53 protein-coding genes, 2 tRNA genes, 1 rRNA gene and 1 other RNA gene (1 of these 57 running past the window's edge) are annotated in these 56,009 nt (G+C 71.2%); 35 read left to right on the plus strand and 22 right to left on the minus strand.

Features of this window, described 5'->3' with window-relative positions; genetic code table 11:
- Positions 1–74: ribosomal RNA gene (rrf, locus tag IE317_RS45610) — 5S ribosomal RNA — on the plus strand; the annotation flags it as partial.
- A 232-nt stretch (positions 75–306) separates the two neighbouring features.
- On the opposite strand, the gene IE317_RS33610 is transcribed toward rrf, so the two are convergent.
- On the minus strand, positions 307–759 hold the full coding sequence (locus tag IE317_RS33610) for an Lrp/AsnC family transcriptional regulator (RefSeq protein WP_191315403.1): 453 nt from the start codon (positions 757–759) through the stop codon (positions 307–309).
- A 111-nt stretch (positions 760–870) separates the two neighbouring features.
- Between IE317_RS33610 and IE317_RS33615 the strand changes: the two genes are divergently transcribed.
- The 5 genes from IE317_RS33615 (at position 871) to IE317_RS33635 (ending at position 6,731) form a co-directional block, all read left to right on the plus strand.
- Positions 871–1,293 carry a rhodanese-like domain-containing protein gene (locus IE317_RS33615; RefSeq protein WP_191315404.1) on the plus strand — a complete coding sequence of 141 codons (423 nt, stop codon included), beginning with the start codon at positions 871–873 and terminating at the stop codon, positions 1,291–1,293.
- 15 nt (positions 1,294–1,308) lie between these two features.
- Positions 1,309–2,055 carry a type 1 glutamine amidotransferase gene (locus tag IE317_RS33620; protein WP_191315405.1) on the plus strand — a complete coding sequence of 249 codons (747 nt, stop codon included), beginning with the start codon at positions 1,309–1,311 and terminating at the stop codon, positions 2,053–2,055.
- Positions 2,056–2,149: 94 nt separating this feature from the next.
- On the plus strand, positions 2,150–3,283 hold the full coding sequence (locus tag IE317_RS33625) for an inorganic phosphate transporter (protein WP_191315406.1): 1,134 nt from the start codon (positions 2,150–2,152) through the stop codon (positions 3,281–3,283).
- Positions 3,284–3,312: 29 nt separating this feature from the next.
- Positions 3,313–6,288 carry a bifunctional [glutamine synthetase] adenylyltransferase/[glutamine synthetase]-adenylyl-L-tyrosine phosphorylase gene (locus IE317_RS33630; protein ID WP_191315407.1) on the plus strand — a complete coding sequence of 992 codons (2,976 nt, stop codon included), beginning with the start codon at positions 3,313–3,315 and terminating at the stop codon, positions 6,286–6,288.
- A gap of 14 nt (positions 6,289–6,302) precedes the next feature.
- Positions 6,303–6,731 (plus strand): acyl-CoA thioesterase, encoded by a 429-nt coding sequence (locus IE317_RS33635; RefSeq protein WP_191315408.1) that lies wholly within the window; start codon positions 6,303–6,305, stop codon positions 6,729–6,731.
- 13 nt (positions 6,732–6,744) lie between these two features.
- On the opposite strand, the gene IE317_RS33640 is transcribed toward IE317_RS33635, so the two are convergent.
- Together IE317_RS33640 and glnA are read right to left on the minus strand one after the other, a co-directional pair.
- Positions 6,745–7,326 (minus strand): hypothetical protein, encoded by a 582-nt coding sequence (locus IE317_RS33640; protein ID WP_191315409.1) that lies wholly within the window; start codon positions 7,324–7,326, stop codon positions 6,745–6,747.
- Positions 7,327–7,484: 158 nt separating this feature from the next.
- Entirely contained in the window at positions 7,485–8,909 is a 1,425-nt protein-coding gene (gene glnA / locus IE317_RS33645) for a type I glutamate--ammonia ligase (RefSeq protein ID WP_191315410.1), read from the minus strand.
- A gap of 269 nt (positions 8,910–9,178) precedes the next feature.
- On the opposite strand from glnA, the gene IE317_RS33650 reads away from it, so the two are divergent.
- The gene (locus IE317_RS33650) at positions 9,179–9,568 is read left to right on the plus strand and encodes an RDD family protein (RefSeq protein ID WP_191315464.1); all 390 of its coding nucleotides are present in this window, start codon (positions 9,179–9,181) and stop codon (positions 9,566–9,568) included.
- Between the two features lie 108 nt (positions 9,569–9,676).
- On the opposite strand, the gene IE317_RS33655 is transcribed toward IE317_RS33650, so the two are convergent.
- Entirely contained in the window at positions 9,677–10,405 is a 729-nt protein-coding gene (locus IE317_RS33655) for a DUF4191 domain-containing protein (RefSeq protein WP_191315411.1), read from the minus strand.
- Positions 10,406–10,461: 56 nt separating this feature from the next.
- Here IE317_RS33655 and IE317_RS33660 point away from each other — a divergent pair, with 56 nt between their 5' ends.
- From IE317_RS33660 to IE317_RS33685, 6 genes are all read left to right on the plus strand, one after another.
- The gene (locus tag IE317_RS33660) at positions 10,462–12,558 is read left to right on the plus strand and encodes an ATP-dependent DNA helicase UvrD2 (protein ID WP_191315412.1); all 2,097 of its coding nucleotides are present in this window, start codon (positions 10,462–10,464) and stop codon (positions 12,556–12,558) included.
- Positions 12,559–12,765: 207 nt separating this feature from the next.
- Positions 12,766–13,032, plus strand: coding sequence for a hypothetical protein (locus IE317_RS33665; protein WP_191315413.1), 267 nt, complete (start codon positions 12,766–12,768; stop codon positions 13,030–13,032).
- Positions 13,033–13,183: 151 nt separating this feature from the next.
- On the plus strand, positions 13,184–13,540 hold the full coding sequence (locus tag IE317_RS33670) for a WhiB family transcriptional regulator (RefSeq protein ID WP_229903048.1): 357 nt from the start codon (positions 13,184–13,186) through the stop codon (positions 13,538–13,540).
- Positions 13,537–13,791 carry a hypothetical protein gene (locus IE317_RS33675; RefSeq protein ID WP_191315414.1) on the plus strand — a complete coding sequence of 85 codons (255 nt, stop codon included), beginning with the start codon at positions 13,537–13,539 and terminating at the stop codon, positions 13,789–13,791. Before IE317_RS33670 ends, IE317_RS33675 begins: the two co-directional genes overlap by 4 nt.
- Before the next feature lie 392 nt (positions 13,792–14,183).
- Positions 14,184–15,050, plus strand: coding sequence for a class I SAM-dependent methyltransferase (locus IE317_RS33680; protein ID WP_191315415.1), 867 nt, complete (start codon positions 14,184–14,186; stop codon positions 15,048–15,050).
- Positions 15,047–15,232, plus strand: a complete 186-nt coding sequence (locus IE317_RS33685; protein ID WP_191315416.1) for a hypothetical protein — start codon at positions 15,047–15,049, stop codon at positions 15,230–15,232. Before IE317_RS33680 ends, IE317_RS33685 begins: the two co-directional genes overlap by 4 nt.
- A gap of 32 nt (positions 15,233–15,264) precedes the next feature.
- On the opposite strand, the gene IE317_RS33690 is transcribed toward IE317_RS33685, so the two are convergent.
- From IE317_RS33690 to IE317_RS33700, 3 genes are all read right to left on the minus strand, one after another.
- Entirely contained in the window at positions 15,265–16,152 is an 888-nt protein-coding gene (locus IE317_RS33690; RefSeq protein ID WP_191315466.1) for a hypothetical protein, read from the minus strand.
- 162 nt (positions 16,153–16,314) lie between these two features.
- Positions 16,315–17,655: an ABC1 kinase family protein gene (locus tag IE317_RS33695; protein WP_191315417.1), complete on the minus strand. Its 1,341-nt coding sequence runs from the start codon at positions 17,653–17,655 to the stop codon at positions 16,315–16,317.
- 60 nt (positions 17,656–17,715) lie between these two features.
- On the minus strand, positions 17,716–18,762 hold the full coding sequence (locus IE317_RS33700) for a ThiF family adenylyltransferase (RefSeq protein WP_191315418.1): 1,047 nt from the start codon (positions 18,760–18,762) through the stop codon (positions 17,716–17,718).
- 230 nt (positions 18,763–18,992) lie between these two features.
- Between IE317_RS33700 and IE317_RS33705 the strand changes: the two genes are divergently transcribed.
- Positions 18,993–19,502 (plus strand): M48 metallopeptidase family protein, encoded by a 510-nt coding sequence (locus IE317_RS33705; protein WP_013223146.1) that lies wholly within the window; start codon positions 18,993–18,995, stop codon positions 19,500–19,502.
- 372 nt (positions 19,503–19,874) lie between these two features.
- On the opposite strand, the gene IE317_RS33710 is transcribed toward IE317_RS33705, so the two are convergent.
- Positions 19,875–21,236 (minus strand): zinc-dependent metalloprotease, encoded by a 1,362-nt coding sequence (locus tag IE317_RS33710; protein WP_191315419.1) that lies wholly within the window; start codon positions 21,234–21,236, stop codon positions 19,875–19,877.
- 191 nt (positions 21,237–21,427) lie between these two features.
- Between IE317_RS33710 and IE317_RS33715 the strand changes: the two genes are divergently transcribed.
- Complete coding sequence (locus IE317_RS33715; protein WP_191315468.1) at positions 21,428–22,432, plus strand: YlbL family protein; 1,005 nt, start codon at positions 21,428–21,430, stop codon at positions 22,430–22,432.
- Here IE317_RS33715 and IE317_RS33720 read toward each other — a convergent pair.
- The gene (locus IE317_RS33720; RefSeq protein ID WP_191315420.1) at positions 22,429–22,968 is read right to left on the minus strand and encodes a PPA1309 family protein; all 540 of its coding nucleotides are present in this window, start codon (positions 22,966–22,968) and stop codon (positions 22,429–22,431) included. The two genes, IE317_RS33715 and IE317_RS33720, sit on opposite strands and share 4 nt — an antisense overlap.
- 149 nt (positions 22,969–23,117) lie before the next feature.
- Here IE317_RS33720 and IE317_RS33725 point away from each other — a divergent pair, with 149 nt between their 5' ends.
- Both IE317_RS33725 and IE317_RS33730 read left to right on the plus strand, forming a co-directional pair.
- The gene (locus tag IE317_RS33725) at positions 23,118–26,114 is read left to right on the plus strand and encodes a UPF0182 family protein (RefSeq protein WP_268246935.1); all 2,997 of its coding nucleotides are present in this window, start codon (positions 23,118–23,120) and stop codon (positions 26,112–26,114) included.
- Between the two features lie 67 nt (positions 26,115–26,181).
- A tRNA-Met gene (locus tag IE317_RS33730) sits at positions 26,182–26,255 on the plus strand.
- 134 nt (positions 26,256–26,389) lie between these two features.
- On the opposite strand, the gene IE317_RS33735 is transcribed toward IE317_RS33730, so the two are convergent.
- Complete coding sequence (locus tag IE317_RS33735; protein ID WP_191315421.1) at positions 26,390–27,808, minus strand: FAD-dependent monooxygenase; 1,419 nt, start codon at positions 27,806–27,808, stop codon at positions 26,390–26,392.
- Positions 27,809–27,905: 97 nt separating this feature from the next.
- Here IE317_RS33735 and IE317_RS33740 point away from each other — a divergent pair, with 97 nt between their 5' ends.
- The 8 genes from IE317_RS33740 to IE317_RS33775 all read left to right on the plus strand — a co-directional run bounded on the left by IE317_RS33740 (position 27,906) and on the right by IE317_RS33775 (position 33,858).
- Complete coding sequence (locus tag IE317_RS33740) at positions 27,906–28,490, plus strand: TetR/AcrR family transcriptional regulator C-terminal domain-containing protein (RefSeq protein ID WP_191315422.1); 585 nt, start codon at positions 27,906–27,908, stop codon at positions 28,488–28,490.
- Between the two features lie 77 nt (positions 28,491–28,567).
- Positions 28,568–28,644: transfer RNA gene (locus tag IE317_RS33745), tRNA-Met, on the plus strand.
- 379 nt (positions 28,645–29,023) lie between these two features.
- Positions 29,024–29,524 carry a PadR family transcriptional regulator gene (locus IE317_RS33750; protein WP_191315423.1) on the plus strand — a complete coding sequence of 167 codons (501 nt, stop codon included), beginning with the start codon at positions 29,024–29,026 and terminating at the stop codon, positions 29,522–29,524.
- Positions 29,525–29,587: 63 nt separating this feature from the next.
- Positions 29,588–30,685 carry a peptide chain release factor 2 gene (gene prfB, locus IE317_RS33755; RefSeq protein ID WP_191315424.1) on the plus strand — a complete coding sequence of 366 codons (1,098 nt, stop codon included), beginning with the start codon at positions 29,588–29,590 and terminating at the stop codon, positions 30,683–30,685.
- 112 nt (positions 30,686–30,797) lie between these two features.
- Entirely contained in the window at positions 30,798–31,487 is a 690-nt protein-coding gene (ftsE, locus tag IE317_RS33760; RefSeq protein ID WP_043776592.1) for a cell division ATP-binding protein FtsE, read from the plus strand.
- A gap of 48 nt (positions 31,488–31,535) precedes the next feature.
- The gene (gene ftsX, locus IE317_RS33765; protein WP_191315425.1) at positions 31,536–32,429 is read left to right on the plus strand and encodes a permease-like cell division protein FtsX; all 894 of its coding nucleotides are present in this window, start codon (positions 31,536–31,538) and stop codon (positions 32,427–32,429) included.
- Positions 32,430–32,473: 44 nt separating this feature from the next.
- Positions 32,474–32,956: an SsrA-binding protein SmpB gene (gene smpB / locus IE317_RS33770; protein ID WP_191315426.1), complete on the plus strand. Its 483-nt coding sequence runs from the start codon at positions 32,474–32,476 to the stop codon at positions 32,954–32,956.
- Positions 32,953–33,858 (plus strand): amidohydrolase family protein, encoded by a 906-nt coding sequence (locus IE317_RS33775; protein WP_191315427.1) that lies wholly within the window; start codon positions 32,953–32,955, stop codon positions 33,856–33,858. Before smpB ends, IE317_RS33775 begins: the two co-directional genes overlap by 4 nt.
- Positions 33,859–33,882: 24 nt before the next feature.
- Here IE317_RS33775 and IE317_RS33780 read toward each other — a convergent pair whose 3' ends face one another.
- From IE317_RS33780 to IE317_RS33800, 5 genes are all read right to left on the minus strand, one after another.
- A complete protein-coding gene (locus IE317_RS33780) occupies positions 33,883–35,199 on the minus strand; it encodes an acyltransferase family protein (protein ID WP_191315428.1) in 1,317 nt (438 codons plus the stop codon).
- Between the two features lie 97 nt (positions 35,200–35,296).
- The gene (locus IE317_RS33785) at positions 35,297–35,521 is read right to left on the minus strand and encodes a hypothetical protein (protein ID WP_191315429.1); all 225 of its coding nucleotides are present in this window, start codon (positions 35,519–35,521) and stop codon (positions 35,297–35,299) included.
- 115 nt (positions 35,522–35,636) lie between these two features.
- Positions 35,637–36,278, minus strand: coding sequence for a response regulator transcription factor (locus tag IE317_RS33790; protein WP_191315430.1), 642 nt, complete (start codon positions 36,276–36,278; stop codon positions 35,637–35,639).
- A gap of 39 nt (positions 36,279–36,317) precedes the next feature.
- Positions 36,318–37,451 carry a sensor histidine kinase gene (locus IE317_RS33795; protein ID WP_191315431.1) on the minus strand — a complete coding sequence of 378 codons (1,134 nt, stop codon included), beginning with the start codon at positions 37,449–37,451 and terminating at the stop codon, positions 36,318–36,320.
- Entirely contained in the window at positions 37,448–38,122 is a 675-nt protein-coding gene (locus IE317_RS33800; RefSeq protein WP_191315432.1) for a sensor domain-containing protein, read from the minus strand. The genes IE317_RS33795 and IE317_RS33800 overlap by 4 nt, the downstream gene beginning before the upstream one ends.
- 152 nt (positions 38,123–38,274) lie before the next feature.
- On the opposite strand from IE317_RS33800, the gene ssrA reads away from it, so the two are divergent.
- Positions 38,275–38,642, plus strand: a transfer-messenger RNA (tmRNA) gene (gene ssrA, locus IE317_RS33805).
- 775 nt (positions 38,643–39,417) lie between these two features.
- Complete coding sequence (locus IE317_RS33810; protein WP_191315474.1) at positions 39,418–39,630, plus strand: hypothetical protein; 213 nt, start codon at positions 39,418–39,420, stop codon at positions 39,628–39,630.
- Here IE317_RS33810 and IE317_RS33815 read toward each other — a convergent pair whose 3' ends face one another.
- From IE317_RS33815 to IE317_RS33825, 3 genes are all read right to left on the minus strand, one after another.
- Complete coding sequence (locus IE317_RS33815; RefSeq protein WP_191315433.1) at positions 39,631–40,869, minus strand: GGDEF domain-containing protein; 1,239 nt, start codon at positions 40,867–40,869, stop codon at positions 39,631–39,633.
- Between the two features lie 139 nt (positions 40,870–41,008).
- Positions 41,009–42,226, minus strand: coding sequence for an MFS transporter (locus IE317_RS33820; protein ID WP_191315434.1), 1,218 nt, complete (start codon positions 42,224–42,226; stop codon positions 41,009–41,011).
- Positions 42,227–42,347: 121 nt separating this feature from the next.
- The gene (locus IE317_RS33825; RefSeq protein WP_191315435.1) at positions 42,348–43,130 is read right to left on the minus strand and encodes an IclR family transcriptional regulator; all 783 of its coding nucleotides are present in this window, start codon (positions 43,128–43,130) and stop codon (positions 42,348–42,350) included.
- A gap of 83 nt (positions 43,131–43,213) precedes the next feature.
- On the opposite strand from IE317_RS33825, the gene hutH reads away from it, so the two are divergent.
- From hutH to hutI, 5 genes are all read left to right on the plus strand, one after another.
- On the plus strand, positions 43,214–44,740 hold the full coding sequence (gene hutH / locus IE317_RS33830) for a histidine ammonia-lyase (protein WP_191315436.1): 1,527 nt from the start codon (positions 43,214–43,216) through the stop codon (positions 44,738–44,740).
- A complete protein-coding gene (hutU, locus tag IE317_RS33835; protein ID WP_191315437.1) occupies positions 44,740–46,392 on the plus strand; it encodes a urocanate hydratase in 1,653 nt (550 codons plus the stop codon). The genes hutH and hutU overlap by 1 nt, the downstream gene beginning before the upstream one ends.
- Positions 46,389–47,585: an allantoate amidohydrolase gene (locus IE317_RS33840; protein WP_191315438.1), complete on the plus strand. Its 1,197-nt coding sequence runs from the start codon at positions 46,389–46,391 to the stop codon at positions 47,583–47,585. The genes hutU and IE317_RS33840 overlap by 4 nt, the downstream gene beginning before the upstream one ends.
- A gap of 101 nt (positions 47,586–47,686) precedes the next feature.
- Complete coding sequence (locus tag IE317_RS33845; protein WP_229903052.1) at positions 47,687–48,919, plus strand: formimidoylglutamate deiminase; 1,233 nt, start codon at positions 47,687–47,689, stop codon at positions 48,917–48,919.
- Entirely contained in the window at positions 48,907–50,055 is a 1,149-nt protein-coding gene (gene hutI / locus IE317_RS33850; protein ID WP_191315440.1) for an imidazolonepropionase, read from the plus strand. Before IE317_RS33845 ends, hutI begins: the two co-directional genes overlap by 13 nt.
- Here hutI and IE317_RS33855 read toward each other — a convergent pair.
- Entirely contained in the window at positions 50,039–50,905 is an 867-nt protein-coding gene (locus IE317_RS33855) for an esterase/lipase family protein (protein ID WP_191315441.1), read from the minus strand. The two genes, hutI and IE317_RS33855, sit on opposite strands and share 17 nt — an antisense overlap.
- Positions 50,906–50,985: 80 nt before the next feature.
- Positions 50,986–52,404 carry an acyltransferase gene (locus IE317_RS33860; RefSeq protein WP_191315442.1) on the minus strand — a complete coding sequence of 473 codons (1,419 nt, stop codon included), beginning with the start codon at positions 52,402–52,404 and terminating at the stop codon, positions 50,986–50,988.
- A gap of 194 nt (positions 52,405–52,598) precedes the next feature.
- Here IE317_RS33860 and IE317_RS33865 point away from each other — a divergent pair, with 194 nt between their 5' ends.
- Together IE317_RS33865 and IE317_RS33870 are read left to right on the plus strand one after the other, a co-directional pair.
- Entirely contained in the window at positions 52,599–53,726 is a 1,128-nt protein-coding gene (locus IE317_RS33865) for an inorganic phosphate transporter (RefSeq protein WP_191315443.1), read from the plus strand.
- An 8-nt stretch (positions 53,727–53,734) separates the two neighbouring features.
- The gene (locus IE317_RS33870; RefSeq protein ID WP_191315444.1) at positions 53,735–53,956 is read left to right on the plus strand and encodes a hypothetical protein; all 222 of its coding nucleotides are present in this window, start codon (positions 53,735–53,737) and stop codon (positions 53,954–53,956) included.
- On the opposite strand, the gene IE317_RS33875 is transcribed toward IE317_RS33870, so the two are convergent.
- Both IE317_RS33875 and IE317_RS33880 read right to left on the minus strand, forming a co-directional pair.
- A complete protein-coding gene (locus IE317_RS33875) occupies positions 53,938–54,684 on the minus strand; it encodes a hypothetical protein (RefSeq protein ID WP_191315445.1) in 747 nt (248 codons plus the stop codon). The genes IE317_RS33870 and IE317_RS33875 overlap by 19 nt on opposite strands.
- Positions 54,681–54,890, minus strand: coding sequence for a hypothetical protein (locus tag IE317_RS33880; RefSeq protein ID WP_003082038.1), 210 nt, complete (start codon positions 54,888–54,890; stop codon positions 54,681–54,683). Before IE317_RS33880 ends, IE317_RS33875 begins: the two co-directional genes overlap by 4 nt.
- A gap of 226 nt (positions 54,891–55,116) precedes the next feature.
- On the opposite strand from IE317_RS33880, the gene IE317_RS33885 reads away from it, so the two are divergent.
- Positions 55,117–56,009, plus strand: partial view of a sensor histidine kinase gene (locus IE317_RS33885; RefSeq protein WP_191315446.1) — the 5' portion only. The gene runs 676 nt beyond the window's last position; the window shows 893 of its 1,569 coding nt (coding positions 1–893); its start codon is at positions 55,117–55,119; its stop codon lies beyond the right edge, outside the window.

Consider the following 56,009-nt stretch of genomic DNA (forward strand, 5'->3'; position numbering starts at 1 on the left):
ACCCGGAAGCTAAGCCTGACAGCGCCGATGGTACTGCAACCGAAGGGTTGTGGGAGAGTAGGACACCGCCGAACTTACTTGAGAAAGGGCCTGGGCCCGGTCGAGACAATGTCTCCCGGCCCAGGCCCTTTCTTCATGTCCGCCCGCCGCAATCCGACCCTCCAGGCACGCAGGCCGACCGTCCAGGTACGCAGGCCGACCGTCTGGGGACGCGAGTTGCGCCGGGCCGGCCGCCGTGATGCCTCCTCAATCACGCGTGATGCCCCTGCAGACACGCGAGATACCTCCCGGATCACGCGTGATGCCTCAAACCGACCCGCGCCGAGCCACCGACCTCCTCCGCAACGGCGACGACAACACCAGTGACGTGCTCGTCTCCCCGTACCGCTGCACCTTCTCCAGCAGCTCCTCGAGCTCCGCCGTATCCCGGCACAGCACCCGCAGGATCCAGCACTCCTCACCCGTCACGTGGTCGGCCGCCATCACCTGCGGCAGCGGCAACACCGCCGTCCGGAACCGGGGCGTGTCCAGACTGCGGACCCGGGCCCGCACCAGCGCCTCGATCGGCAACCCCAGCTTCGTCGTATCGATACTCGCCGCGTAGCCCGTGATCACCCCACGCTCCTCGAGACGGCGGACTCGCTCCGTCACCGCCGAGCCCGACAGCGATACCCGGCGCCCCAGCTCCGTGAAGCTCAGCCGGCCGTCGGCCTGCAGGAGCTCCAGCAGGCGCCAGTCGACATCGTCGAGGTGGTCCACCGCAACTCTCCCGGGTTCGCAGGGCCAGAACAGGGAAATCCCCGGCCGTCCCGGGCTTCCACCCCGATTCTGCCCTGTCCGGAAACCGCCTGTCCCAGCAGGATTTACCCCATGACACGCACGCTCGCCTTCCCCGCCGCGGCCCCGGAAGCCGCCGTCCAATACTTCGGTGCCGAGCTCGGCTTCGAGGTTGATCCCGACGATCTCGTCCAGGACCTCGAAGCCGGCCGCACCGAGGGCTACGTCGTCGTCGAGACCCGGGCGCCCGAAGCCTTCACCCACGCCCGCATCCCCGGCGCGATCAACCTGCCGTACCGGGACATGACGGCGGCCAGCACGCAGCACCTCGACCGGGACCTCGTGTACGTCTGCTACTGCGAAAGCACCGTCTGCAACGCCGCCACCAAGGGCGCCCTCAAGCTCGCCGAGCTCGGCTTCAAGGTGAAACGGCTCTCCGGCGGCATCACCGCCTGGATCGCCGCCGGGTACCCCGTCGAAGGCGACAAAGCCGGAGGAATTCGCTGTGCCTGCTGACCTACCCTGGAGAACGTGACCCGAATCCTGATCATCCAGCCGGACGCGTCGGACCCGCTCGGCCCCCTCGGCGACTGGCTGACCGAGGCCGGCGCGGAACTCGACGTCCGCCTGCAGCCGGAGCAAGGCCTCCCGGACCTCGACGGCTACCAGGCCGTCGTCAGCCTCGGCGGCGGCATGGCCGCCGAGGACGACGCCAAGCACCCGTGGCTCGCCGACGTCCGGCGGCTGCTGGCCAAGGCCGCGGCGAAGAACCTGCCCACCCTGGGCATCTGCCTCGGCGCACAGCTGCTGGCCGTCGCCACCGGCGGCCGCGTCGAGGTCGGTCCCGACGGGCCCGAAGTGGGTCCGCACCTCGTCAACAAGAAAGACGCGGCGTGGACCGACCCGCTGTTCGCCGACCTGCCGCTCCTGCAGGACGTCCTGCAGTTCCACACCGACGCGATCACCCGGCTCCCGCCCGGCGCCGAGCTGCTCGCGTCCTCCCCGCGCTACGCGCACCAGGCCTACCGGCTCGGGCGTTGTGTCTACGGTGTCCAGTTCCACATCGAAACGACGCCCGAGGTCATCGAGAGCTGGGCCGCGGAATGCCCCGAAGAAGCCGAGTTCGCCCGGCCGGGCTCGCTCGAGCACGAAAACCTGGTCACCGTGCACGCCGACATCGAGGAAACCTGGCGCCCCTTCGCGCACCGGTTCGTCAAGCTGGCGGCCGGAGAACTCCAGCCCGCGGTGGCCGGTCAACGCACCTTGCCGCTGGCTTAACGACGGAGGTCACAACCAGCAACATCCTGTTAACGCCAGGCGTACCCGTCAGGTACCTTGCGGGAGGAGTCCCCACAAGGGTGCGGAGGTCGGGGTGCAACCCTCGTTGCTGGTCGTGGTCGTCGTCGTCACGGCCCTCATTTTCGATTTCACGAACGGGTTCCACGACACCGCGAACTCGATGGCGACGTCGATCGCCACCGGCGCACTCCGGCCCCGCGTGGCCGTCGCGATCTCCGCGGTGTTGAACCTCGTCGGCGCGTTCCTGTCGGTCGAGGTCGCCAAGACGATCTCCAGCGGACTGGTGGACGACACGAAGATCGGTCCGGCGATCGTCTTCGGCGGGCTGATCGGCGCCATCGTCTGGAACCTCGTGACGTGGTTCGTCGGCCTGCCGTCGAGTTCGTCGCACGCGTTGTTCGGCGGCCTGATCGGCGCCACCTGGATCTCCGCGGGCGCCGACTCCGTCCACTTCGGAAAGATCGTCGAGAAGGTCCTGGTCCCGGCCGCGGCCAGCCCGGTCATCGCCGGGCTCGTCGCGATGGTCGCCACCTACCTGGTCTACCGCTTCCTCGTACGCGGCCGCCCGGCCACGCGCGGGTTCAAGGTCGGCCAGATCGTCTCGGCCTCCCTCGTCTCGCTCGCGCACGGCACCAACGACGCGCAGAAGACGATGGGCGTCATCACGCTCACGCTCGTCACGGCCGGCAGCCTCCCGGCGGGCGCGTCGCCGCCCGTCTGGGTGATCGTCAGCGCCGCGTGCGCGCTCGCCCTCGGCACCTACCTCGGCGGCTGGCGCATCACCCACACCCTCGGCAAGGGCCTGACCGACATCGAGGGCCCGCAGGGCTTCGCCGCCCAGACGAGCTCGGCGCTGGTCATCCTGGTTTCGTCGCGGCTGGGCTTCCCGTTGTCGACCACGCACGTCTGCTCCGGCGGGATCGTCGGCTCCGGCGTCGGCCGCCGGGACGCGCCGGTCCGCTGGCGGATGGCGGGCCGGATGGTCGCCGCCTGGCTGTTCACGCTGCCCGCGGCCGCGATCGTCGGCGCGATCTCCGGCAAGATCGCCTCGCTCGGCAACGCGGGCACCATCGCCGTCGGTGTCGCCGGGGCCGGGGTCGGCCTCGGCATCTACCTCCTCTCCCGACGTCACCCCGTCACCGCGCACAGCTTCCAGGTGCCCGAGCCGACACCCGCCGGGACCGAGCCGGGCCGGCTCGCCGCCTGAGCCGCGTTCCCCGGCTACGGTTGTGGGTGATGGCAGACCGCGCGCGAACGACCGCTTCGGCGGCGAGGTACGGCTTCACCGACTCCCGTGCCGAGGGTCAGTTGCGCGCGGCCGGCTGGTGGGCCGACGCCGGCCCGGCCGAGGCGGCCGCCGACGTGCTCGCGGCGTTGTCCCGCACCGCCGACCCGGACCTCGCCCTGCTCGGCCTCGACCGGATCCGCGAGGCCGACGCCGCCGAGTGGACCGACCTCGAAGCGCAGCTCCGCACCCACCGGACGTTCCGCGGCCGCTTCCTCAGCGTGCTCGGGACGTCGAGTGCGCTCGCCGACTTCCTCGCCGCCAACCCGGACCAGTGGCGCTCGCTCACCGGGGACAAGTGCACCGATTCCGCCTGCTACCGCGAAGCCCTGCGCACGGCTCTCCTGGCCGACGACGGTTCGGTGCTCACCGGGCTCAAAGCCGAGCAGGCCCTCAAGGTCGCCTACCGCGGTCAGCTGCTCGGCATCGCCGCCGCCGACCTCGGGCACGTCGTCGAGGCCGGGCTCGAGCACCCGCGCTACGCGGAGGTCGCGGCGCAGCTGACCGAGCTCGCGGAAGCCGCGCTGGCCGCCGGACTGGTCGTCGCCGAGGCCGAAGCCGGCGCGTCCGCCGAAGGCACCCTGGCCGTCATCGCGATGGGCAAGTGCGGGGGCCGGGAGCTCAACTACGTCAGCGACGTCGACGTCATCTTCGTCGGCGAGGGCGACCTCGGCCTCGCGACGCGGCTGGCGAGCACGATGATGCGCGTCGTCGGGAAGGCGTGCTTCGAGGTCGACGCGGCGCTGCGCCCCGAAGGCAAGGCGGGCGCGCTCGTCCGCACGCTGGACGGCCACCACGGCTACTACCAGAAGTGGGCCAAGACCTGGGAGTTCCAGGCGCTGCTCAAGGCGCGGCCGGTGGCGGGCGACGCCGAGCTCGGCCGCCAGTACGCCGAGATGGTCGCGCCGCTGGTGTGGTCGGCGGCCGACCGCGAGAACTTCGTCGCCGAGGTGCAGCAGATGCGCCGCCGGGTCGAGGGGCACGTGCCGTCCGAGCACGCCGAACGCGAGCTGAAGCTGGGCCGTGGCGGCCTGCGTGACGTCGAGTTCGCGGTGCAGCTGCTGCAGCTCGTGCACGGCCGGGTCGACGCGGACCTGCGTTCACCGTCCACGATGGACGCGCTCGAGGCACTCGGCGAAGGCGGTTACGTCGGTCGCCAGGACGCCGCCGAGCTGGGCGCGTCGTACGAGTTCCTGCGGATGATCGAGCACCGGCTCCAGCTGCGGCGGCTGCGCCGGACGCACCTGTTCCCGGCGCCGGCGGACACCGACGAGCTGCGCATCCTCGCCAGGGCGAGCGGGATCAAGGCGACCGGCGGCAGGACCCAGGGCGAGGCGCTGCTCGCGGAGTTCCGTCGGCACGGCAAGGGCATCCGGCGGCTGCACGAGAAGATCTTCTACCGGCCGCTGCTGCAGTCGGTCGCGAACGTGCCGGCCGAGGCGCTGCGCCTGACCACCAAGCAGGCCGCCAGCCGGCTGGCCGCGCTCGGCTACACCGCCCCCGACGGCGCCCTCCAGCACATCAAGACCCTGACCGCGGGTGTTTCGCGGCGCGCGGCGATCCAGCAGGCGCTGCTGCCGGTGCTGCTCGACCTCTTCGCCGACACCCCGGACCCCGACGGCGCCCTGCTGTCGTATCGGAAGGTGTCCGAGGCGCTCGAAGACACCCCGTGGTATCTGCGGGTGCTGCGCGACGAGGGCACGGTCGTGGAGAACCTGGCCTTCCTGCTGGGCACGTCCCGGCTGGTGCCCGACCTGCTGGTCCGCGCGCCGGAAGTGCTGCAGCTGCTCGGCGACCCGGCCCGGCTGCTGGGCCGCACGCCCGCCGAGGTGGCGACGTCGCTGCGGGCCGCCGTCCGGCGTCAGCCGGGGATGAACGCCGCCATCGCGGCCGCGCGTTCACTGCGGCGGCACGAACTCCTGCGCGTCGCCTGCGCGGATCTGCTCGGGCTGCTCGACGTGCGCGCGGTCTGCGAAGCGCTGTCTTCGGTTTGGGTCGCGGTGCTGCAGGGCGCGCTGGCCGCGGCGTTCCGCCAGCGGCAGGCCGAACTCGGCCGGACGCCGGCCCGCATCGCCGTGATCGGGATGGGCCGGCTCGGCGGCGCGGAACTCGGCTACGGCTCCGACGCCGACGTGCTCTTCGTCTGCGAGCCGTCCGAAGGGGTTTCGGACGCTGACGCGGTGAAGTTCGCTTCGTCGGTCGCGGAGACGGTCCGGAAGATGCTGGGCGCGCCGAGTTCGGACCCGGCCCTGGAGGTCGACGCCGACCTGCGGCCGGAGGGGCGGAGCGGGCCACTGGTCCGGACGCTGGAGTCCTACCGCGCCTACTACGCGCGGTGGGGCGAGGTGTGGGAGGCGCAGGCCCTGCTGCGCGCCCGGTTCGTCGCCGGCGACGACGAGCTCGGCGCGCGGTTCATCGCCATGATCGACCCGATCCGCTACCCCGAAAGCGGCCTGGACGCGACGAAGGCCCGCGAAATCCGCCGTATCAAGGCCCGCGTCGAGACGGAGCGGATGCCGCGCGGCGCCGACGCGACGCTGCACACGAAGCTCGGCCGCGGCGGCCTCGCCGACGTCGAGTGGACGGTGCAGCTGCTGCAGCTCCAGCACGCCCACGAGGTCGAGGGCCTGCGGACGACGTCGACGCTCGACGCGCTGGCGGTGCTCCCGGAAGCAGGCCTGGCCGAGCAGCCCGAAGCGGACTCGCTGGCCGAGGCGTGGCTCCTGGCGACGCGCGTGCGCAACGCCGGGATGCTGGTGCGCGGCAAGGCGGTCGACCAGGTACCGGGTTCCGGCCGCGACCTGGCCGCGGTGGCCCGCGTCCTCGGCCAGTCGGCGGGCGACGACCCGGGCGAGTTCCTCGACACGTACCGCCGCATCACCCGGCGGGCCCACGCGGTGGTGGAGCACCTGTTCTACGAGGCCTGACCTACAGTGGGCCGGTGACCGATCGCGAGCCCTTCCGGATCCGGATCAAGGTCCGGCACTACGAGCTGGACACCCTGGGCCACCTCAACCACGCCGTCTACCACTCCTACGGAGAGGTTTCCCGCCTGGAGCTCCTAGAAGCGTCGGGCGCGCTGAAGGGGCTTCAGGGCGTTGCCGCGGTGCTGCTGGAGACGCACGTGGTGTTCCGCCGCGAGCTGCGCGCGGGCGACGAGGTCGAAGTGACGTGCGAGGCGAAGTTCGGCACCGGCAAGACGTTCAAGATGGATTCGAACATCATCAAGCTCGACGGGACGCTGGCCGCGGAGATCACCTGCACGCTGGGGCTGATGGACCTGGAGGCCCGCAAGCTGGTGGCCGATCCGCGCGGCCGCTTCGAGGCGGCCGGCGCGGACCTGAAGCTGATGTCCACCTCGGACGGGTGAGCGCGCCTCCGGATCAGCGCAGCCAGCGGACGGGCTTGTCCTGGTAGTCGCGCCCTTCGGAGTACGAGGCACCCGTGACCTTGTCGTCGGCCGCGGCGGCGTCCAGCCGGCAGGTGTCGAACTTGGCGCCGACGGTCGTGAAGGTCTTCGGGGTCAGCTTGCTCGAGCAGGCGTCCACGGAGCCGGTGATGAACGTGCCGGTGCCGCTGCCGTCGGCGAGCATGGCGCGCACGAGCGGCGGGTTCTTGGTCGAAAGGTCGGTGCCGCCCAGGTTTTCCAGCGTCAGGCGGATGTAGTACGGCGTCATCCCCTCGGCGTTCGACCCGAACTTCTGCCGGAAGCTCGCGACGTCCCCGGTTTCGACGGCGGTCACGGTGATCCCGATGTAGCCGTCCTGCCACGGCACCACCGCCTGCTGGCCGAGCTTCAGCTCGGCACCGGCGGCGGCGATACCGGTGGGAACGACCGTGCTGGGCGGCGCCGTGCTGGTGGACGCCGGAGTGGACCGGTCCTTGTCATCGCTTCCCGAGGAGCTACCGCAGGCGACGAGGCAACCGGCGGTCCCGGCCGCGATGATGGCGTGCTTGATCCGCATGACAATCCGTCCTTCCCCAGTTGATCACCGCGATTCTGGACCAACCGGACGACGGCCGATCATCGGGGGGTGATCTTGCGGCGGACGGAAAAGAGAAACGCCGGCGGCGAGGGCTGTTCGCTCCTCGCCACCGGCGTGTCCGGGGGCGTCTCAGCCGATCACACGTCGTAGTACAGGGCGAACTCGTACGGGTGCGGGCGCAGGCGCAGCGGGTCGATCTCGTTCTCGCGCTTGTACGAGATCCACGTCTCGATCACGTCGGGGGTGAACACGCCGCCCTCGAGGAGGTAGTCGTGGTCCGCCTCGAGCGTGTCCAGCACCGTGCCGAGGTCGCCCGGGACGAGCTTGACGTCCTTGGCCTCCTCCGGCGGGAGCTCGTAGAGGTCCTTGTCGATCGGCTCCGGCGGCTCGATCTTGTTCCGGATGCCGTCGAGGCCCGCCATCATCATCGCCGAGAACGCCAGGTACGGGTTGCCCGAGGAGTCCGGGCAGCGGAACTCGGCGCGCTTGGCCTTCGGGTTGTTGCCCGTGATCGGGATCCGGACGCAGGCCGAACGGTTGCGCTGCGAGTACACCAGCGAAACCGGGGCCTCGAAGCCCGGGACCAGACGGTGGTAGGAGTTCACCGTCGGGTTCGTGAAGGCCAGCAGGCTCGGGGCGTGCTTGAGCAGGCCGCCGATGTAGTGGCGCGCGGTGTCCGACAGGCCGGCGTAACCCGACTCGTCGTGGAACAGCGGCTGGCCGTCCTTCCACAGCGACTGGTGGCAGTGCATGCCCGAGCCGTTGTCGCCGGCGAGGGGCTTCGGCATGAACGTCGCCGTCTTGCCCGCCGCGAACACCGTGTTCTTCACGATGTACTTGAACAGCTGCAGGTCGTCGGCCGCGTGCAGCAGCGTGTTGAACTTGTAGTTGATCTCGGTCTGACCGGCGGTGCCCACCTCGTGGTGCGCGCGCTCGATCTCGAAACCGGTGTTCGTCAGGTTGCGGACGATCTCGTCGCGCAGGTCGGCGAAGTGGTCGACCGGCGGGACCGGGAAGTAGCCGCCCTTGAACTTCGTCTTGTAGCCCTGGTTGCCGCCCACCTCGTCGGCGCCGGTGTTCCACCAGCCCTCGACGGAGTCGATCTCGTGGAAGGAGGCGTGCTCGGCGGAGTCGAAGCGGATCGAGTCGAAGATGTAGAACTCGGCTTCGGGACCGAAGTAGACGTTGTCGGCGACGCCGTACTCGGAGATGTACTGCTCAGCCTTGCGCGCGATGTTGCGCGGGTCGCGGCTGTACGCCTCACGGGTGAAGGGGTCGTGCACGAAGAAGTTGAGGGCCAGCGTCTTCGCCTTGCGGAACGGGTCGATCCGCGCGGTCGCCGCGTCCGGCAGCAGCAGCATGTCGGACTCGTGGATGGACTGGAAGCCGCGCACCGAGGAGCCGTCGAACGCGAGACCTTCTTCGAAGGCCTCTTCGGTGAAGGCCTTCGCGGGGACCGTGAAGTGCTGCATCACGCCGGGCAGGTCGCAGAACTGGACGTCGATGACCTCGACGTCCTCGTCGGCGATGAGGCGCTGGATGTCGTCTGGAGTAGTGGGCACCCTCGGTGACTCCTTCTCGTTCGAGCTCGTACGGCAGTGCTCTCTTCGGCTCACGCTAAAAGTGCGGTGTTGCCCGACCGTCACCCGTATGTTTCGCGGGTGTTAACGGGTGGTCGATATCGGGTATCCGACCAGGTCGGATGTGCTCCACGCCACCGGCATACCCTGGACGGGTGGCGAGATGGACCGGTGAATGGCTCCCCGGCACCGGCGACGGCGGTCAGGGCACTGATCAGCACGGCTCGCGGTGGCCGGGCGAGAAGTTCGGTTTGCCCGAATCGGGCGTCGGCTCGGCGGCGAGCGGAGGCGCGCGACTGCTCGGACTGATCGTCGACCTCGTGGTCGCGGCCCTGGTCACGGCGATCTTCCTGCACCCCAGCCTGCAGGACCCGGCCGCGATGCAGCAGTTCAACCTCTGGTCCGGCGGCGTGTGGGCGATCATCTCGGTCATCTCGGCCGGGTTCTTCGGCTTCACGCCGGGGATGGCCGCGGTCGGCATCCGCGTCGCGCGGTTGGACGGCGCCGCGCTGGTCGGCCCGCTGCGCGCGCTGGTCCGGGCCGCGCTGACGTTCGTGCTGATCCCGGCGGCGGTCCGCAACGCCGACGGCCGCAGCTGGCTCGACCGGCTCACCGGCACGGTGGTCATCCGGATGCGCTGAGGACCGCCGGTCGTGAGGGCCGCCGCCCGCGCCGCCGTCGCCCGGCGCCGCGTGAGCGTGAAAAGGCCCCCGCCCGGAATCCCGGCGGGGGCCTTTCTCGTGCGGGGGTCAGCGGCGGCGGATCGTCCGCTGGACGTTGCGCATCTTCGCGCCGGCCGGCATCGGGCCCTTGGGCAGCGCCGCGCCGCGGTTGCCGAGGGCAGCCAGCTTCGCTTCGAGTGCGTCGACCTGGGCCGGCTTGAGGTTGCGGGGCAACTTCATCAGGTAGCCCTGGAGCTTCTTCAGCGGGAGCTGGCCCTCGTCGTGGCCGATCGTCACGTCGTAGATCGGCGTGTCGCCGATCAGGCGGGAGACACGCTTCTTCTCCTGGGCGAGCAGCGTCTTCACCCGGTGCGGCGCGCCTTCGGCGACCAGCACCACGCCGGGACCGCCGAGGACCCGGTGCACCGCGTCGAGCTGGGTGGTCGCCGCGACGGTCGGCGTCACCTTCCAGCGGCCGCGCAGGTTCTCCAGCGCCCACGCCGCCGCGCCGGGCTGGCCGTCGGCCTTCGAATAGACGGTCTTCTGGACGCGCCGGCCGAAGATGATCATGGCGGCCAGGCCGCCCAGGATCAGGCCCAGCGGCAGCAGCACCCACTGCATGTCGAAGAAGAACCCGATCCCGAACAGGACGCCGGCCACGACGATGATCGCGCCGACCATCCACGGGATGAGCCAAGGGTCTTCCTTGCGCTGCATCTTGAAGGCCTCGAAGAGCTGGCCACGGCGGGCCTTGCTCGCCGCGCGCTTCTCCTTCTTGGCCTGCTTGGCCGCTTCCTTGTCCTGCTTACCCGCCATATGACCAGGATACGGCCGCGTGCCCCTGCCCCGTTTCCCCGTCCCCCTCTGCGAGGATGCCGGACGTGACCGGCGTACTTTCACCCCAGAGCCCGAACCGACTGCTCGACGGTCTCGACCCCGAGCAGCGCGCCGCCGCCAGCGCCCCCCGGGGGCCGGTCTGCGTGCTCGCCGGAGCCGGCACGGGCAAGACCCGCACGATCACCCACCGGATCGCCCACCTCGTCCGGTCCGGGCACGTTTCCGCCGGTCAGGTCCTCGCCGTCACGTTCACGACGCGCGCGGCGGGGGAGATGCGGACGCGGCTGCGCGGCCTCGGCGTCGACGCGGCGCAGGCGCTGACGTTCCACGCTGCCGCCCGCCGCCAGCTGCGCTACTTCTGGCCGCGCGTGGTCGGCGACCGGCCGTGGGACCTGCTGGAGAACAAGCTGCGGTACGTCGGCCAGGCCGCGAACCGGGCCAAGCTCGGTACCGAGGTCGAGGTCCTGCGCGACCTGGCGAGCGAGATCGAGTGGGCGAAGGCGTCGCTGATCAGCCCGGACGACTACCCCGCCGTCACCGCGCGCGCCCAGCGGGACATCCCGGCCCCGGCGGCGCAGGTCGCCGAGGTCTACCGGACGTACGAAGAGCTGAAGAACGCCGCGCAGGTGCTCGACTTCGACGACCTTCTGCTGCACACGACGGCGGTGCTCGAGGAGCACGGCACCGTCGCCGAGGAGTTCCGGGACCGCTACCGCTGCTTCGTCGTCGACGAGTACCAGGACGTCACGCCGCTGCAGCAGCGCCTGCTCGACGCGTGGCTCGGCGGCCGCGACGACCTGACCGTCGTCGGCGACGCCAACCAGACCATCTACTCCTTCGGCGGCGCGTCGCCGCGGCCGCTGCTGGAGTTCACGCGGCGCTACCCCGACGCCACCGTCGTCCGCCTAGAGCGCGACTACCGGTCGACTCCCGAGGTCGTCGCGCTGGCCAACCGGGTGATCGGCGCGGCCAGGGGCCGGCCGGCGGGCTCGCGGCTGAAGCTGATCGGCCAGCGCCCGCCGGGGCCGGAGCCGCGCTTCGCCGAGTTCGACGACGAGGCGGTCGAGGCCGGCGCGGTCGCGCGCCGGGTGCGCGAGCTGCTCGACGGCGGCGTCTCGGCGAGCGAGATCGCGATCCTCTACCGGATCAACGCCCAGTCCGAGGCCTACGAATCGGCGCTGGCCGACGCCGGCATCCCGTACCTGGTCCGCGGCGGCGAGCGGTTCTTCAACCGGACGGAGGTCCGGCAGGCGATGTCCGCGCTGCGGGCGGCGAGCGGCGACGGCAGCTCCGACCTGGTCACGACGGTGCGTTCGGTGCTCGCGCGGGTTGGCCTCACCGAGTCGCCGCCGGCCGGTGGCGCGGCGAAGGAACGCTGGGACGCGCTCCTGGCCATCGTCGAGCTGGCCGAGGAGCTGGCTTCGACCGTGGCCGACGCCGACCTGCCGCGGTTCTGCGCCGAGCTCGACCAGCGCGCCGCGGCCCAGCACCCGCCGACGGTCGAGGGCGTCACGCTGGCGTCGCTGCACGCGGCGAAGGGCCTCGAGTGGGACGCGGTGTTCCTCGTCGGCCTCTCCGAGGGCACGATGCCGATCCTGCACGCCGACGGCGACGAAGCGGCGATCGAGGAGGAGCGGCGGCTGTTCTACGTCGGCGTCACCCGGGCCCGCGAGCACCTGTGGCTGTCCTGGGCGCTGGCCCGCACGCCGGGCGCGCGGCGCAACCGGCGGCGCAGCCGGTTCCTCTACGGCCTGGTCCCGGAGGACCACCCGGCCGCCCGGGTGGCCCGGTCGGCCCAGCAGAAGGCGGCTCCGGTGAAGACGGCGCGCTGCCGGCTCTGCGGTGGGCCGCTGCTGGAAACCCTCGACATCAAGCTGGGCCGTTGCGGGCGCTGCCCGTCCACAGTGGATGAGGGCTTGCTGGAGCGCCTGAAGTCGTGGCGCGCCGACCGGGCGCGCGAGCTGAAGGTGCCGGCCTTCGTCGTCTTCACGGACGCCACGCTGATGGCCATCGCCGAGCAGCGTCCGGCCGACGAGGCGGCGCTGGTGTCGATCTCCGGCATCGGCGCGACGAAGCTCGAGCGGTTCGGCGCCGAGATCCTCGGCGTCGTCCGGGCCTCGACGGGGTCTTGACCGCGTCCGAACCATGATCGACGCGGCGAACCCGCTGCTCAGGGGCGATCTTCGTAACTTCGAGGATTTTCCCGTTAATTGAGTTGCCTCGGTGTGGTGCGGAGCAATAACCTGCCAGTACCGAGCCCGAAGGGCTCGACTGGGGATCTACTGAGAAGCGCCGCTCGGCGGACGCGTGTGCAGAGTACAGAAGGAGGTGCCGGTGAAATGACCATCAACATGACGCTCACGAACCCGGGCACCCGTCTGTCCTGCGCCGCGGAAGTTGCGGCTGCTCAGCGCCCGGGCACCGGTGTGTTCGCCGGCTCCGTGAGCGCTCACGAGATCCGTGGCATGCGGCGCGTCTCGCGTCGTTGGGCCACCGGTGTCGTCGTCTTCGGGACGCAGGGCGTTCTCGCCGCGTACCCGCAGGCCGATCTGCCGACCATCAAGCAGTTCCGTGTTCCGTTGTCGATACGGGAGCGAAGTTCCTGACCTAGTCAGGACTCAAGGCTCACGAAGGCCGCGGAACCGGATAACCCGGATCCGCGGCCTTCGTGTTTTTGGCTGCACAACCCAAGAGGAACCAGCGTTGCCCAGCTCCAGCACCCAACCGAAAACCCGTACGGCACAAGGAGGAACCACCATGTCTTCGGCCATCGCCTACACCTCGGGTGAGGCAATATTCGCCGACCTGCTCGACCCGATCGACGTCCCCGACGTCGCGCTGCCCTGCCGTTCGGGCGACGCGGACCTCTGGTTCGCGGAGTCCCCGGCCGAGCTCGAGCGCGCCAAGGCACAGTGCGCCGACTGCCCGGTCCGCGAGGCCTGCCTGGCCGGCGCCCTGGCGCGTCGCGAGCCCTGGGGCGTTTGGGGCGGCGAGATCTTCGAGCGCGGCGCGGTGATCGCGCGCAAGCGGCCCCGTGGCCGCCCGCGCAAGAACGCAGCCGTCGAGCCCGCCGCGGCCAAGGCCGCCGGCGATCACCGGAGCGCCGCCGCATGAGCGTCGAACCGGTCACCACGAGGGACTACGAAGCCCACCCCCGCAGCGAACAGCTGCAGTTGACCAAGACCGAGATCGAGGAGATCAGCGAGATGTTGCTTTACGAAGAACTGTCCAGGGCCCGAATACGGGACCTGGAAGAGGGGGTCCGCGCGCAGCGGGCCCGAGGTAGCGCGCGTGCCGTGCGCCGCTGGTCGCGAGTAGCCCGCTGGGCCGCTCGGCGGGCGGAGCGGTACCAGGACCAGAACTGAGCGCAGGCCCCTGCCGCCCGTTTGGGTGGCGGGGGCTTCGCGCTTTGCCGGGCTGGTCGGGGACGAGACAGCGCTGCCGGGGTGTGGCGCCGCGGCGAATCATGGTTGCGGCCCGGCTGCGCGGGACCGAGGCGTGCCGCGACGACACCGTGCCGCTGCGGCGATCGGTCGCGTCGGGCGGTGCGGCGGCGCCTGTGCTGTCGCGGTGCCGTCGGGCAGGCAGACTGCTCCGTGCGGTGGTGTCGGGCAACGAGCGTGCTGTTGCCAGGGCGTGCTCGTTGCTCCGCGCGGGTGCGGCCTGCGCCTTGCGGGCGCGCTTGGTGGTCGGGCCTCCTTCGGGTGGTCTCCTTGCGTGGGGCTCCGGGGGCGGGGCGCTGGTGTTGAATGGGGTGATGTCCGGACACAGCCACGGTGACATCGACTGGGCGGACCGCCTGACCCAGCTGCGCATGGCCGATGCCCTCGACGCCGAGGCGCTGGCGCCCGTCGCCCGGCGGCTGCTCGGCCTGGTGGGCGAGCGGCCGGCCGTTGTCGATGTCGGGTGCGGGGCCGGGGGCATGAGCGTGCTTCTCGCGCGCGAACTCGCCCGCCGCGGTGGGGGCACCCTAGTTCTCTTCGATGCCACGCCGAAGCTGCTGGTCGAGGCCGAACGGGCCGTGGCCGAGGTGGCCGGCGAGTCCGTCGAGGTCGTCAGCCTGCTCGGGGACCTGACCGATCCGGCGCTGGCCGTTCCCGCCGCCGATCTCGTCTGGGCGTCCGGCGTGGTGCACCACGTCGGCGATCAGCAGGCCGCGCTGCGCACGCTCGCCGGGCTGTTGCGACCGGGTGGCGTGCTGGCCATCTCCGAAGGCGGCCTCGAGATGCGGTGCCTCCCGTGGGAACTGGGTGTCGGACGGCCCGGGCTGGAGCAGCGGCTGCACGCCGCTCGCGCCTCGTGGTTCGAGGCGATGCGGGCCGGGATTCCGGGCAGCGTCGCCATGCCCTACGGCTGGCCGCGCGCGCTTCGCGAAGCCGGCCTCCAGGACGTCGAATCGTTCGGGGCGCTCATCGACCACCCGATGCCGGGTTCGGACCTCCTTCGTGAGTACGTGGTGCAGCGCGTCGGGTGGTTCGCGGAGTCGGCCGGGGAATGGCTCGACGCCGACGACCGGGCGGCGACCGCCACCTTGACCGACCCGCAGAGCCCGCACTTCCTCGGCCGCCGGGACGACGTCTACCTGTTCGGCGCCAAGGCGATCCACTGTGGACGGTTGCGGTGAGCGCGCCGGAACCGGTCGGGTGCACGCGCTGCGGCCGGACGCGCACCGCCGACGACGACCCGGCTACGGCGCTCGCGTGGGTTTCCACCCGTGAGCGCGGCGCGCTGCGGTGGCTTTGCCCGGACTGCGCGCGCCAGCACGTGCGGGACATCGAAGGCAAGCTTCCGGACGAGTACTGGTGATCAATTCGACCTCCTGAGCGTGACGGCGGATATCAGGCGGCGTCTCCCATGGGCCTTTGCGGGACCGCTCGCACCTTCGGGCGGGGTGTCCTGGATGCGGCGCCGTACGCCCTGGCCAGCTCCCGGGCCACCTCTTGCGGCACTTGGCGCAGCTGGCCGACCGTGCAGCGGACCAGGACGATGCCCGTCGCCGCCAGGGCCAGGTGGCTGAAGCCGCTTCCCACGCCCGGGGTGCAGCGGTACTGCCAGGCGAGGCCGAGCTCGTCCCACCAGGCGTCCGCCTCGCCGAGGCGGCGGCCGCGGCGGTCGCAGATCGTCTGGTCCCAGCTCGGCGGGGGGACGGGCACCAGGTCCAGGACCCGGGCGGCCAGACCGTGTGCCTGGATCGGCCCCTCGTCGAGCCTGCGCAGCACCTTGCGGACCACTGCCGTGCCGCGCTGGGAACCCGCCTCGAGCTCCGCCAGCAGCTCTCGGCGGTCGCACAGGCCCCAGTAGAGCGGCAACGTCAGCAGATACCGGATGCGGTCCGGGTCGGGTTCGGACCGGGCCATGTCCAGCGTCGCCCGGGCCGGCGGGGCGAACGGGAGGCCGTCGACCTGGACCGGTTCCGGTAACCGGGCCGTGCGCGCCAGGCGGACCCCTTCGCCGGCCACCACCCGGCAGTGCTGGGGCACCAGCAGGCGGATCTCGCTCTCCACCGGGCACTTCACGCCGTGGGCGCGCAGGGCATCGGCGCCGGTGATCACCACCCCGGGCCCGTAGCGCACGAGCGCGGCCTGCAGCAACTGCTGCCGCGTAGGGGCGGTGTTGCGCAGCAGGACGACACCGGGGTGCAGGCGGCGCCACGGCCCTCCCGGACCGCAGAGCCGCCGGACTCTTCGATCGGACACCCCCGCCCGGCGCAACTGTTCGAGGTTCATCACCTCGCAGGCGGCGGGATTACCAAGGGCAAGCGGGTCGGTGCATTGGGTAGCAGTCATGTTCCGAGCATGACGGCTCGGCCAACCGGGTGGAACCCCGTCCGCCGCAGCTGTGGACAACTCGGCCGAATCCGTCCGTTCGGGGCCCCACCTGTGGACAACTCAGGAGGCGAACCCCGGCTGCCAGCGCTCCACGATGCCGCGGGCCGGGATTTCCGCGTCGAGCTGGCAGAGGATGCCCGTCGACCCCGCCGTCACCCGGTGGATCATCAGGTACTCGGGCGGCAGGTTGAGCGAACGCCCGACCCGGAAGTCGTTGCCGCGGCTGTCGCCGACCCGCCCGGCCTGCTTCTGCATCCAGCGACGCGTGAAGTGGAACGTCGGCGCCGCCAGCGGCTCGGTGAACGGTGCGAGGTAGGCGAGCACCTCCTCCGCGGTCAGGTCGCTGTCCGGCCGGATGAACCGGTTCTCCCGCAGCAGGCGCATCAGCTCGGTGGACTCGCCGTCGAGCGCCAGGCGCGTCATCTCGCCGAGGTGGCGGGGAATGCCTTCGGGCAGCCGGGCGACGCCGCCGAAGTCGATGACGACCAGCCTGTCGTCGTCGGTGATCATGAAGTTGCCCGGGTGCGGGTCCGAGTGCAGCAGGTGGACCCGCTCCGGCGACGAGTAGTGGAACTCCGCCAGCAGCCGGCCCGCCAGGTTCCGGGTCTCGCGGTCGCCGTCCGCGATCACCTTCGACAACGGCGTGCCGGTGGCCCATTCCGTCACGACGACCTTCGGCGCGCTGGCCACCACGCGCGGCACCAGGATGCCGGGATCGCCGTCGAACGCCTTCGCGAAGGCGCGCTGGTGCTGGGCCTCGGCCTGGTAGTCGAGCTCCTCGTTCATCCGTTCGGCGAGCTCGGCCAGCAGCGGCTTGACCTCGGTGCCGGGTACGAACGCCTGGAACAGCCTGCTGAACCGCTGCAGCTGCCGCAGATCGCTGCGCAGCGCCTCGTCGGCGCCCGGGTACTGCACCTTGACCGCGACCGCCCGGCCGTCGTGCCAGACCGCGCGGTGCACCTGGCCGATGCTCGCGGACGCCGCCGGTTCGTCGTCGAACGAGGCGAACCGGCTGGTCCAGGTGCGGCCCAGCTGCTCGGCGAGCACCCGGTGGGTCTGCCGGACCGGCATCGGCGGCGCGGCGGCCTGCAGCTTCGTCAGCGCTTCGCGGTACGGCTTCGCCATGTCGTCCGGCACCGCCGCCTCGAACACGCTCAGCGCCTGGCCGAACTTCATCGCCCCGCCCTTGAGCGTGCCGAGCACCTCGAACAGCTGCTCGGCGGCCTTCGCCGACAGCGTCGCGTTCACCTGTTCCGCGCTCTGGCCCGCGAGCCTCTTGCCCCAGCCACCGACCGCCCGGCCGGCGATGCCGAGCGGGAGACTGGCGAGCTTGGCGGTACGGGCGGCACCCTTGCGCGGCATCGCGGTGTCACGATCGGCTGGGTCGCGGAAGTCGGTCACACCGGCGATTCTGCCCTGCGGCGTCGGCGGCGCGCAGCCTGCGAGCGACGTCTTCGTGGGCTACGTCTCCAGGATCACCTCCTGGGCGCCGCAGCGGCACCGCGGGTGCGGCGGCCAGCGCCGGTGGCGGATGCGGCCGTCGAAGGCGTCGATCTCGAGCGTCGCGTTCCACGCCGGTGGGGCCGGCGCGCTGGGCGAGAGCAGCCGCATCGCCTGGGCGACGGCCAGCGACGCGCAGGACTGGACCGCGCCGAGGTCGGGCCGCTGGTGCCGGCCGGCGAGCTGCCCGGCGACGCGCGGCCAGCACGGGTCGAGGTCCGTGCGGTGCAGGTCGGCGCAGCGCAGGCACGAGCTGCGGCCCGGCACGACCAGCGGCCCGACGATGCCCGTGCCGTCGCGGACGCGCGCCGCCAGGTGCGGGACGCCGTCGCCCATCAGCTCGGCGACGAGTTCGGGAGCCGGCACGACGGCGTCAGTGAGCAGGGCGAGGTCCGGGTAGCGGTCGTGCAGGCGGGTGACGCGGACGTGGGGATCGACCCGGCGGAGCAGGTCGGCGAGGGCGTGCCGCCGGGACCGGCCCAGGTCCGCGGCGGTGAAGCCGGAACCGAGGTCGTGCTCGGTCACCGTGCCGGACAGCTGCAGCTCGACGTGCCCGATGCCGGCGTTGGCCAGCAGCACGGCGACCGCCACCGCCACCCGGCCCTCGCCGTGCACGGAGACCGCGGCGGCGCGGCGGCGGTCGGCCATGGCCGGCTGGTGGTGGCGCGCTCGCAGCGACCAGAGGCCGGGCTCGCCGCGGAAGCCCGGGCCGTCGGGCCGGCCGGCGTCGGTGACCAGGCCGAGCGCGGTCAGTTGCCGCAGGAGCGTCCGCAGCTGGTCGCGGTGTTCGCTCTCCGCGAGCAGGAGCCGGTCGACGGGTTTGCTGCCGTCGAGGGCGCGCAGCTTCGCGACGAGGTGCGGGGAGAGGTTTTCGACGATCACGCCGTGGCGCGGATCGAGGCCGATCTGGATCTCCCGGGGGCCGCGTTCGAGCACGGTGAGGCCCGGGAGCAGGGCAGGGTGGGCCGGCAGGAGGACCGGGGGCATGTCCGCGGTGTCGAGGATCATGTTCGCAGGATCGCACCCGGCGGTGACCGGGAAGCCTCGGAAGACGCCGGATCGGCCGAGTTGTCCACAAGTGGAACCGGCTGTGGACAACTCGGGTCTGTGACCTCAAGGCGCTCGGAGTTGTCGGTGCCTGGCCTTACCGTTGTCGGGTGGTCGAAGCACGGATGCCCTCACTGAGAGGCCGGGGGGAAACGAACCCCTCGTCGGACACACCCGGACACAAGGTCGAAGTGCGGCGCAGCCAGCGCCGGCACCGGACGGTCACCGCGTATTGGAATGACGACACGCTCGTCGTGCTCATCCCCGCGCGGATGACCAGGGCGGAGGAGAAACACTGGGTCGCCGAGATGGAGCGCAAGCTGCAGCGCTCGGAGCCACGTCGGCCGGCGTCCCCGAAGACGTCGGACGAAGCCCTGCTCGCGCGCTGCGCGCTGCTGTCGGGCAAGTACCTGGGCGGCACCGCGGTGCCGGCGAGCGTCCGCTGGGTGCCGCCGATGCGCACGCGGTGGGCCTCCTGCACGCCGGTCGACGCGACCATCCGGGTCAGCGAACGGCTGCGGAAGGTGCCTCCGTGGGTGCTGGACTACGTGCTGGTGCACGAGCTGGCGCACCTGCGGGAGCCCGGGCACGACGCGGCTTTCTGGGCGTTGGTGCAGCGGTATCCGAAGACGGAACGGGCGATCGGGTACCTGGAGGGGCTGTCGGCCGCTGCCGGGTGGGGCATCTCCACGGAGGACTGAGGGGGTGAGGTGGCCGGGGTGGCCTGCTTCTGGGCGGGTTGCCCCGGCTGGTTCGCTCGCCCCCGGGCTGCGGGCCGAGGGCTGGGGGCCGGGAGGAGAGGAGGCCCTGGGTTGAGAGCTGGGACCGGGGCAGGCCATGAGGGAGCGGGCCGGGACCGCGAGCTCGGGGACGCCAGGACGGGAGTGGCACGCTGGGTTGATGTCCGGGCCGGGAGCTGAAAGGGCGAGCTCGAAGGGCCCGGGCGGGGAGAGGTGTGGTGGGTGGTCGGTGGCGCGGGGCTGGACAGAAGAAGGCCGGTGACCCGTCCACCGCAGTGGGGGAGGGGCACCGGCCTTCCGAGGTTCCGGAGCTCCGAGAGCGAGCAGCTCAGCTCAGGACTGCTTGCCGCCCTCTTCCGAAGGAGGCTCGTCCTTCTTCTCGTCCTTCTCCGCGCGTTCGGCCTGCTCCGTGCGCTCCAGCTCCGCGATCGGGTCGAGGTCGTCGATCGAGCCTGCCGACCCCACTCGGTCGGCGAAGTCGATCGGCTCGTCCAGGTCCTCGGCCGTCGGCATGAGGTCCGGGTGGGACCAGAGGCCGTCGCGCTTCTCCGTGCCGTGGCGGTCGCCCACCAGCTTCCACAGGTTCGACGCGTCCCTCATGCGGCGGGGGCGCAGCTCCAAGCCGACCAGGGTGGCGAACGTCTGCTCGGCCGGGCCGCCCGTTGCGCGGCGGCGGCGCAGCGTCTCGCGCAGGGCGTCCGCTCCCGGCAGGCGGTCGCCCACCGCTTCGGCCACCACCACGTCGACCCAGCCCTCGACCAGGGCCAGCAACGTCTCCAGGCGCCTCAGCGCCGCCTTCTGCTCCTCGGTCGTCTGGGGCTCCAGCAGCCCCGAGGACATCGCCTCTTCGATGCTCGCCGGGTTCGCCGGGTCGATCCGGCCGGCCAGGGACTCCAGCGCGGACGTGTCCACCGAAATCCCGTGGGCGAACTCCTCGACCGTCGCCAGCAGGCGCTGCCGCAGCCACGGCACGTGCGTGAACAGGCGCTGGTGCGCGGCCTCGCGAGCGGCCAGGAACACCAGGATCTCGCTGTTCGGCAGCTCCAGGCCCTCGGCGAACTTCTCGATGTTCGCCGGCAACAGGGCCGACGTGCCGGCCGGGGCCAGTGGCAGGCCGATCTCCGTCGAGGTCAGCATCTCCGAGGCCAGCTGGGCCAGCGCGTTGCCGAGCTGGGAGCCGAAGGCCATGCCGCCCATCTGCCCCATCATCTGCAACAACGGACCCGCGGCCTGCTTGGCCTCCTCGGGCAGCGCCTCCATCCAGGCGCCCGAGACCTGCCGGGCCACCGGGTCGCACAGGCGCTGCCACGTCGGGAGCGTCTTCTCCACCCAGGACCGCGGCGACCAGGCGACCGTCGACGTCGCCCCGGCCGGGAACACCGTCGCCGCGTCGAGCCAGAGCTCGGCCAGGTGGGCCGCGTCGCGGACCGCCGCGTTCGCGTCGTCACCACCTCGGAAGCCGAGCTTGCTCTCGCCGGTGTTGCCCGCGCTGCCCAAGGTCTGGAGGGCGATCTGCTTGGCGAGGTCGTAGTTCACCGGCCCGCTGGAGCTGCCGGCCTGGCTGAGCATCTGGCCCAGCTGGCTCAGCATCTGCCCGAGCTGGTTGAAGGCCTCGGCGCCGGAGGGCTCCGAGGGGTCGTTCTCACCTCGTTTGTCGGGATCGGAAGGTCCGAAGCCGAACGGGGGTTTGCTCATGTGTCCACCGTACGCGGGTCGAAGCCCGCTCAGCGCGTCAACCGTGGCCTTCACCGGGAAGCGAACGCGGTCACCGTACGCTGTCGGGCGTGACCAAGTCCTCCGAGGAGACCGCCCCCGCGAAGCGCGCCCCGGAACCGGCGCCGGAGCCGGCCGGCGAGGCCCGCCGGATGACCCGCCGTGGCTGGACACTGGTGGTCAGCGGCTCGCTGTTCCTGATCTTCGTGGTGCTCGGCTCGGTCGTGCCGGTGCCGTTCGTCGCCATCAGCCCCGGGCCGACCTACGACACGCTGGGTCGCGACGCGGCGGGCAACCCGGTCATCCAGGTCACCGGACACGAGACCCACCCGACCACCGGCGAGCTGCGGATGACGACCGTCTCCCTGCACGACGGCGTCACCCTCTTCCAAGGGCTCGGCTTCTGGGCGAGCGGCCGGTACGCGCTCGCCCCGCGCGAGGAGTACTTCAAGCCCGGCGAGACGAACGAGCAGGTCAAGCAGGAGAACATCCAGCAGCTGCAGGACTCCCAGACGAACGCCCAGGTCGCCGCCCTGCGCAAGCTCGGCTACCCGATCAAGGTGCTGGCGAAGCAGATCGTCTCCGGCAGCCCGGCCGACCACGTGCTCTCGCCCGGCGACAAGCTGATCACCGTCAACGGCAAGAAGATCGTCGAGGCCGCCGACGTGCGGGCCGCGCTCACCGGCACCCTGCCCGGCCAGACCGTGCAGATCACCTTCCAGTCCGACGGCCAGCCCGAGCGGACCGTGCCGCTCACCCTCGCCGCGCGCCCCGACCGCAAGGAGGGCTTCATCGGCCTCACCGCGGTCGACCGCGCCGACGCGCCGTTCACCGTCAACATCTCCCTGCAGGACGTCGGCGGCCCGTCGGCCGGCCTGATGTTCACCCTCGCCATCATCGACCGCCTGCAGTCCGGCGACCTCGCGGGCGGACGGCACATCGCCGGCACCGGCGAAATCACCGAGACCGGCGAGGTCGACCCGATCGGGGGGATCTCGTTCAAGGTCGTCGGGGCCCGCGAAGCCGGCGCCACCGACTTCCTGGTGCCCGCGCACAACTGCCCCGAGGCCAAGACCACCGCGCCCGCCGGGCTCAACCTCATCAAGGTGTCCACACTGGACGACGCGCTCGCCCAGCTGGCCAACCTGAAGGCGGGGCGGCCGACGGCGTCCTGCTAGGGCAGCAGCGTGGCCTTCAGCGCTTCGACCAGGTTCGGCGCCAGGTCGGGGCTTTCCACGACCTCGTCCATGGACTCCTCCGTGCCCATCCCGCGCAGCCGCATCACGCACGCGCCTTCCCCGTCGCGCAGGACGGCCGCGACCAGGCGCGCCTCCGTGCGCTGCGGGTGGTCGGCGGCCGCGCGGCGGAGGCTCTCCGCGTCCGCCTCGGCGACGTCCGGCAGCTCCGACTCCGAACCCGGCGGCAGCACGATGATCTCCTGCGCCAGCGCGCAGCCGATCACCAGATCCGGCCAGGCGATCCGGCCCAGCGCCTCGGCCAGGTCGCCCTCGGGCAGTGCCTCCTGGGCCACCGGCGTCAGCGGGTTCGCCCGGTCGAGCTGCCCGGCCAGCTCCGGCTGCTCGTCCAGCAGCGCCGCCGTCGGCACCAGCGCGAACAGCTGCGGCGGCTGGTCCCAGCCGCCCGCGGCCATGAACTCCTCGATCTCACGGGCGAGCGCGGCCACGCCGGCCTGTCGCGCTTCGTTCGCTGCCATGCGCACATCGTGTCAGGTCGGCCGGCGCCGCGACGCCGCGAGTCCGGTTTGGGCGGGTCCCGGGAACTTCACCGGGCATCCGTAGAGTTAGGGAATCAGGGGGCGCACGCGCCCCTGCTCGAGTATTGACGAAGACAGGAGCGTGTGCCGTGGCGACTCGGCCCCCGGTGAGCCTGCCGAAGCTGTCCCGGCGGAGCCGGATCCTCCTCATCATCGCCGCGGTGATCGTGCTGGCGCTGTTGCTCGGGGCCCGCCTCCTCGACACGTACGTCGACTGGCTGTGGTTCGGCGAAGTCGGCGCGCGGTCGGTGTTCACCACCCAGCTGGTGACCCGGATCATCCTCTTCTTCGCGGTCGGGTTGCTCGTCGGCGGCGCGCTCGCGATCAGCCTGATGATCGCCTACCGGACCCGCCCGGTGTTCGTGCCGATCTCCGGCGCCGACGACCCGCTGGCGCGCTACCGCTCCGCGATCGTCGCCCGCATCCGCCTCTTCGGCGTCGGCATCCCGGTGCTCACCGGCCTCATCGCCGGCCTGTCCGCCCAGGGCGACTGGCAGGTCGTGCAGCTGTTCCTCAACGGCACCTCGTTCGGCCAGACCGACCCCGAGTTCGGCAACGACGTCGGCTTCTACGCCTTCGACCTCCCGTTCATCAACTGGCTGCTCGGCTGGCTGTTCATCACCGTCGTCATCTCCTTCTTCGGCGCGCTGATCTCCCACTACGTCTTCGGCGGCATCCGCCTGGCCGGCAAGGGCGGCCAGCTCGCCGGGCCGACCCGCGCGCAGCTCGCCATCACCGTCGGCCTCTTCGTGCTGCTGAAGGCGGTGGAGTACTTCTTCGACCGGTACAACCTGCTGCTGTCCGACCGCGGGATGCCGCTGTTCGTCGGCGCCACCTACACCGACCTCAACGCGGTGCTGCCCGCCAAGCTGATCCTGCTGTGCATCTCGGTGATCTGCGCGATCGCGTTCTTCGCCGGTGCTTTCCTGCGCAACCTGCAGCTTCCGGCCATCGCACTGGTGCTGCTGATCCTGTCGAGCATCCTCGTCGGCGTCGCCTGGCCCGCCGTCCTCGACCAGTTCTCGGTGAAGCCCAACGCGAACGAGAAGGAAGCGGCGTCCATCCAGCGCAACATGGACGCCACCCGCCGCGCCTACGGCCTCACCGACGTCCAGTACCAGCCCTACACCGGCAAGTCGGACGCCACCCCGGACCAGATCAAGGCCGACACCGGGACGATGTCGAACATCCGGCTGCTCGACCCGAACGTCCTCTCCGACACCTTCACCCAGCGCGTCGGCCGCGAGAACTTCTACGGCTTCCCGGCCAAGCTGGACATCGACCGCTACACCGTCGGTGGCGTGACGCAGGACTACATCGTCGCCGCCAAGGAGATCAAGACCGAGGGCCTCACCGGCAACCAGACCAGCTGGATCAACAAGCACCTCGTCTACACCCACGGCAACGGCTTCGTCGTCGCCCCGGCCAACACGATCGACCGCGCCGTCAAGGACGCCAACTCCGACGGCGGCTACCCGATCGCGACGACCAGCGACACGCAGAACCCGGCGGGCGCCGGCTCGGCCGGATCCGGCCAGCCCGGCATCGAGGTCAAGGAACCGCGCATCTACTACGGCGAGCTGTCCGCCGCCGAGTCCGACTACGCCATCGTCGGCGGGAACGGCGCGCCCGGCGAGTACGACACCGCCACCGACCGCTACACCTACAAGGGCTCCGGCGGCGTCTCGGTCGACAACTGGTTCAACCGCCTCGCCTTCGCGGCCGAGTACGGCGAGCGCAACATCCTGTTCTCCGATGCCATCGGCGACGGCTCCCGGATCATGTACAACCGTGACCCGCGCGACCGCGTCAGCAAGGTGGCGCCGTGGCTGACCCTCGACGGCGACCCGTACCCCGCGGTCGTCGACGGCAAGATCCAGTGGATCATCGACGGCTACACCACCCTCAACAACTTCCCGTACGCCCAGCAGACCCAGCTCGGCGCGGCCACGAACGACTCCCTCAACGGCGTCGCCCGCCAGGCCAACAGCTCCATCAACTACATCCGCAACTCGGTCAAGGCCACCGTCGACGCCTTCAACGGCACCGTGACGCTGTACTCCATCGACGACAAGGAACCGGTCCTCAACGCCTGGGAGAAGGTCTTCCCCGGACTCGTGAAGCCGAGCTCCGAGATCTCCCCGGACCTGCGCGCCCACTTCCGCTACCCCGAAGACCTCTTCAAGATCCAGCGTGAGCTGCTGTCGCGCTACCACGTCAGCAACCCGCAGGAGTTCTACTCGCAGCAGGCCTTCTGGAGCGTCCCGCAGGACCCGACCGCCGAGGGCGGCTCCAACCCGGCCGCGGCCGGCGCGGCCAACCAGCCCGGCTACTACGTCCTCGCGGACGCCCCGGGGCAGAGCAAGCCGACCTTCCAGCTGACCAGCTCGCTGACCGGCCTCCAGCGGCAATACCTCGCGTCCTGGATGTCGGTGTCCTCCGACGCCCTCGACTACGGCAAGATCCGCGTCCTCCAGCTGCCCAGCGCGGCCACCGGGGCAACCCAAGTCGACGGGCCCGTCCAGGTCCAGAACCGGTTCCAGAGCGACTCCCGCGTCGCCCAGGACCGGACCCTCTTCAACAACCCCAACGTCACCCCCATCTACGGGAACCTGATCACGCTGCCGGTCGCCAACGGCTTCCTCTACGTCGAACCCGTCTACATCCGGCAGCGCACCCAGCCCAGCTATCCGCAGCTGGCCCGCGTCCTCGTCTCCTACGGACCCAAGGTCGGCTACGGCGCCACCCTCCAGGAAGCCCTCGACCAGGTCTTCGGAGCGGGCACCGGCGAGGCCACCACCACCCCACCCCAAGCCGGGCAGCCGACCACCACACCGCCGTCCTCCACCAACCCGACGACCACCCCGCCCGCGAACAACGGCGGCGGCAACGCGGCCCTCGACCGGGCGGTCGCCGACATCCAGTCCGCGCTCGCCAAACTGAAAGCCGCCCAGCAATCCGGCAACTTCACCGACCAAGGCGCCGCACTGGCCGCCCTCGACGCGGCCGCCCGGGCCTACGAAGCAGCCAAGACCGCAGCCCCCGGGACCAGCACCCCACCGTCCAGCACCCAGCCCGGAGGGTGACGTCGGTAACCCGAACGGCACCTGCTTTGCACCCCCGCGAAACGAGGGCGTAAGGTAGGTGCCACGACGCGGGGTGGAGCAGCTCGGTAGCTCGCTGGGCTCATAACCCAGAGGTCGCAGGTTCAAATCCTGTCCCCGCTACAGAGGTTGGGAGGGGTGTGCTCGCCAAAGTCGGCGAGCCGCCCCTCCTTCGCATTTGTTCTGGGGGTCGAACCCCCAGACCCCCGCCAGGGGGGCTTCGCCGCCCCTGGACCCCCCGGTGTCTGGCTGGGTTGTCAGGTTAACCAGCTTTTTGTTTCTCCTGTTGTGTTTGCTATGTAGCCGTCTGGGCGGACCAGGAGCCTCTCTGCGTTGGGGTGGGGGAGGTTGGGGGTCTCGGCTACGAGTACCTCTGGGTGGGGCGTGTCCGCCGGGGTTTTCGTCAGGAGGACCCAGGTTCCTTTGTGGAATAGGGTGCTCGCGTAGCCCTGGGGTGTCTGGAAGTCCGGGAGGCGGGTGCCCGCCGCGGGGTGGGACTCCGTTGTCGCGTAGTGAATGGCGAGGCCGGAGACCAAGCCGGACAGGTGGTGCTGGACCTGGTCCAGGGCTGCCAGGTCTCGGAAGAGGGCTCGGAGGGCCAGCTGGTTGGGGGTTGTCGGGATCAGGGCGTTCTGGGCCGCCACATTGTCCAGGACGTCTGCGGCCACCTGGCGGCGTTCTTGTTCGTACGTGTCCAGGAGGCCTGGTGCCGCACGGTTGCGGAGCTCCGCTGCCAGCTTCCAGCCCAGGTTCATGGCGTCCTGGATGCCGAGGTTGAGGCCCTGGCCTCCGGCTGGGAAGTGGATGTGGGCCGCGTCGCCCGCCAACAGGACCCGGCCCACCCGGTAGTTCGCGGCCAGGCGGCTGTCGTCCGAGAAACGGGAGGCCCAGCGGACCTCCGCTATCTCCGCCTCAGGACCGAAACGTTCGGCGACCGCTCGCTCCACTTCTTCGCTGGTGACCTCCGCGCGCAGGTTTTCGGGGCGGTTCAGGCGATCTCCGAAACTGATGCGGTACAGGTTCGGCTCGGCCAGCGGGATCGCCCCGACGAACTTGCCCGGGCTCTGCGAGGTCACCATGTTCGTCATCGAACGCCACTGCGTCGGCGCACCCGGCGGAGTCCCCTTGAACAGCACATCCGCCGACACGCCGTGGCCCTGGCCTTCGATGCCCTCGAACGGCATGTTCAAGGCCTTGCGCACCGTGCTGCGGCCGCCGTCGCAGCCCACCAGGTACTTCGCCCGGATGCGCAGCTCTCCTGCCGTGATCGTGACGCCGTCGGCGTCCTGCACGAAGCTCGTGAGCTCGTGCCCTCGCCTGACCCGCACCCCCTGCTCCGCCAGGCGCTCCTCCAACGCCGCTTCCACCTCCGCCTGCGGGATGCCCAACTGGTACGGGTGGCGCGTGTCCCAGCCCGCATAGCTCACCGGAATCACCGCGAAGTGTCCGTCCGCGACAGTCGCGAACGAGCGATCCTTCGCGCGCGGCAGCAAACCCCGCAGATCCAGCACTTCCGCCGTGCGCGGCTGAAGGTTCAGGGCCTTCGACAGACCCGTTCGCGCGTGCATCCGCTCGAGCACCGAGGTGTCCACTCCGGCCAGTGCCAGTTCGTTCGCCAGCATCAGACCCGTCGGGCCCGCGCCGGCGACAACCACGTCCGTGGTCAGCTCTTCCATCTCCCCAGCTCCTTAACAACGTTAAATTGACCTGCCGCGAGGATGCCCTTAACATCGTTAAACTGTCAAGCAGCGATCATGAGGAGCAGTGCACAAGATGGCCCTGACCAGGGAAAACATTGCCCGGTCCGGGCTGAAGCTGCTCAACGAGGTGGGGCTCAACGGGCTCACGCTGCGGCTGATCGCCGCCGATCTCGGGGTCAAGGCTCCTGCGCTGTACTGGCACATGAAGAACAAGCAGGAGCTGCTCGACGAGATGGCGACCCAGATGTACCGCGATTCCGTAGCCGATCGGCGGCCGCCGGCGTCGGCGGGGGAGTGGGAAGGTGTCGCGCACGGCGCTCGCGCGCTGCGGCGGATGATGCTCGCCTATCGCGACGGCGGAAAGGTTTTCGCTGGTACGTACCTCGGTGACACGAGTTTGGTCGGCGAGCACCCGCTGCGCCGGAGCATCGACGCCGGGCTCGATGCGGGACGGGCGAGCCGCGCGACCTTCACCGTCTACTGCTTCGTCATCGGGTACGTGATCGAGGAGCAGGCCGTGCGGCCCATGCCCGGCGAGTTCGACGAGCGTTACCGCGAGTCGGCGGGTGAGGCGGTGCTGGGGGACGCGGACGCGCGGTTCGAGGACGGGCTGGCCATGGTCCTGAGTGGAGCCCGTCAGTGGCTCGAGACCGCGTAAGGGCAGGTCAGAGCGTTTCGGGACCCCGGTGAAAACCTGGTGGCGACCCCGTGTAATCTATTCAAGTACCACAACGGCGCGGGGTGGAGCAGCTCGGTAGCTCGCTGGGCTCATAACCCAGAGGTCGCAGGTTCAAATCCTGTCCCCGCTACCACGAAGAGGCACGTTTCCGGGAAATCCGGGAACGTGCCTCTTTTGTCATGCCGGAACGGCTTTCGCTGCCGACTTTTCCGTCCGGTGCGCGGAAAACTGCGGATCCCACGATGTGGACGGGCGCGCCGGGTGGTTGCGGTGAGTGTCCGGAGTCGGCCAAGCCGGGGATCGCCGCCCGTCGAACTCACCTGCCTGGACGCGCCGAGGCGGTCCGGGTGCGTCTGGTTGGACCAAAATTCCCTGGGAGCGGTTGCAGAGCGTATTCACGTCCACAGTGGACCTGCTCGCATTGGGCCGAACGAGGGGATCTGTCTAGCCACAATGGACAGATCCGCTGACCACTGTGGACACAGCGGCCGATAAGTGGGAATCTAGGGGGCGTGTCCGAATTGAATGCAACAGCCGCCGCCCTGCTCGGTCTGCTCCACGACGGTCCCGCCACCGGCGGGCAGCTCGTCGCCGGAGCCGGAGAGCGGTTCGGTGCCTTCTTCAGCGTCACCCGCAGCCAGGTGTACCGGGAGCTCCCGGCGCTGTCCAAGGAAGGCCTCGTCCGGCTCGGCAAGCAGGGCCCGCGCTCCAGCCAGCAGTACCTGATCACCGCCGCCGGCAAGAAGGCCTTCAAGGCCTGGCTGACCTCCGAAGCCGGCCCCGACCACCTGCGCAGCCCGCTCATCCTGCGGCTCGTGCACGCCGGGTCGCTGACCGCGAAGCAGCGGCAGTCGCTGCTCGAGTCGGCCCGGACGAGCTACAGCCAGCAGCTCGACGAGGCCAGGGCGGCCACCAAGGCGGCCGAGGGGCCGTACGAAAAGGCCGTCGCCGAGTTCGCCCAGGCCCAGGCCAAGGCCGCGCTGAAGCTGCTCGACGCCATCCCCGCGGCCTGAGGTTCGCGCGCCCGCGACCGGTCCTCGCAACCGGTCGCGGGTTTTGCCGTAACCTTGACAAACGTGAGTGATGAGTTCGACGCGGCACTGAAGGACCTGGCCGGCAAGCTGACGCAGATCGAGTCGGTGATGGACCTGGATGCGCTGCGTGCCCAGGTGGCCGACCTGGAGCAACAGGCCTCGAGCCCGACCCTCTGGGACGACCCGGAGGCGGCGCAGAAGGTCACCAGCCAGCTGTCCCACCGGCAGGGCGAGCTGCGCCGGGTCTCCGACCTGCGCCAGCGGCTCGACGACCTCGGCGTGCTGTACGAGCTCGCCGAGGCCGAAGGCGACTCCGGCAGCATGGGCGAGGCCGAGACCGAGCTCGCCGACCTCGGCAAGGCCATCGACGGCCTCGAGGTCCGCACCCTGCTCTCGGGCGAGTACGACGACCGCAACGCCGTCGTCACCATCCGCTCCGAGGCCGGTGGCGTCGACGCGGCCGACTTCGCCGAGATGCTGCTGCGCATGTACCTGCGCTGGGCGGAGCGCCACGGCTACCCGACCGACGTCTACGACATCTCCTACGCCGAAGAGGCGGGCATCAAGTCGGCGACGTTCAAGGTCAGCGCCCCCTACGTCTACGGCACCCTCTCGGTCGAGCAGGGCACCCACCGGCTCGTCCGGATCTCGCCGTTCGACAACCAGAGCCGCCGCCAGACGTCGTTCGCGCACGTCGAGGTGCTGCCCGAGGTCGAAGAGGTCGACCACGTCGACATCCCGGAAAAGGACATCCGGGTCGACGTGTACCGCTCGTCGGGCCCCGGTGGACAGAGCGTGAACACGACCGACTCCGCGGTGCGCATCACGCACCTCCCGACGAACATCGTCGTCTCCTGCCAGAACGAGAAGTCGCAGCTGCAGAACAAGGCGGCCGCGATGAAGGTCCTCCAGGCGCGGCTGCTGCAGCGCAAGAAGGAAGAGGAGCGCAAGGAGATGGACGCGCTCAAGGACGGCGGCTCGAGCTGGGGCAACCAGATGCGCTCCTACGTGCTGCACCCGTACCAGATGGTCAAGGACCTGCGGACCGAGTTCGAGGTCGGCAACCCGTCGGCGGTGCTCGACGGCGACATCGACGGCTTCCTCGACGCCGGCATCCGCTGGCGGAAGCAGAGCGCCTGATCGGCGCAGCGGGTGTCGGGGTGACCGCTCACCGTACGCAAACACCCGCTGCTCCACCCGGGTGCACCGGGCAACCGGGGCTTCACGAGACCGGTGGGTAGTATGCCGAATCGTGATCCGGCTCGAAGAGGTTTCCAAGGTCTACAAGACCTCGACGCGGCCCGCGCTCGAGCGGGTGTCCGTCGACATCGAAAAGGGTGAGTTCGTCTTCCTCATCGGTCCCTCGGGATCGGGGAAGTCGACCTTCCTCCGGCTCCTGCTGCGCGAAGAGACGCCGACCAAGGGCCGCGTGATGGTGTCCAACTTCGACGTCGCCAAGCTGGCCCGCCGCAGGGTCCCGCGCCTGCGGCAGACCATCGGCTGCGTCTTCCAGGACTTCCGGCTGCTGGCGAACAAGACCGTCGCCGAAAACGTGGCGTTCGCCCTCGAGGTCATCGGCAAGCCGGGGCCGACCATCAAGAAGGTCGTCCCCGAGGTGCTGGAGCTCGTCGGCCTCGACGGCAAGGCCGACCGGCTGCCCAACGAGCTCTCCGGCGGTGAGCAGCAGCGCGTCGCGATCGCGCGCGCGTTCGTGAACCGCCCGCTGGTGCTGCTCGCCGACGAACCGACGGGGAACCTGGACCCCGACACCAGCCAGGACATCATGCTGCTGCTGGAGCGGATCAACCGCACCGGCACCACCGTCCTGATGGCCACCCACGATCACTCCATCGTGGACTCCATGCGGCGCCGCGTGGTCGAGCTGCAGCTCGGCCGGGTGATCCGCGACGACGCCCGCGGCGTCTACGGCATCGGTCGCTGAGACCCGTCCACCCCGCACCGACCCCGACCCCAAGGACCTGCACCCGCCATGCGCGCCAGTTTCGTCTTCAGTGAGGTAGTCACCGGCCTGCGCCGGAACGTCACGATGACCATCGCGATGATGCTGACCACGGCCGTGTCGCTCGCCATGCTCGGCGGCGGCCTCCTCGCCGTGCGGACGATCGACAAGATGAAGTCCAACTTCCTCGCCGACGTCGAGGTCTCGGTCTACCTCACCGACGACATCAGCGCGACCGACAAGAACTGCACCCAGGCGCTGTGCCAGTCGCTGCGGACCTCGCTGCAGAGCAACAACGGTGTCGAATCGGTCGTGTTCGAGAACCGCGACCAGGCCTTCGACCGGTTCAAGAAGATCTTCGAGAGCCAGCCGGAGCTGATCGCGCTCACCGGTCCCGAGTCGCTGCCCGCGTCGCTGCACGTGAAGCTGAAGGACCCGGACCGCAGCGACGCGATCGTGCAGGAGTACGCGAACAAGCCGGGCGTGCGGAAGGTCGACGACCAGAAGAAGTTCCTCGACCGCGTCTTCAACGCCTTCAACGGCGTCCGCAACATGGCCTTCGGTGCCGCGCTCATCATGGCCATCGCCGCGCTGCTGCTGATCGCCAACACGATCCAGGTGTCCGCGTTCACCCGGCGCACCGAGGTCGGCATCATGCGGCTGGTCGGCGCGACGCGGTGGTACACGCAGCTGCCGTTCCTCCTGGAGGCGGTGGTCGCCGGCGTGGTCGGTGCGGTCCTCGGGATCATCATGCTGGTGCTGACCAAGGCGAGCTTCCTCGACTCGGTGTTCACCGGCGACGTCTTCCCGAAGATCACCATGCTGGAGCTGCTGTTCCCGGTCGCGCCGATCCTGCTCGGGGTGTCCGTGGTGATCTCCGCCATCACCGGGTACGTCACGCTGCGGCTGTACGTCCGGCACTAGATAACCGGCTGCTCGTCACCGTCGGAATCACGTAGAGTGGTCATATGCCCAAGGAACGTGGCCAGAAGGTGATCGTGTCGAACCGCAAGGCGCGGCACGATTACTCCATCCTCGACACCTACGAGTGCGGTCTCGTGCTCGTCGGCACCGAGGTCAAGAGCCTGCGCGAGGGCAAGGCGTCACTGGCGGACGCGTTCGCGACGGTCGACGACGGCGAAGTGTGGCTGCGCAACGTGCACATCCCGGAGTACACGCAGGGCACGTGGACCAACCACATGCCGCGGCGCACCCGGAAGCTGCTGCTGCACAAGCGGGAGATCGAGAAGCTGATCGGCAAGACCAAGGAGAGCGGGCTCTCCTTGGTCCCGCTGTCGATGTACTTCAAGGACGGCAAGGTCAAGGTCGAAATCGCGCTGGCCCAGGGCAAGAAGGCCTACGACAAGCGGCAGTCGCTCGCCAAGCGCGACGCGGAGCGCGACATCAGGAAGGCGATGGGCCGCGCGCTGAAGGGCCGGTTCACGGAGTGACGCACGGCCCGGCAACCGATGCGGACGTCGCGCGCTGGACGGCGTCGCTGGGCCTGCCGGGCCTGGTCGACCTGCACGTCCACTTCCTGCCGAAGCCGGTGATGGACAAGGTCTGGGCGTACTTCGACGCGGCCTCGACGCACTACGGCACCGAGTGGCCGGTGTTCTACCGGACGTCCGAAGAGGAGCGTCTGGAGACGCTGCGTGCGCTCGGTGTCACGCGCTTCGCGCCGCTGGTCTACCCGCACAAGCCGGGGATGGCCGAGTGGCTGACGGAGTGGGCGCTCGAGTTCGCCGCGCGGGTGCCGGACGCCGTGCCGACCGGGACGTTCTACCCCGAGCCCGGCGCCGGGTCCGCTGTGGACAGTGCGCTGCGGGCCGGCGCCCGGGTGTTCAAGGCGCACGTGCAGGTGGGTGCGTACGACCCGCGTGACGACCTGCTGAAGCCCGTGTGGGGTTCCCTGGCCGACGCCGAGGTTCCGGTCGTCGTCCACTGTGGACACGGTCCGTTGCGGGGTGACTTCACGGGGTTGTCGGTGTTCGAGGAGGTCCTGGCCCGGCACCCGCGGCTCACGGCGGTGCTCGCGCACGCGGCGATGCCGGAGTTCGGGACGGCGTTCGAGCTCATGGCGAAGTACCCGCGGGTGCACCTGGACACGACGATGGTGGGGGTGCCGTTCGCCGAGGCGATGGCGCCGCTGCCGCCGGACTGGACGGCGCGGCTGGCCGGGTTCGCCGACCGCGTCGTGTTCGGCACGGACTTCCCGAACATCCCCTACTCCTACGCGACGCAGTTGCAGGCGATCGCCGGCTGGGCGGCCGACGATCGCCTGGGGGAGCCGTTCCTGCGGGCGGTCCTGCACGACACGCCCTGGCGCCTCGTGAGTGGTAAGGCGGGTTAGAACCCGCCTTACCACTCACGAGGGTCAACGCTTGATCGCTGCTCGCTCGGTGACGACGACCGCGCGGCCGAGCAGCCGGGTGCCGATGACCGTGACCGGGATCTGCCTGCCGGCCAGGAGGAAGCCGGCCGTGGCGAGGACCACCCAGGGGACCGGGCCGTGGGCGATGCCGTCCGAGAGCGGGGCGAACCCGTGGGCCGCCAGGCCGAGCAGGCCACCCGAGACCAGGAGCCCGGCCACGACCAGCTGCGGCGTCCTGGCCGTGAGTTCGCCGGTGTCGCGCTGCATTTCGAAGTGGGCGAACAGCCGCAGCAGGCCGAGCAGCACCATCCCGCACGCCGCGAACCACGCCGGCGCCATGATCAGCCAGAACACCGTGCCCGGGGCGGGGGTCTGGTAGCCGAGGCCGTACACCGTCACGCCCGCCACCACGACCAGCGCCGGCATGTGCCAGAGGTAGACGCTCATGAAGCGCGCGCCGAGCCAGCCGAGGGCGTCGCCGATGCCGGGGCGCGCCGCGAGCGCGTTGAGCTGCGGGCGGAAGGCGAGCAGCAGGCCGACCTGGCCGACGGCGAGGAAGGCAAGCAGCACGGTCGGCGGGCTCATGTTCGACACCGGCGCGCCCGGCATGCCGATCATGCTGGCCGGGTACGGCCCGAACGCGACCATCAGCGCCGTGACGCCGAACCCGGCGGCCGACAGCGTCAGCGCGCCGCGGCGGGTCAGCGAGCCGAGGCGGCCTTCGACGTAGTGGAAGCCCAGCTGGTGCACGGCGACCCAGACGAAGATCGCGTTGGCGTACCCGATGTAGCCGAGGTCGTTGAAGCGCGCGACGTCGACGAGGACGCCCGCCGCGCCCATGACGAGCGGCACCTTCAGGCCCCAGCGCCGGTGCGCGGCCACCATGAGCGGCGTGAGCAGCACGACGAGCACGTACACCGCGAGGAACCAGAGCAGCTGCGCGGCGATCGCGCTGCCGACCTGCACCGGCTGCGGCGGGACGCCCAGGCCGCGCAGGAAGTCCGGCACGACCAGCCAGACCGCCATCAGCGGCAGCACCGGCACCATCAGGCGCTTGATGCGCCCGGCGAGCCACTGCCGCGTGGACGCGGCGCGGCGGAACGAGATCAGGTTCGCCGCGCCGCCGGCGAAGAAGACCAGGGGCATGACCTGGCTGAGCCAGGTGACGACCCACCAGCCGGGCGTCGCCAGCGCGTTGCCGGTGGCGAGGTGCCCGTCGGAGTAGGAGAGCACCGGCATGATCCAGTGCTGGGCGATGACGGCGAGGATGGCCCCCGCCCGGACGACGTCGAGGAACCTGTCCCGGCCCGCTGTCTGCATGCTGTTCAGCCTGGCCGGTTCGACCAGCGGAAACAGCGGTGCTGACCGCCCTCTTGGAGGTCCTGTTCACCCCCGGTGGATACGGGGGTTCTCCCTACTACCGCAAACCGTCGGGCTCGGGTTCGTGCTGCGCGGCGGCGAGGCGGTACTCCCAGCCGTGCTCGGTGAGGCCGAGCTCGTAGCGGGTCTCGATCTTCGGGCCGCCGTGCAGGTGGATGTGCCGGATGACGGTGCCGGGAATGGGCTCGGCGTCCCCGAGCTCCTGGACGCGGCCGTCGAGCGGGCCGCCGAAGAAGCGGACGCAGCGGATCTCGTCGGACATCTGCGCGCTCCTCTCGAGGGGTCCGCTCATGGTAGGTGAGCGCTCACACGGGTGCCGCCCGCGGAACGGGTGACTCGGTGTCCACCCTACGGGACCTCCGGTCACCGTCCGTCGCTCAGCGGCCCAGGTAGGTCAACACCGCACGGACGCGGCGGTGTTCCTCGGCGCTGGCTTCGAGCCCGAGCTTCGAGAAGATGTTCCCGATGTGCTTCTCCACGGCGCCGTGCGAAACCACCAGGGAGTTCGCGATCGCCGTGTTGGACAGGCCCTGCGCCATCAGGCCCAGGACCTCGGACTCGCGAGCGGTCAGCGCGTCCAGCGGGTTGCGCCGGCCGCGGGCCATCAGCTGGGCGATCACGTCCGGGTCGATCGCCGTACCGCCGCCCGCCACCCGGCGGACCGCGTCCAGGAAGTCCGCGACGTCCGCCACGCGCTCCTTCAGCAGGTAGCCGACGCCGCCGGCGCCGCCCGAGAGCAGCTCCACCGCGTAGGACTCCTCGACGTACTGCGACAGCACCAGCACCGGCAGCCCGGGGATCTCCTTGCGCGCCGCCAGTGCCGCGCGCAGGCCCTCGTCGGTAAATGTCGGCGGCATCCGGACGTCGACGATCGCCAGGTCGGGACGGTGTTCCTTGACCGCGCCGAGGAGGTCGTCCCCGTTGTCGACGGCCGCGGCCGTCTCGATGCCCTCGTCGGCGAGCAGGCGGGTCACCCCGGCCCGCAGCAGCACGGCGTCCTCGGCGATGACTACCCGCATCCGGCCCCCAGGTTCGTGGATGAACGGGGTCCAGACTATTCACCACTGGCAGGGCAGGTCCGCCCGGATCACGGTCGGCCCGCCGACCGGGCTGACCACGGTGATCACGCCGTCGATCGTCGCGGCGCGGTCGGCCAGGCCGGCCAGCCCGCCGCCGGGACGCACCTCCGCGCCGCCGTGACCGTTGTCGGTGATCTCGACGACCACGTGGTCGTCGGTCCGCCAGACCTTCACGCCCGCTTCGGTCGCTCCGGAGTGCTTCGCGATGTTCGTCAGGGTCTCGCCGACGATGAAGTACGCCGTCGTCTCCACCGCGGCCGGCGGACGCGGGTCGACGTCCACCGAGACGTCCACCGGGATCGGCGACTTCGCCGCCTGCGCCGACAGCGCCGCGTCCAGCCCCCGGTCGCCCAGAACGGCCGGGTAGATGCCGCGCGCCAGGTCCCGCAGCTCCGACACGGCGAGCTTCGCGTCCAGGTGCGCCTCGTCGATCAGGTCCCGCACCGCCTGCGGATCCTGGTCGAACTTCGACTTCGCCCGTCCGAGGCTCATCGCCACGGCCACCAGCCGCTGCTGCGCGCCGTCGTGCAGGTCACGCTCGATGCGGCGGCGTTCGGCTTCGGCCGCGTCGACCCCGCGGGCCCGGGACGCCTGCAGCCGCTGCGCCTTCTGCTCCAGCCGTTTCGTGCGGTCCGGCCCCAGCAGCGCCAGCGCCAGCTCACCGTGCAGCCAGCCCAGCCACGGCGTCACCCAGATCGCCATCGGCAGCAGCACGATCGACGCCAGCGCGATCCCGAGCTCCACGCAGGCCAGCGGGAACGCCGCCATGAGGTACGCCAGGTCCCGCCACGTCGTCGGATCGCTCAGCCGGGTGACCCACCGGCGCAGCAGCGGCTGCCCCTCTTCGTACGGCCGCCGCTGCACCGGCGGTAGCGGCACGTTCAGCATCCGGGCCGCCCAGCCCCGCTCGCGGTCGCCGGACCAGCGGACGAAGCTCGTCGTCGCCAGCAGGATCGGGAACCCGACCCAGATCACCGCCGTCGAGACCCCCACCGCGATGCCGACCACGATCAGCACGAACTGCACGAGCCGGAAGACGAAGCTGACGATCATGTAGAGGATCGTCCGGGCCGGGTGCGGCCGCGGGTGGTCCAGCTGCTGAGCCTCGGTCATCCCGCCACCAGGTTCTTCTCTTCCGCGTCTTCCCACCAGCGCTCCATCCGGCGGCGCTGCGCCACCGTCGGCCCCAGCAGCGCCTCCGCCAGCCGGGCGTGCGTGCCCGCCAGCGCCTTGGTCAGCGCCACCGACAACGCGACGAACAACACCCCGAGCGCCGCCCACGGTAGCGCCTCGACGGTGGAGTCCACGGTCAGCCACGGCACGTCCCAGGACGGGAAGCGGTACTCCCCGCCCGGTAGCCACCGGAAGTACACCGGCAGGCCCACGAGCGCCAGGCTCGTCGCCCAGAACGTCGTCACCAGCACGAACTCGACCAGGCCCACCGGGAACAACAGCGCAAAGTAGGTGAGGTCCCGCCAGGTCGACGGGTCCTTCAGCCGCCCCTTCCACCGCGCGGCCTGCTTGCCGGCGGGCAGCGGCAGGTAAGGGAGGTCGATGTGGCGGTCCAGCAGCGCGTAGACCCGCGCCCGCTCCAGCCGCCCAGCCCCCCGCACGGCGAGCACGACGAAGGCGAGCAGGCCCACCCCGACCCACACCACGGCGGTCCCCGCCCCGGCCGAGACGAACGCCGTGAGGAAGACGAACGCCAGCACTCCCAGTGGCAGGTTCATCAGCAAGAACACCGCCGAACCACCGAACGGCGGATCCCGCCTCTCGCTCACCATGACCGCACTCCTTTCCACGGCTCCCAGCATCGCGGCTCGCCGCTTCGCGGGACATGGTGTGAGCGGGCATCCCGGCGGTAGGGCTGGCCCCACCCCACCCGGACTAAAGCAGTGGCGCCGGGCGTTATGATGAACAGGTTGTGTCCCGACAAGGGGGTGAACGGTTTCGACTTTGGACGTTGAGTCAGGGGAAGCGTGCCGGTGCAGGCGAGAGACCACCGTAAGCGTCATCGCAAACCAATAAGCGCCGACTCCAGTCAGCGCGAGTTCGCCCTCGCCGCCTGAGCGAGTGCGACTCTGTCGGCCCGGGTTCGCCTCCGGCCCGGGTACCGGCATCAGCTAGGAGGCTCAGCGGCTGTCCCGGCCACGGGGAACAGTCGTGAAGCAAACAGTGGCTGGGCTCGTCACCTCAGCTTGTTCGCGTGATTGAGGGAGCCGAGTAGAGACGCAGCGGACTGCGCACGGAGAAGCCCTGTCGAGACGCCAGAGGACCCGGGTTCAATTCCCGGCACCTCCACCGACACTTCGCGGAAGGCCCACGCCCCTTCGGGGCTGGGCCTTCCTTCGTTTTGCCGTATCTTTTGAGGGTCGAACCCCCAAACCCCCGCCAAGGGGGCTTCGCCCCCCTGGCCCCCCCGGGTGGATGCGTTCGCGGGTGAGCCAGACGGGGTTTGCTACCGGCTCGCTGATCTCTGCCCGGCCGGGCAGTTCTGTGCCCGGCCGGGCCGGGCAGACCTGGCCTGGTCAGTCACGCCCGGGCGTAGCCCGCTTTTCGGGCGCCGGGCGTAACGGCAGGCTGCAGGCTGACGGCTGACCGGCACCCCGCCCAGACCTCCCCCCGCCCCGATCAGAAGCCGGAACACGGCCGGTAGTGCCGGGTCAAGGCACGCTTTCCCGCCTTGACGCGGTGCTGCCGGCCGTAGTCACAATCGGGCTTCGGGGTGGTGGGCCCCGAGGTGACTGCCTGGCCGAGGCGCCTCGGCGGTGTCCGGGTCAGTCATGCGCAGGCCAGTCAGCCGCGCCTTCGGGCGGAGTCCGGTCGGCGGACCGCGCTTCCACCACGGCACACCGCACCGGCAATCGAGTCCGCCGGACCCCTGGCTGGACCCCCGGGTGGTTGCGTCGGGGGTGGCCGGACGGGGTGTTCATCCCTGGTGGTGATGGGGTGCTCAGCTGGGGGTTCGAGGTCTACTCGGGGTGGTGATGGGGGCCACTTGTGAGTGAAATTCCTGTAAGTGTCATGCTGGGGGTCCGACCATGGCCCCGCACCCGTGGGGCCGGAAGTAGGTGGCCAGATGACCTGGGCCCGACGCAGTGGCAGCTCTCTTGCCAACGACGAAGACAGCCGGATGGGTGTGATCCGGGCCGAAGAAGCCGTCCGGCTCGGTGAACAGAACGATCGGGCCGTCCTCACCGTCGCCGGGCACTCGTCCGACTCGCGGGACTGTGCCGAACTGCTCGCCATGCTCGGGCTCGACGCCGGACGGCGGCGGCACCGGACCGCCTGATCACACCAGGTCCGCCACGTGGACCACCTTGTTCCGGCCGGTCGCTTTCGCGTGGTAGAGCGCGGTGTCCGCCGCGTCCAGCAGACGCTGCAATGACGTCCCGGCCGTCGGGTACACCGCGATGCCGATCGAGACCGTCAGGCCCGTGATCGAAAGGCGGCCCGCCGGGACCTGCAGGGCGCTGATCGCCCGGCGGATGCGCTCGGCCACCGCTCCGATGTCCGGCTGGGTGATGCCCGGCAGCAGCACCACGAACTCTTCACCGCCGAAGCGGCCCACCGCGTCGCCGCGGCCGCGGACCGCCGAGATGATCGACTGGGCCACCGCCTTCAGGACCGCGTCGCCCGCCAGGTGGCCGTACGTGTCGTTCACCTGCTTGAAGTGGTCGAGGTCCAGCATCAGCAGCCCGAACGTGCCGCCCTGGCGGGCGGTGGCCGCCAAGGTGCGCTTCGCCAGCGCGTGCCAGCCGCTCGTGTTGTACAGGCCCGTCTTCTCGTCGCGGTGGGCCGCCACCTCCAGCTGCCTCACCAGCACCGTGCGGTGCAACAGCAGCAACGGCGGGAACACCAGCACCACCAGGCCCGGCAACGTCGCCAGCGCCATCGCGTTCAAGGCACCCAGGCAGAGCGTCGCCACCTCGAGGCCGTTGTCCGACCACGTGCCGAAGAGGGCCTCCGGCGTCCGGCCGACTTCGCGGCGCGCCGGGAGGACCAGGAGGGCGTTCACCGCGAAGAACGTCACTCCCGCGGCCGCGATCGCGAACGTGCCCGCCCAGCTGTGGGTCAGCGCCGCGCGGACGTCGGGGAAACCCGAAACCCGCAGCACCGACTGGGCCGCGTAACACGACAGCACGATGATCGCCGCGTTGCTGACCGTGCGGGAGACCGGGACCCGCTGCAGGCGGTACCAGCTGCGGATCGCCAGGTGCGCGTACAAGCCGGCGACCAGGACCGCCAGCAGGAGCGGCGGCAGCAGCAGCACCCCGGCGAACGTCCAGACCGACGTCATGTTGATGTGCGGGGTCCCCGACACGCGACGGCGGATCCGCTCCACGCGCCGTCCCGTCTCCGACTGCACCACCCCGAGCACCAGCAGCACCACCAGGATCGACACCGTCCGGCGGTCCACCGCGATCGGCGACGGGCGCAGCGTCAGCACCACCGCCACCACTTCGCTGGCCAGGCAGTAGACGACCACCCGCGGCCCCTGCCGCCACAGCACCCAGTGCCGCGGTGCCACGAGGACGTCACGAATGTGCGGCCCAGTGCGCGGAATCCCGCCGCCGGTCCGCATACTCATGGTGTCCGGCCGGTGACGGAACCGGTGCGGCCCGAGGTCGTGAAGGGAGGCGCACCATGTGCGGACGCGACAACTGAGGTCATCGGTCCTCCACCCCGACCCGGCGCCACGCCCTCGCGATCGGCACGGCCACCGCGGCACCCGCCGCCCCGGCCACGGCGATGGTGTGCGCCGGGCCCAGCACGTCGGCCAGCCCGCCCGCCACGGCCGCCCCGACCCCCTGCACGGTGATCAGGCCCGCCGAGTTCACCCCGGCGCACTGCGCGCGGTGCTCGTCGGGCACCCGCCGCATGAACGACACCGTCCCGGTGATGTTGTAGCCCGTGGCCAGCAACCCGGACGCCGCGAGCAGCACCACCGACACGACCAGGCCGGGCCGGCACGCGAATACCACCAGGGGCAGCCCCGCCGCGATCCCCAGCAGCCCGAGCACGCGCAGCTGCGCCCGCTCCGGGATCCACTTGCCGAACACGACGCCGCCGAGCACGCTGCCCGCCGGGTCCGCCGCCATCAGCAGCCCCACCAGCGTCGCGCCCGCGCCGATCCCGGCCGCGTACGGCGCGGCCAGCGCCTCCGGGACGACGTAGAACCCGGCCAGCCAGTTGAGCGCCACCAGCGTCCGCAGGGCCGGGTCGCGCCAGATCAGCCGGATGCCCGCGCCGGTCGTGGCCAGCCACGCGGGCCGGACCGCCTGGGCGCCCGCCGCCCGCCGCCGGACGCCGGTGACCAGGAACAACGCCGAAAGCAGGAAGGTCGCCGCGTCCAGCGCCAGTGCCGCGGACGGGGTGAGCGAGGCGATCAGCGCGCCGCCGCCGGCGAACCCGGCCAGCTGCGCGCCCTGCATGGTCACGTTCCGCAGGACCATCCCGACCAGGTACCGCTCGCCTTCGAGGACCGACGGCAGCAGGGCCTGCTGCGCCGCCTTGAACGGCCCGCCGAGCGCCGTCATCACCGCAACCAGTACGCACAGCACCCACAGCGGGACGCCGGGGATCGCGATGCCCGCGACCAGCGCGGCCCGCGCCAGGTCGGCGGCGACCATCACGTCCCGCCGCGGCCACCGGTCGCCCGCACCGGCCAGCAGGATGCCGCCGAGCAGCGAGGGGACGTACGTCAGGGCGTAGGTCAGGCCGGTCAGCGCGGCCGATGACGTGCGCTGGAAGACGAGGACCGCGAGCGCGACGCGGGCGAGCTGGTCGCCGCAGACCGACAGCAGCTCGGCGGTCCACATCGCCCGGAACTCGGCGACGGCGAGCACCGCGCCGAAACCGACCTTCTCCACGCGTGCGTCATCCATCGGTGCCCCTCGAAACCGCAGCTCCAGCCACGGTAATCACCCACCGGAGTGGAATCGAGCCGTTCGGTGACAGTTGCCCCGTTCGCAGCAGCCGTGGCGCCCGGACGGCCCGCGACGGCCGTCAGGCCGGGTGGCCGCCGATGCGGGTGGTCAGCTCGGCCGCCGTCGCCGCCACTTCGGCGGCGAGGTCCGGCCACGTCTCGGCGCACGGCTCCGCCGCGCAGTGGTGGCGCAGGGTGACGCTGATCGCGGCCAGCGGGCGGGCGCCGTGGTCGAAGACCGGGCAGGCCACCGACGCGAAGCCGTCGGTGACGTGACCGTCCTCGACCGCCCAGCCGAGCCGGCGTTCCGCGGCGAGGGTGCGGCGCAGCTCGGCCAGCGTGTGCGGGCCGCGGCCGGTGCGGAGCACGAACGCCGCCGCCGAGGGGAACAGCGCGCGGACGTGCGGGGCGGGCAGGTGCCGCAGGATCGCCCGGCCGGACGCGGTCAGCTGCGCCGGCAGCCGGACCCCGACCTCGGTCACCAGCGTCTCCGGCCGGGCCGGGCGTTCCTTGATCAGGTACAGCGACTCGTTGCCGTGCAGGACGCCGAGGTGGGCGGTGTGCCCGACGCGGTCGACGAGCTTGCGCAGCAACGGCCCGGCCAGGCGTTCCAGCGGGTCGTGGCGCAGGTAGGCCGACCCCAGCTCGAAGGCGGCGATGCCCAGGCCGTAGCGGCGTTCCGCGGGCAGGTGCACGACGAAACCGGCCGCTTCGAGCTCGTTGAGCAGGTGGTAGGTGGTCGAGCGGGGGAGCTTCGCCTCACGCGCGATGGCCGCCGCGGTGACCGGGCCCGGGCGCGTGGCCAGCAGGCGCAGCACCGCCAGCCCGCGGCGCAGCGCGGGGACCTCGCTGCTGTCGCCCATGCCCCGAGCCTACGTCTGGGATACCAGACAAAACCACTCCGTGGGGTGTCCCACCAGCGATTCCGAAGGGGTCCAATGAGCCCATGCCGGAAAAAGTGTTCCTGGGCCCGGAACCACTGACCGCCGCCCAGGTCGTCGACGTCGTTCGCGGGTACGCGCCCGTCGGGCTCACGGACGCCGCCGAGAAGAACCTCGCCGCGACCCGCCAGCACATCGAGAACCTCGCCCACGCCGTCACGCCCACCTACGGCGTCTCGACCGGTTTCGGCGCGCTTGCCACCCGGCACATCCCGGTCGAGAGCCGGACCGCGCTGCAGCGGAGCCTGATCCGCTCGCACGCCGCCGGCGCCGGACCCGCCGTGGAGCCCGAGGTCGTCCGCGCGCTGATGCTGCTGCGCCTGCGGACCCTGGCCAGCGGCTACACCGGCGTCCGGCCGGGCACCGCGCAAACGCTTGCGGCCCTGCTCAACGCCGACATCACCCCGGTCGTCCACGAGTACGGCTCGCTCGGCTGCTCCGGCGATCTCGCGCCCCTGGCCGCCGTCGCGCTCGCGCTCATGGGCGAGGGTGAAGTGACGTACCGCGGCGACGTCATGAACGCGGCAGAAGCGCTGAAGCACGCCGGGATCGAGCCGGTCGTCCTCGCCGAGAAGGAAGGCCTCGCGCTCACCAACGGCACCGACGGCATGCTCGGGATGCTCCTGCTCGCCGCCGCCGACCTGCACAAGCTGTTCGACATCGCCGACCTCACCGCCGCGATGAGCGTCGAGGCCCTGCTCGGCACCGACCGCGCGTTCGCCGCCGACCTCCAGGCCCTGCGCCCGCACCCCGGGCAGGCGAAGTCCGCGGCCCGGATGTGGCAGGCGCTGCAGGGTTCGAAGATCGTCGAGAGCCACCGCGGCCCGGACTGCAACCGCGTCCAGGACGCCTATTCGCTGCGCTGCGCCCCGCAGGTGCACGGCGCCGCGCGCGACAGCCTGGCCCACGCCGAACTCGTCGGCGAGCGCGAGCTGATGTCCGCCGTGGACAATCCCGTCGTCCTCGCCGACGGCCGGGTCGAGTCCAACGGCAACTTCCACGGCGCGCCCGTCGCCTACGTCCTCGACTTCCTGGCCATCCCGATCGCCGACGTCGCCAGCATCGCCGAGCGCCGCACCGACCGGATGCTCGACAAGGAGCGTTCGCACGGCCTGCCGCCGTTCCTCGCCGACGACCCCGGCGTCGACTCCGGCCACATGATCGCCCAGTACACCCAGGCCGCCGTGGTCAGCGAGCTCAAGCGGCTCGCGGTCCCGGCGTCGGTCGACTCGATCCCGAGCAGCGCCATGCAGGAGGACCACGTCTCCATGGGCTGGTCGGCCGCGCGGAAGCTGCGCAAGGCCGTCGACGGCCTGACCACCGTCCTCGCCATCGAGCTGCTGACGGCGGCCCGGGCGCTGGACTTCCGGGCGCCGCTGGAGCCGTCGCCGGTCACCGGACGCGTCCGGGATCTCTTGCGTACCAAGGTGAACGGCCCCGGTCCCGACCGCCACCTGGCGCCCGAGATCGCGGCCGCCGAAGAACTCGTCCGCTCCGGCGCCGTCCTCGACGCCGCCCGTCTGGAGGTCTGATGTCCCGCGTCGTCCGTGCCGCCCGCGGCACCCAGCTCACCGCCAAGTCGTGGCAGACCGAAGCCGCGCTGCGGATGTTCCACAACAACCTCGACCCGGACGTGGCCGAGCGGCCGGAGGACCTGGTCGTCTACGGCGGCACCGGCAAGGCCGCCCGCAACTGGGCCAGCTTCGACGCGATCACCCGCGAACTGACCACTTTGGACGTCGACGAGACGCTGCTGGTGCAGTCGGGCAAGCCGGTCGGCGTGTTCCGCACGCACGAGTGGGCGCCGCGCGTGCTGATCGCCAACTCGAACCTGGTCGGCGACTGGGCGACCTGGCCGGAGTTCCGCCGCCTCGAGCAGCAGGGCCTGACCATGTACGGCCAGATGACCGCGGGCTCGTGGATCTACATCGGCACCCAGGGCATCCTCCAGGGCACGTACGAGACCTTCGCCGCCGTCGCGAAGAAGAAGTTCGGCGGATCCCTTCGCGGGACGCTCACCGTGACCGCGGGCCTCGGCGGCATGGGCGGCGCGCAGCCTCTCGCGGTGACCATGAACGACGGCGTCGCGCTGGTCATCGAGTGCGACCCGCAGCGCGCGCACCGCCGCGTCGAGACCCGCTACCTGGACGAGGTCGCCGACGACCTCGACGACGCCATCGCCCGCGTGACCAAGGCCAAGCAGGAGAAGCGGCCGCTGTCGGTCGGTGTGGTCGGCAACGCCGCCGAGGTGCTGCCGGAGCTGCTGCGCCGGAACGTCGAGGTCGACATCGTCACCGACCAGACGTCCGCGCACGACCCGCTTTCCTACCTGCCCAAGGGCGTCGGCGTCGACGACTGGCACGACTACGCGGCCAAGAAGCCCGACGAGTTCACCGACCGCTCGCGCGAGTCGATGGCCGACCACGTCGACGCCATGCTCGGCTTCCTGGACCGCGGCGCCGAGGTCTTCGACTACGGCAACTCCCTGCGCGGCGAAGCCAAGCTCGGCGGCTGCGAGCGCGCGTTCGACTTCCCCGGCTTCGTGCCCGCCTACATCCGCCCGCTGTTCTGCGAGGGCAACGGCCCGTTCCGCTGGGCCGCGCTCTCCGGTGACCCCGAGGACATCGCGGCCACCGACCGCGCGATGCTGGAACTGTTCCCGGAGAACGAATCCCTCGCCCGCTGGATCCGCCTCGCCGGGGAACGCGTGGCGTTCCAAGGGCTCCCCGCCCGGATCTGCTGGCTCGGCTACGGCGAACGCCACCTGGCCGGCCTGCGGTTCAACGAGATGGTGGCCAGCGGCGAGCTGAAGGCGCCGGTCGTCATCGGCCGCGACCACCTCGACTCCGGCAGCGTCGCCTCGCCGTACCGCGAGACCGAGGGCATGGCCGATGGCTCGGACGCGATCGCCGACTGGCCGCTGCTCAACGCGCTGGTCAACACGTCCTCGGGCGCCAGCTGGGTGTCGATCCACCACGGCGGCGGTGTCGGCATGGGCCGGTCCATCCACGCGGGCCAGGTCAGCGTGGCCGACGGGACGCCGCTGGCCGCGCAGAAGCTGGAGCGCGTGCTCACCAACGACCCGGGCATGGGTGTCATCCGGCACGTCGACGCCGGCTACGACCGCGCCGCCGATGTCGCCGACGAGCGTGGTGTCCGCGTCCCGATGCGGGAGCAGGCGTGACGGCTTCGAGCCTGCTGGGCGAGATCGACGGCGTCGGGCGCGACCGGAAGCGCGGCGGTTACTCGCGGCACGCCTTCGACGGACCCGAGCACGACCTGCGCGAGTGGTTCGTCGAACGCGCACTGGGGCTCGGGCTCGACGTCGAGACCGACCGCAACGGCAACATCTGGGCGTGGTGGGGGCCGCCGGGACGCAACGCCGTGGTCACCGGCAGCCACCTCGACTCGGTGCCGGGCGGCGGCGCGTTCGACGGCCCGCTGGGCGTGGTGAGCGCGCTGGCCGCCGTCGAAGCGTTACAGGCCAAGGGTTTCCGGTCGCGGCGACCGCTCGCCGTCGTGGTGTTCGCCGAGGAGGAGGGCGGCCGGTTCGGCGTCCCGTGCCTGGGTTCGCGGCTGCTCACCGGCACGATCGACGCCGACAAGGCGCGTGGCCTGCGGGACGCCGACGGCGTGACATTCGCCGAGGCGGCCGCGAAGGCGGGCGTCGACCCGGCGCGGATCGGGCCGGACACCGAGCGGCTCGACCGGATCGGGCAGTTCCTCGAACTGCACGTCGAGCAGGGGCGCGGGCTGATCGACCTCGGGGCGCCGGTGGCCGTCGGCAGTACGGTGATCGCGCACGGGCGGTGGCGGTTTTCTTTTGCGGGGCAGGGGAACCACGCGGGAGCGACGTTGCTCGCCGACCGCGCGGACCCGATGTTGCCCGCCGCGGCGACGGTCACGGCCGTCCGGCGGCTGGCCGCGAAGGTGCCGGACGCGCGGGCAACCGTCGGCCGGCTCGTGCCGACCCCCGGCGGGACCAACGTCATCGCGTCCACAGTGGACCTGTGGCTGGACGCGCGGGTGCCCGGCGAGGGCACGCCGGGACTGGTCGCCGAGATCAGCAGGGCAGCCTCGGAGGCGGCCGCGGCGGAGGGCTGCCGGGTCGCGGTGACGCGCGAGTCCTATTCGGACGACGTCGTATTCGACGACGGCCTCCGCCGCGACCTGGGCGAGTGGCTCGGCGGCCCGCCGGAGCTGCCGACCGGCGCCGGGCACGACGCGGCCATCCTCGCCGGGTTCGTCCCGGCCGGGATGCTCTACGTGCGCAACCCGACCGGCATCAGCCACTCGCCGGAGGAGTTCGCCGAGGCCGAGGACGTCGAAGCCGGCGCCACGGCGCTGGCCACGGTGCTGGAACGGCTGGCGCAGTGACCCCCGACCCGCGGGGGCGCCCCCCGGTTCCAGCGTATCGCGCGGCACCGACAGTTTTCTGGTGCGAGCAGGCCTGGCTGCCCGGCGGGATCGCGTCCGGTCTGCGGATCGACGTCGACGGCGGCCGGATCATCGCCGTGACGCCGGACTCGCCGCGCACGGGCACGATCCTCGCCGGGCTGACGCTGCCCGGCTTCGCGAACGGGCATTCGCACGCCTTCCACCGGGCCCTGCGGGGCCGGACGCACCACGAGCGCGGCACGTTCTGGACCTGGCGCGAGCGGATGTACGCCCTGGCCGCACGGCTCGACCCGGACACCTACTACCGGCTGGCCCGCGGGGTCTACGCCGAGATGGTGCTCGGCGGGTACACCAGCGTGGGGGAGTTCCACTACCTGCACCACGCGCCCGGCGGCAAGCCGTACGCCGACCCGAACGCGATGGGGGAGGCGCTGCGGCAGGCCGCGGCCGACGCCGGGATCCGGTTGACGCTCTTGGACACGTGCTACCTGGCGGGCGGGATCGGCGTGGAGCCCGACGAAGTCCAGCGACGGTTCTCGGACGGCTCGGCTTCGGCCTGGGCTTCGCGGGTCGCCGCACTCGAGGAAGGCGAGCTCTTCCGGGTCGGTGCGGCCATCCATTCGGTGCGGGCGGTCCCGGCCGACCAACTGTCGCTGGTGGACAGCAAGAGGGTCGTGCACGTCCACCTCTCGGAGCAGCGGGCCGAAAACGAACAGTGCCGGGCCGCCTACGGCCGCACGCCCACCGAATTGCTGGACGATCGCGGGGTCCTGACCGAGCGCCTGGTCGCCGTGCACGCCACGCACCTGACGAAGTCGGACATCGACCGGCTGAGCGGGGCGCGGGCGTGCTTCTGCCCGACCACCGAACGCGACCTCGGCGACGGCATCGGCCCCGCCCGCGCCCTGCGGGACGCCGGGGTGAGGCTGAGCGTCGGCAGCGACAGCAACGCCGTCGTCGATGCGTTCGAAGAGACCCGCGCGCTGGAGCTGGACGACCGGCTGGCCAGCGAGGAACGCGGCCGATTCAGCGCCGAGGAGCTCCTCGAAGCGGGCACCGACCACGCGGCGATCGGGTGGGAGGAAGTCGGCGCGCTCGCCGAGGGGGCGGGCGCGGACTTCGTCACGGTGGCCCTGGATTCGGTGCGGACGGCCGGGATCGAGCCGTCGGGGGTCGTCTTCGCGGCGTCCGGCTCGGATGTCCGGCACGTCGTCGTCGCCGGCCGCGAGGTCGTCCGCGACGGCACACACCTGCTCGTCGACCGACCGGAAACCGTTCTGGTGAAGGAGATCGAGGCACTGTGGCAGTCCTGATCACGGGCATCGGGGAGCTCACCACCAACGACCCGGCGCTGGGCCGTCTTACCGACGCGGCCCTGGTGCTGGACGGCTCGTCCGTCGCCTGGGCAGGCCCGGCGGCGAGCGCACCGGCGGCCGACGAACGCGTCGACGTCGAAGGGCGCGCGGTGCTGCCCGGCTGGGTGGACAGCCACACGCACCTGGTCTTCGCCGGCGACCGCACCGCCGAGTTCGAGGCGCGGATGGCGGGAAAACCCTACACCGCAGGCGGAATCGCGATCACCGTCGGCGCGACGCGGGAGGCGTCCGACGAGCAGCTGGCCGCGAACCTGCGCCGCCACGTCGACGAGGCGGCCCGGCAGGGGACGACCTGCCTGGAGACCAAGACCGGCTACGGGCTCACGGTCGCGGACGAAGCCCGCAGCGCCCGGATCGCCGGCGAGGTGGCCGACGAGGTGACGTTCCTCGGCGCGCACCTGGTGCCGCCGGGCGCCGACGCCGAGTCCTATGTGGACTTGGTGTGCGGCGAAATGCTGGACGCGGTGGCGGAAAGCGTGCGCTGGGCGGACGTGTTCTGCGAGACGGGGGCGTTCGACGAGGCTCAGTCGGCGCGGGTGCTCAAGGCCGCCGCCGAGCGCGGGCTCGGCCTGAGGGTACACGGCAACCAGCTCGGCGAAGGCCCCGGCGTGCGGCTGGCGGTGGAACTCGGCGCGGCGAGCGTCGACCACTGCACCTACTTGAGCGACGCCGACGTCGAAGCGCTGGCGGCGTCCGAGACCGTGGCGACTTTGCTGCCCGCGTGCGATTTGTCGACCCGCCAGCCCCTGCCCCCGGCGCGGCGGCTGCTCGACGCGGGCGCGACGGTGGCGCTGGCCAGCAACGCCAACCCGGGCAGCTCGTACACGACGTCGATGGCGTTCTGCGTCGCCACGGCGGTGCTGCAGATGCGCATGACGATCGAGGAAGCGGTCTGGGCGGCGACGGCGGGCGGGGCGAAAGCGCTGCGGCGCGAGGACGTGGGCGTCCTGCGGCCCGGTTCGCGGGCGGACGTCCACGTCCTCGACGCGCCTTCGGTGACGCACCTGGCCTACCGGCCGGGCGTGCCGCTGACCGGTGCGGTGTGGCGGGCCGGGGTCAGAGTGGCAGGGTGAACGCCGTGCAGGACGGTACGTAAGACGCGTCGAGGGCGTGCAGGATCAGGCCGGTGACGTTCGGGTCGATCGCCTGGCTCAGGTGACCCGACGCGTCGGACGGGCAGAAGTCCTGCAGCATGATGTCCGTCGTGCCCGGCTCGCCGAGGATCCCGCTCGTGTACGGCGTCACGACTTCGTCGTACTTGCTGACGATGCTCGTGTACGTCGGCCCTGGCACGTGGACGCCGCCGCGGGCGAGGTCGTCCAGGAACGCCGAGGGCGCCAGGTACTCGGTGCACGCGCCGCACGCCGTGCGCAGGGCCGCGCCGAGGCCGGGCACGGACGTGAGCAGGGCATTGGCCAGCGCGTCGAGGCCGCCGAGGGTCGTCCCGCGGTAGTTGGCGCCGAAGCCGACGAAGTGGGCGACCTCGGCCGCGCCGCCGCCGTACTTCAGGTAGTACGCGGGCATCGTGCTGCCCTCGGAGTGGCCGACGATGTCGACCTTCGCCGCGCCGGTCGTGGACCGGACCCGGTCGACGAACCGGCCGAGCTGCGCCGCGCTGTCGCGCATGGAGGCGAGCCCGCCGACGCCGGGCCCGAGGATTCCCGTGCCGTAGGTCAGGGAGAAGACGCAGTAGCCCTCGGCGGCGATCTTCGGCGCGTGGAAGAACCAGTTGACGCTGTCGTTCGCGCCGAGGCCGTGCACGAGCACGACGGGCTCCGGGCGCGCGGCCGACGGACGGCAGCCCCAGTCGTTCCAGCCGCTGCGCGGTGCCGCTTGCGCGACCGCCGGCGCGAGCACGCCGAAGGTGAGCGCCGCGGCGAGCACGGCCAGGGTTCGCTTGGCACCGCCGTTGGTGACCCGCATTCCGTTGCCTCCAGTTACCCGTCAGTACGTGACGCAGATCATGATCGGTCACAGACTGCTGGAGACGACCTGGGAAACGCTCAGAGTTGCCCGGCGTTCGTTGTGACGGGTGACAACGACGGCCGACGTAGTCCGACGGCGAGCCCGGTCAGCGCGATCAGCCCGCAGAGCCACGCGAACCAGTCGCCGAAGCGCGCGTACGGTGTCTTGCCCGGCCCGCTCGGGACGTCGGCGACGACCACCGTGAACGGGCGGCCGCCGGTGTGGGCTTCGGCCAGTACGTGACCGCGTGAGTCCGCCAGCATCGGCGTCCCGCGGGTCGCGCTCCACGCCACCGAGAAGCCGTTCTCGACGCCGCGGATCAACGCCGTGCGGCTGTGCGCCCAGCCGTCGACGTCTTCGTCGGATGCCGGGATGAGGACCAGGCCCGTGCCGGCTTGGCCGTATTCGCCGCTGGGGTCGGCGAAGTTGACGTCCATGCACACCATCAGCCCGGTTCCCCCGAAGTGCGCGAGCTGCGTGCCGGAGGTCATGTTCGGCGAATCCCCGTTGTGCCACTTGCGGTATTCCACCGTCACGCCGGACGGCGGGATCGCGAGCGCGGCGTTGAAGCGGCCCTCCGGGGTCGTCTCGATGACGCCGGTGACGACGGTGAGGTTCCGCGTGCGGGCGACCTCCGAGAAGGCCCCGACGAGCCGCGGACGGCTGGTCTGGTCCACCGCGAAGGCGGCTTCGGGGAGCACGACCGCTTGGACGCCGTCCGGCAGCCGGCCGAGCTGGTCCACAAAGGACCGCAGGTACGCCTGGCCGTCCGGGGTGGCGACGTCGGCCGCCCAGCGGCTCTGCCCGGGCGCGACCAGCGCGACCCGCGTCGAAGGCCCGGTAAGGGGCGGCGTGGTCCAGTAGACGAGCCCACCGGCGATGGCGGCCAGTGCGAGTACCGGGACGAGCCGGGAGCGGCCGCGCAGGCCGGGTGCGAGCGCGGCGGCGACGGCGGCCGGGACGAACAGCACCAGGAACTCGACGCCCCAGCCGCCGGTCACGGCGGCGAGGTGCAGCACGGTCGGCCGGTCGGCCTGGGTCGTCATCAGCGTGTCCATCACGCCGGTCGGGTTGAGCAGCGAGACGCCGTAGAGCACCACCGTCCACAACGCCGGTGCGGCGAGCGCCGCCGTCAAGCCGTGTCCGCGGCGAACCAGCAGCCGGAACAGCCCCGTGGACAAGGCGAACACCAGGGCACTGCCGCCGAGGATCCCGATCGCCGCGGGGCGGGGGATCGACAGGGAATGCCAGAAGTAGCTCCAGCTGCCGGCGCTGCCCGCCAGGGAGGCGAGGAACGCGCTCGTCATCGCCGCCGCGCCGGGAACGCGGGGCGCGAGCAGCAAGATCGGCAGCGGCGCCACCCAAGCCAGCTCCGGCACCGGATCCAGACCGGTGCCGAAGAAGAACAACACCGCCGACGCCGCTGTCGCGGCGGCCGCCCACCCCAGCTTGTTCATCGTGGCCCCTTTCGCCCGGTTCCGAGGGTTCCAGGCCAGACCGGCGGGCACAGTGGGTCAAACCACCCAGTCCGGGTGGGGTTTACCCCACCCCGGTTCATGCAGAGTTCAGTAAGCCGTCACGCGACAGGGATCGGAGCGGCCGAAGTGGATCAGTAGCGTTGCCAGCGAACAGCTACGAAAGTGGGCCGCCCATGGACTTCTCGCTGATCGTGCTGGTGGTGATCGTGGCCGCGCTGGCCTTCGACTTCACCAACGGCTTCCACGACACGGCCAACGCGATGGCCACCTCCATCGCCACCGGGGCGCTCAAACCGAGAGTCGCCGTCGCCGTTTCCGCCGTGCTGAACCTCGTCGGCGCGTTCCTCTCGGTCGAGGTCGCCAAGACGATCTCCGGCGGGATCGTCGACGACACGAAGGTGACGCCGGTGATCATCTTCGCCGGGCTCGTCGGCGCGATCGTGTGGAACCTGGTGACCTGGCTGATCGGGCTGCCGTCGAGCTCGTCGCACGCGCTGTTCGGCGGGCTGATCGGCGCCACCTGGATCGCCTCCGGCTCCGACGCCGTCCACTTCGGGAAGGTCGTCGAGAAGGTGCTGATCCCGGCGCTCGCCTCGCCGATCGTCGCCGGGATCGTCGCCACGCTGGGCACCTTCCTCGTCTACCGGATCACCGCCCGGGCGAAGCGGGACACGGTCGGCCGGACGTTCAAGGCCGGCCAGATCGCCTCGGCGTCGCTGGTGTCGCTCGCGCACGGCACGAACGACGCGCAGAAGACCATGGGCGTCATCACGCTGACGCTGATCGCCTCCGGTTCGCTCGCGCCGAACTCGGGGCCGCCGTTCTGGGTGATCCTGACCGCGGGCTCCGCGATCGCGCTCGGCACCTACCTGGGCGGCTGGCGGATCATCCAGACGATGGGCAAGAAGCTCACCGAAATCCAGACGCCGCAGGGGTTCGCGGCGGAAACCAGCGCCGCGGCGGTCATCCTCACCTCGGCGCACCTCGGGTTCGCGCTGTCCACCACGCACGTCTGCTCGGGCGGCATCATCGGCTCCGGGCTCGGCCGCAAGCTCGCCGAAGTCCGCTGGGGCGTCGCGGGCCGGATGGTCCTGGCCTGGGCGCTGACGCTGCCCGCCGCCGCGATCGTCGGCGCGCTCGCCGCCGAGGTCTCGACGCTCGGGACGTGGGGCACCGTGCTGGTCGGCCTGGCCGGCGTCGTCGTCGCGCTGGGCATCTACCTCGCGTCGAAGCGGAACCCGGTCGACGCGAACTCCATCCACGAGCCCGAGCCCGGCGTCACGCAGCCGGCCAACGCCTGAGGAGCGCCGTGCACATCAATTGGGGTTCCCTCGGTCTCGTCTTCGTCGTCGCCCTCGCGTCGGTCGTGGTGCTGACGAGCCTCTTCTCCTTCGGGGTGGTGGGGCTTTCCCAGCGCGACGCGGCCCGCGAGTCGGGTGCCTCGGGCACCGGGCCGCTGGCCGGCGCGGTCGTCTGCTTCGCCGCCTGCGCGGCGATCATCGGTTACGGCATCTATTTGATCGTGGCCTGAACGCGCTCCCGGAACCCTTCGGGCAGGCCGGCGAGCAACGGTTTCAGCGTGGCTCGCCGTGCCTCGCTCAGGTGGGTCAGCAGGTCGAGCGCCGGCGTCCAGAGGTCTTCGTCGGCGCTCGCCGCGGTGACCAGCCGGCCGAGCCGGTGGGCCGGGAGCAGGCCGACGACGTGGTCGACGCGGCGCTTGTCGTCGAGCACGAAGGCGATCCGCAGCAGCGCCGGGTCGTCGATCCGTTCCAGGGCCCGCCGCACGGTGAGGTCCGGCAGGTGCCCGACGAACCGGCCGAGGGTGATCCAGTCCTCCTTGCGCGCCAGTTCGCCGGCGACGGCGAGGACGGTGTCCAGGGGGATCCGGCTGATGATCGCGCTCGCGCGCCGCGGGTCGAGCTCCGCGGCCACGTCGGCGAGGAACCGCGGGCTGAGCCGCTTGGCGACGTCGACGCCGCGCGCGACGTCGACCAGCCCGGCGATCCGCGCGCACAGCAGCGGGCCGAACACCTTTTCGGCGATCTTGGCGAGCACCCCGACGGGCACGATCCGCGCCGCCAGGGCCATCCGCTGCAGTACGGCCGCGTTGGCGTCGAACAGCGTGTCGGTGACCTGTTCGCGGAAGGCCTGCAGGTCGTCGGCGTCGACGCGGGCGAGGTACGCCAGGCGGGTGGGCTCGACGTCGAGGACGCGGGCCAGCTTCAGGATCTCCGCCTCGGCTGCGTAGTTCTCCGTCACAGGCCCACTGCTTTCCGGACCGCGCCGCGCAGCAGCGCGGGGACGTACCGGAGGCCTTCTTCGCCCGCTTCGGCCAGCGCTTTCGCCTGGCGGCGGCGCGCGTCGCGGAGGGCATCGGCGAGGTCTTGTCGCTCGTGCTCTTCGAGGGCCTCGATGCCTTCGGGGAGGTAGCCGCCCAACTGGTCGGCGAGTGTGCGCTCGGCCATGGTGGATCATCATGCAACACCACGGGCGGTGTCGTGCGGATATGCGCGTCGAGACGTCCACCGTCCGTGTCGGCGCGACTGGACGGGGAAGCGCTGCTCGCTGTCGTGAGCACCGCTCTCGGGTGACCGGCGCGCGCCGCTCAACTTCGAGAGCACTGCTCTGGCGCGGGGAAGGGTGACTTTCGGCAGTGGCCCGGCCGTGGTCACGCCTTGTAGCGTCGAACCCGTGCGGACGGTGACGAAGCGCAGGTGGCAGGTGGCGCTCGACGTCGCCCTCGGGGTGTTCCTCGCGTTCATCGTCGTCGCGGGCACGCTGGGCACCCGGTCGTACTGGGAGCTGGCCGGCGGTCTCGCGGTCGTGGCCGGCTCGGTCGTGACCGCCCGGCGGTACCCGGCCGTCTCGCTCGGCATCGCGCTGGCCGGGACGCTGGCTGTGCCGTTCCCCCTCGGCGACCACGTGCCCGCGTGGGTGATCTTCGTGCTGGTCGCGATGAGCTACCAGGCCGGGCTGCGGATGCCGCGGGCCCGTCCGGGGATCCTGACCGGCGTGGCTTGCACGGTCCTCGGGCTTCCGCTCGCGCTCGCATTCGGCCCGGACGGCCTGGGGGACTGGGCGCAGATGGTCGCGATGCTCGTCTTCGCCGGGCTGTCGCCGTGGCTGCTCGGCCGGTACATCCGGGTCCGCGGCGAGCTCGCCCGCACCGGCTGGCGCCGGGCCGAGGAGATGGAGAGCAGGCAGCGGCTGGTCGCCGAGCAGGCCCGGCTGCGCGAGCGCGCGCGGATCGCCAGCGACATGCACGACTCGCTGGGGCACGAGCTGAGCCTGATCGCCGTCCGCGCGGCCGCGCTGGAGGTCGCGAGCGGGCTCGACGACGCGCAGCGCGACGCCGCCGCGCAGCTGCGGACCAGCGCCGCGACCGCGACCGAGCGGCTGCGCGAGATCATCGGCGTGCTGCGCGAGGACGCCGCGCCGGTGGAACCGGTGCAGGGCGACCTCGGCGAGCTGATCGGCCGGGCGCGGGCGTCCGGGTTGCTGATCGAGTCCACAGTGGACACCGACGGCGCGCCCCCGATGGTCGCCCGCGCCGCTTACCGGGTGGTGCAGGAAGCCCTGACGAA

Origin of the sequence: Amycolatopsis bullii (genome assembly GCF_014654205.1) — a bacterium.
Taxonomy (GTDB): domain Bacteria; phylum Actinomycetota; class Actinomycetes; order Mycobacteriales; family Pseudonocardiaceae; genus Amycolatopsis; species Amycolatopsis plumensis.

What these genes read in the sequence shown, in the direction of transcription:
- IE317_RS33615 (WP_191315404.1), top strand. Translation starts at nt 871, where the DNA reads ATGACACGCACGCTCGCCTTCCCCGCCGCGGCCCCGGAAGCCGCCGTC.
- IE317_RS33630 (WP_191315407.1), top strand. Translation starts at nt 3,313, where the DNA reads ATGGCAGACCGCGCGCGAACGACCGCTTCGGCGGCGAGGTACGGCTTC.
- IE317_RS33640 (WP_191315409.1), bottom strand. Translation starts at nt 7,326, where the DNA reads ATGCGGATCAAGCACGCCATCATCGCGGCCGGGACCGCCGGTTGCCTC.
- IE317_RS33655 (WP_191315411.1), bottom strand. Translation starts at nt 10,405, where the DNA reads ATGGCGGGTAAGCAGGACAAGGAAGCGGCCAAGCAGGCCAAGAAGGAG.
- IE317_RS33660 (WP_191315412.1), top strand. Translation starts at nt 10,462, where the DNA reads ATGCCGGACGTGACCGGCGTACTTTCACCCCAGAGCCCGAACCGACTG.
- IE317_RS33665 (WP_191315413.1), top strand. Translation starts at nt 12,766, where the DNA reads ATGACCATCAACATGACGCTCACGAACCCGGGCACCCGTCTGTCCTGC.
- IE317_RS33670 (WP_229903048.1), top strand. Translation starts at nt 13,184, where the DNA reads ATGTCTTCGGCCATCGCCTACACCTCGGGTGAGGCAATATTCGCCGAC.
- IE317_RS33675 (WP_191315414.1), top strand. Translation starts at nt 13,537, where the DNA reads ATGAGCGTCGAACCGGTCACCACGAGGGACTACGAAGCCCACCCCCGC.
- IE317_RS33680 (WP_191315415.1), top strand. Translation starts at nt 14,184, where the DNA reads ATGTCCGGACACAGCCACGGTGACATCGACTGGGCGGACCGCCTGACC.
- IE317_RS33690 (WP_191315466.1), bottom strand. Translation starts at nt 16,152, where the DNA reads ATGAACCTCGAACAGTTGCGCCGGGCGGGGGTGTCCGATCGAAGAGTC.
- IE317_RS33700 (WP_191315418.1), bottom strand. Translation starts at nt 18,762, where the DNA reads ATGATCCTCGACACCGCGGACATGCCCCCGGTCCTCCTGCCGGCCCAC.
- IE317_RS33710 (WP_191315419.1), bottom strand. Translation starts at nt 21,236, where the DNA reads ATGAGCAAACCCCCGTTCGGCTTCGGACCTTCCGATCCCGACAAACGA.
- IE317_RS33720 (WP_191315420.1), bottom strand. Translation starts at nt 22,968, where the DNA reads ATGGCAGCGAACGAAGCGCGACAGGCCGGCGTGGCCGCGCTCGCCCGT.
- IE317_RS33735 (WP_191315421.1), bottom strand. Translation starts at nt 27,808, where the DNA reads ATGGAAGAGCTGACCACGGACGTGGTTGTCGCCGGCGCGGGCCCGACG.
- IE317_RS33740 (WP_191315422.1), top strand. Translation starts at nt 27,906, where the DNA reads ATGGCCCTGACCAGGGAAAACATTGCCCGGTCCGGGCTGAAGCTGCTC.
- ftsX (WP_191315425.1), top strand. Translation starts at nt 31,536, where the DNA reads ATGCGCGCCAGTTTCGTCTTCAGTGAGGTAGTCACCGGCCTGCGCCGG.
- smpB (WP_191315426.1), top strand. Translation starts at nt 32,474, where the DNA reads ATGCCCAAGGAACGTGGCCAGAAGGTGATCGTGTCGAACCGCAAGGCG.
- IE317_RS33780 (WP_191315428.1), bottom strand. Translation starts at nt 35,199, where the DNA reads ATGCAGACAGCGGGCCGGGACAGGTTCCTCGACGTCGTCCGGGCGGGG.
- IE317_RS33785 (WP_191315429.1), bottom strand. Translation starts at nt 35,521, where the DNA reads ATGTCCGACGAGATCCGCTGCGTCCGCTTCTTCGGCGGCCCGCTCGAC.
- IE317_RS33790 (WP_191315430.1), bottom strand. Translation starts at nt 36,278, where the DNA reads ATGCGGGTAGTCATCGCCGAGGACGCCGTGCTGCTGCGGGCCGGGGTG.
- IE317_RS33795 (WP_191315431.1), bottom strand. Translation starts at nt 37,451, where the DNA reads ATGACCGAGGCTCAGCAGCTGGACCACCCGCGGCCGCACCCGGCCCGG.
- IE317_RS33800 (WP_191315432.1), bottom strand. Translation starts at nt 38,122, where the DNA reads ATGGTGAGCGAGAGGCGGGATCCGCCGTTCGGTGGTTCGGCGGTGTTC.
- IE317_RS33810 (WP_191315474.1), top strand. Translation starts at nt 39,418, where the DNA reads ATGACCTGGGCCCGACGCAGTGGCAGCTCTCTTGCCAACGACGAAGAC.
- IE317_RS33820 (WP_191315434.1), bottom strand. Translation starts at nt 42,226, where the DNA reads ATGGATGACGCACGCGTGGAGAAGGTCGGTTTCGGCGCGGTGCTCGCC.
- IE317_RS33825 (WP_191315435.1), bottom strand. Translation starts at nt 43,130, where the DNA reads ATGGGCGACAGCAGCGAGGTCCCCGCGCTGCGCCGCGGGCTGGCGGTG.
- hutH (WP_191315436.1), top strand. Translation starts at nt 43,214, where the DNA reads ATGCCGGAAAAAGTGTTCCTGGGCCCGGAACCACTGACCGCCGCCCAG.
- hutU (WP_191315437.1), top strand. Translation starts at nt 44,740, where the DNA reads ATGTCCCGCGTCGTCCGTGCCGCCCGCGGCACCCAGCTCACCGCCAAG.
- IE317_RS33855 (WP_191315441.1), bottom strand. Translation starts at nt 50,905, where the DNA reads ATGCGGGTCACCAACGGCGGTGCCAAGCGAACCCTGGCCGTGCTCGCC.
- IE317_RS33860 (WP_191315442.1), bottom strand. Translation starts at nt 52,404, where the DNA reads ATGAACAAGCTGGGGTGGGCGGCCGCCGCGACAGCGGCGTCGGCGGTG.
- IE317_RS33865 (WP_191315443.1), top strand. Translation starts at nt 52,599, where the DNA reads ATGGACTTCTCGCTGATCGTGCTGGTGGTGATCGTGGCCGCGCTGGCC.
- IE317_RS33880 (WP_003082038.1), bottom strand. Translation starts at nt 54,890, where the DNA reads ATGGCCGAGCGCACACTCGCCGACCAGTTGGGCGGCTACCTCCCCGAA.